Source organism: Microbulbifer donghaiensis (genome assembly GCF_900129095.1).
GTDB classification, from domain to species: domain Bacteria; phylum Pseudomonadota; class Gammaproteobacteria; order Pseudomonadales; family Cellvibrionaceae; genus Microbulbifer; species Microbulbifer donghaiensis.
Window position 1 is genome coordinate 1 of sequence record NZ_FQVA01000009.1, and the last position, 57671, is coordinate 57671.

49 protein-coding genes and 1 tRNA gene are annotated in these 57671 nt (G+C 60.6%); 35 read left to right on the forward strand and 15 right to left on the reverse strand.

Annotation, left to right across the window (positions count from 1 at the left end; genetic code table 11):
* From BUC36_RS17640 to BUC36_RS17655, 3 genes are all read right to left on the reverse strand, one after another.
* The coding region (locus BUC36_RS17640; protein WP_143187040.1) for a transposase at window positions 1–297 on the reverse strand (297 nt) is incomplete at its 3' end.
* 207 nt (window positions 298–504) lie between these two features.
* Complete coding sequence (locus BUC36_RS17645) at window positions 505–852, reverse strand: hypothetical protein (RefSeq protein ID WP_073277675.1); 348 nt, start codon at window positions 850–852, stop codon at window positions 505–507.
* A gap of 1326 nt (window positions 853–2178) precedes the next feature.
* Window positions 2179–2265, reverse strand: a tRNA-Leu gene (locus BUC36_RS17655).
* A gap of 154 nt (window positions 2266–2419) precedes the next feature.
* On the opposite strand from BUC36_RS17655, the gene queA reads away from it, so the two are divergent.
* The 4 genes from queA (at window position 2420) to secF (ending at window position 7688) form a co-directional block, all read left to right on the forward strand.
* Window positions 2420–3460, forward strand: a complete 1041-nt coding sequence (gene queA / locus BUC36_RS17660; RefSeq protein WP_073277679.1) for a tRNA preQ1(34) S-adenosylmethionine ribosyltransferase-isomerase QueA — start codon at window positions 2420–2422, stop codon at window positions 3458–3460.
* Window positions 3461–3524: 64 nt separating this feature from the next.
* Complete coding sequence (gene tgt / locus BUC36_RS17665; protein WP_200797319.1) at window positions 3525–4643, forward strand: tRNA guanosine(34) transglycosylase Tgt; 1119 nt, start codon at window positions 3525–3527, stop codon at window positions 4641–4643.
* A gap of 163 nt (window positions 4644–4806) precedes the next feature.
* Window positions 4807–6675 (forward strand): protein translocase subunit SecD, encoded by a 1869-nt coding sequence (secD, locus tag BUC36_RS17670; protein WP_073277683.1) that lies wholly within the window; start codon window positions 4807–4809, stop codon window positions 6673–6675.
* An 11-nt stretch (window positions 6676–6686) separates the two neighbouring features.
* Entirely contained in the window at window positions 6687–7688 is a 1002-nt protein-coding gene (gene secF, locus BUC36_RS17675; RefSeq protein ID WP_084536247.1) for a protein translocase subunit SecF, read from the forward strand.
* A gap of 129 nt (window positions 7689–7817) precedes the next feature.
* Here the strand turns inward: secF and BUC36_RS17680 are convergent, their stop codons facing one another.
* From BUC36_RS17680 to BUC36_RS18905, 5 genes are all read right to left on the reverse strand, one after another.
* Entirely contained in the window at window positions 7818–8012 is a 195-nt protein-coding gene (locus tag BUC36_RS17680) for a hypothetical protein (RefSeq protein WP_084536264.1), read from the reverse strand.
* A 177-nt stretch (window positions 8013–8189) separates the two neighbouring features.
* Window positions 8190–8393, reverse strand: a complete 204-nt coding sequence (locus tag BUC36_RS17685) for a hypothetical protein (RefSeq protein WP_073277689.1) — start codon at window positions 8391–8393, stop codon at window positions 8190–8192.
* 91 nt (window positions 8394–8484) lie between these two features.
* The gene (locus BUC36_RS19115; RefSeq protein ID WP_200797314.1) at window positions 8485–9258 is read right to left on the reverse strand and encodes a hypothetical protein; all 774 of its coding nucleotides are present in this window, start codon (window positions 9256–9258) and stop codon (window positions 8485–8487) included.
* A 29-nt stretch (window positions 9259–9287) separates the two neighbouring features.
* On the reverse strand, window positions 9288–10403 hold the full coding sequence (locus tag BUC36_RS19120) for an extracellular catalytic domain type 1 short-chain-length polyhydroxyalkanoate depolymerase (protein ID WP_234995055.1): 1116 nt from the start codon (window positions 10401–10403) through the stop codon (window positions 9288–9290).
* Between the two features lie 108 nt (window positions 10404–10511).
* Entirely contained in the window at window positions 10512–10721 is a 210-nt protein-coding gene (locus tag BUC36_RS18905; RefSeq protein ID WP_073277691.1) for a hypothetical protein, read from the reverse strand.
* Between the two features lie 1121 nt (window positions 10722–11842).
* Between BUC36_RS18905 and BUC36_RS17700 the strand changes: the two genes are divergently transcribed.
* The 14 genes from BUC36_RS17700 (at window position 11843) to BUC36_RS17765 (ending at window position 27818) form a co-directional block, all read left to right on the forward strand.
* Window positions 11843–13024, forward strand: coding sequence for a Gfo/Idh/MocA family protein (locus tag BUC36_RS17700; RefSeq protein ID WP_073277693.1), 1182 nt, complete (start codon window positions 11843–11845; stop codon window positions 13022–13024).
* Window positions 13025–13178: 154 nt separating this feature from the next.
* Complete coding sequence (locus BUC36_RS17705) at window positions 13179–14240, forward strand: sugar phosphate isomerase/epimerase family protein (RefSeq protein WP_084536249.1); 1062 nt, start codon at window positions 13179–13181, stop codon at window positions 14238–14240.
* Window positions 14241–14294: 54 nt separating this feature from the next.
* On the forward strand, window positions 14295–15617 hold the full coding sequence (locus BUC36_RS17710) for an MFS transporter (RefSeq protein ID WP_073277695.1): 1323 nt from the start codon (window positions 14295–14297) through the stop codon (window positions 15615–15617).
* A 45-nt stretch (window positions 15618–15662) separates the two neighbouring features.
* Window positions 15663–16670, forward strand: coding sequence for a LacI family DNA-binding transcriptional regulator (locus BUC36_RS17715; RefSeq protein ID WP_073277697.1), 1008 nt, complete (start codon window positions 15663–15665; stop codon window positions 16668–16670).
* A gap of 43 nt (window positions 16671–16713) precedes the next feature.
* Window positions 16714–17418: a 3-keto-disaccharide hydrolase gene (locus BUC36_RS17720; RefSeq protein ID WP_073277699.1), complete on the forward strand. Its 705-nt coding sequence runs from the start codon at window positions 16714–16716 to the stop codon at window positions 17416–17418.
* On the forward strand, window positions 17418–17630 hold the full coding sequence (locus tag BUC36_RS17725; protein ID WP_073277701.1) for a twin-arginine translocase TatA/TatE family subunit: 213 nt from the start codon (window positions 17418–17420) through the stop codon (window positions 17628–17630). Before BUC36_RS17720 ends, BUC36_RS17725 begins: the two co-directional genes overlap by 1 nt.
* Window positions 17627–18526 carry a sugar phosphate isomerase/epimerase family protein gene (locus BUC36_RS17730; RefSeq protein ID WP_073277703.1) on the forward strand — a complete coding sequence of 300 codons (900 nt, stop codon included), beginning with the start codon at window positions 17627–17629 and terminating at the stop codon, window positions 18524–18526. Before BUC36_RS17725 ends, BUC36_RS17730 begins: the two co-directional genes overlap by 4 nt.
* A 138-nt stretch (window positions 18527–18664) precedes the next feature.
* Window positions 18665–20464, forward strand: a complete 1800-nt coding sequence (locus BUC36_RS17735) for a GMC oxidoreductase (RefSeq protein WP_073277705.1) — start codon at window positions 18665–18667, stop codon at window positions 20462–20464.
* A 1-nt stretch (window position 20465) separates the two neighbouring features.
* Window positions 20466–21161: a gluconate 2-dehydrogenase subunit 3 family protein gene (locus tag BUC36_RS17740; RefSeq protein ID WP_073277707.1), complete on the forward strand. Its 696-nt coding sequence runs from the start codon at window positions 20466–20468 to the stop codon at window positions 21159–21161.
* Window positions 21162–21337: 176 nt separating this feature from the next.
* Window positions 21338–24100, forward strand: coding sequence for a TonB-dependent receptor (locus BUC36_RS17745; protein ID WP_073277709.1), 2763 nt, complete (start codon window positions 21338–21340; stop codon window positions 24098–24100).
* A 98-nt stretch (window positions 24101–24198) separates the two neighbouring features.
* On the forward strand, window positions 24199–25110 hold the full coding sequence (locus tag BUC36_RS17750; RefSeq protein ID WP_234995056.1) for a glucosamine kinase nucleotide-binding domain-containing protein: 912 nt from the start codon (window positions 24199–24201) through the stop codon (window positions 25108–25110).
* The gene (locus BUC36_RS17755) at window positions 25107–26075 is read left to right on the forward strand and encodes a glycosylasparaginase (protein WP_073277713.1); all 969 of its coding nucleotides are present in this window, start codon (window positions 25107–25109) and stop codon (window positions 26073–26075) included. Before BUC36_RS17750 ends, BUC36_RS17755 begins: the two co-directional genes overlap by 4 nt.
* A complete protein-coding gene (locus tag BUC36_RS17760; protein ID WP_084536251.1) occupies window positions 26072–26815 on the forward strand; it encodes a copper homeostasis protein CutC in 744 nt (247 codons plus the stop codon). Before BUC36_RS17755 ends, BUC36_RS17760 begins: the two co-directional genes overlap by 4 nt.
* A 13-nt stretch (window positions 26816–26828) precedes the next feature.
* Window positions 26829–27818 carry a hypothetical protein gene (locus BUC36_RS17765; protein ID WP_143187041.1) on the forward strand — a complete coding sequence of 330 codons (990 nt, stop codon included), beginning with the start codon at window positions 26829–26831 and terminating at the stop codon, window positions 27816–27818.
* A gap of 225 nt (window positions 27819–28043) precedes the next feature.
* Here the strand turns inward: BUC36_RS17765 and BUC36_RS17770 are convergent, their stop codons facing one another.
* The 5 genes from BUC36_RS17770 to pyrC form a co-directional block, all read right to left on the reverse strand.
* Window positions 28044–29489 carry a Gfo/Idh/MocA family protein gene (locus tag BUC36_RS17770; RefSeq protein WP_073277775.1) on the reverse strand — a complete coding sequence of 482 codons (1446 nt, stop codon included), beginning with the start codon at window positions 29487–29489 and terminating at the stop codon, window positions 28044–28046.
* 5 nt (window positions 29490–29494) lie between these two features.
* Window positions 29495–30250: a 3-keto-disaccharide hydrolase gene (locus tag BUC36_RS17775; protein ID WP_073277717.1), complete on the reverse strand. Its 756-nt coding sequence runs from the start codon at window positions 30248–30250 to the stop codon at window positions 29495–29497.
* A 777-nt stretch (window positions 30251–31027) separates the two neighbouring features.
* The gene (gene rnt, locus BUC36_RS17780) at window positions 31028–31675 is read right to left on the reverse strand and encodes a ribonuclease T (protein WP_073277719.1); all 648 of its coding nucleotides are present in this window, start codon (window positions 31673–31675) and stop codon (window positions 31028–31030) included.
* The gene (locus tag BUC36_RS17785; RefSeq protein ID WP_073277721.1) at window positions 31672–31875 is read right to left on the reverse strand and encodes a hypothetical protein; all 204 of its coding nucleotides are present in this window, start codon (window positions 31873–31875) and stop codon (window positions 31672–31674) included. The genes rnt and BUC36_RS17785 overlap by 4 nt, the downstream gene beginning before the upstream one ends.
* 113 nt (window positions 31876–31988) lie before the next feature.
* Window positions 31989–33020: a dihydroorotase gene (gene pyrC / locus BUC36_RS17790; RefSeq protein WP_073277723.1), complete on the reverse strand. Its 1032-nt coding sequence runs from the start codon at window positions 33018–33020 to the stop codon at window positions 31989–31991.
* 295 nt (window positions 33021–33315) lie between these two features.
* On the opposite strand from pyrC, the gene BUC36_RS17795 reads away from it, so the two are divergent.
* The 12 genes from BUC36_RS17795 to BUC36_RS17850 all read left to right on the forward strand — a co-directional run bounded on the left by BUC36_RS17795 (window position 33316) and on the right by BUC36_RS17850 (window position 47208).
* Window positions 33316–34536 carry an argininosuccinate synthase gene (locus BUC36_RS17795; RefSeq protein ID WP_073277725.1) on the forward strand — a complete coding sequence of 407 codons (1221 nt, stop codon included), beginning with the start codon at window positions 33316–33318 and terminating at the stop codon, window positions 34534–34536.
* Between the two features lie 144 nt (window positions 34537–34680).
* Window positions 34681–36138 (forward strand): cytochrome-c oxidase, cbb3-type subunit I, encoded by a 1458-nt coding sequence (gene ccoN, locus BUC36_RS17800; RefSeq protein ID WP_073277727.1) that lies wholly within the window; start codon window positions 34681–34683, stop codon window positions 36136–36138.
* A gap of 11 nt (window positions 36139–36149) precedes the next feature.
* Window positions 36150–36767: a cytochrome-c oxidase, cbb3-type subunit II gene (gene ccoO, locus BUC36_RS17805; RefSeq protein WP_073277729.1), complete on the forward strand. Its 618-nt coding sequence runs from the start codon at window positions 36150–36152 to the stop codon at window positions 36765–36767.
* 15 nt (window positions 36768–36782) lie between these two features.
* Window positions 36783–37019: a CcoQ/FixQ family Cbb3-type cytochrome c oxidase assembly chaperone gene (locus BUC36_RS17810; RefSeq protein WP_073277731.1), complete on the forward strand. Its 237-nt coding sequence runs from the start codon at window positions 36783–36785 to the stop codon at window positions 37017–37019.
* A complete protein-coding gene (ccoP, locus tag BUC36_RS17815; RefSeq protein ID WP_200797315.1) occupies window positions 37016–37924 on the forward strand; it encodes a cytochrome-c oxidase, cbb3-type subunit III in 909 nt (302 codons plus the stop codon). The genes BUC36_RS17810 and ccoP overlap by 4 nt, the downstream gene beginning before the upstream one ends.
* A gap of 132 nt (window positions 37925–38056) precedes the next feature.
* Window positions 38057–39475 carry a cytochrome c oxidase accessory protein CcoG gene (gene ccoG / locus BUC36_RS17820; protein ID WP_073277733.1) on the forward strand — a complete coding sequence of 473 codons (1419 nt, stop codon included), beginning with the start codon at window positions 38057–38059 and terminating at the stop codon, window positions 39473–39475.
* A 90-nt stretch (window positions 39476–39565) separates the two neighbouring features.
* A complete protein-coding gene (locus tag BUC36_RS17825; protein WP_073277735.1) occupies window positions 39566–40090 on the forward strand; it encodes a FixH family protein in 525 nt (174 codons plus the stop codon).
* A gap of 173 nt (window positions 40091–40263) precedes the next feature.
* Complete coding sequence (locus tag BUC36_RS17830) at window positions 40264–42726, forward strand: heavy metal translocating P-type ATPase (RefSeq protein WP_073277737.1); 2463 nt, start codon at window positions 40264–40266, stop codon at window positions 42724–42726.
* 2 nt (window positions 42727–42728) lie between these two features.
* Window positions 42729–42914 (forward strand): cbb3-type cytochrome oxidase assembly protein CcoS, encoded by a 186-nt coding sequence (gene ccoS / locus BUC36_RS17835; RefSeq protein WP_073277739.1) that lies wholly within the window; start codon window positions 42729–42731, stop codon window positions 42912–42914.
* Window positions 42915–43634 (forward strand): sulfite exporter TauE/SafE family protein, encoded by a 720-nt coding sequence (locus tag BUC36_RS17840; RefSeq protein WP_073277741.1) that lies wholly within the window; start codon window positions 42915–42917, stop codon window positions 43632–43634.
* Between the two features lie 375 nt (window positions 43635–44009).
* Complete coding sequence (locus BUC36_RS17845) at window positions 44010–45740, forward strand: glycosyl hydrolase family 18 protein (RefSeq protein WP_200797316.1); 1731 nt, start codon at window positions 44010–44012, stop codon at window positions 45738–45740.
* 82 nt (window positions 45741–45822) lie between these two features.
* On the forward strand, window positions 45823–47208 hold the full coding sequence (locus BUC36_RS17850; RefSeq protein WP_234995057.1) for a methyltransferase family protein: 1386 nt from the start codon (window positions 45823–45825) through the stop codon (window positions 47206–47208).
* Window positions 47209–47257: 49 nt separating this feature from the next.
* Here the strand turns inward: BUC36_RS17850 and BUC36_RS17855 are convergent, their stop codons facing one another.
* The gene (locus BUC36_RS17855; RefSeq protein WP_200797317.1) at window positions 47258–47491 is read right to left on the reverse strand and encodes a hypothetical protein; all 234 of its coding nucleotides are present in this window, start codon (window positions 47489–47491) and stop codon (window positions 47258–47260) included.
* 282 nt (window positions 47492–47773) lie between these two features.
* A complete protein-coding gene (gene nadC, locus BUC36_RS17860; protein ID WP_073277743.1) occupies window positions 47774–48628 on the reverse strand; it encodes a carboxylating nicotinate-nucleotide diphosphorylase in 855 nt (284 codons plus the stop codon).
* A gap of 318 nt (window positions 48629–48946) precedes the next feature.
* On the opposite strand from nadC, the gene BUC36_RS17865 reads away from it, so the two are divergent.
* The 5 genes from BUC36_RS17865 to BUC36_RS17890 all read left to right on the forward strand — a co-directional run bounded on the left by BUC36_RS17865 (window position 48947) and on the right by BUC36_RS17890 (window position 57643).
* Window positions 48947–51235, forward strand: a complete 2289-nt coding sequence (locus tag BUC36_RS17865) for a DUF1631 domain-containing protein (RefSeq protein WP_073277745.1) — start codon at window positions 48947–48949, stop codon at window positions 51233–51235.
* 464 nt (window positions 51236–51699) lie between these two features.
* Window positions 51700–54231 carry a DUF1631 domain-containing protein gene (locus tag BUC36_RS17875; RefSeq protein WP_073277749.1) on the forward strand — a complete coding sequence of 844 codons (2532 nt, stop codon included), beginning with the start codon at window positions 51700–51702 and terminating at the stop codon, window positions 54229–54231.
* Between the two features lie 228 nt (window positions 54232–54459).
* Window positions 54460–55023, forward strand: a complete 564-nt coding sequence (ampD, locus tag BUC36_RS17880) for a 1,6-anhydro-N-acetylmuramyl-L-alanine amidase AmpD (RefSeq protein ID WP_073277751.1) — start codon at window positions 54460–54462, stop codon at window positions 55021–55023.
* A 122-nt stretch (window positions 55024–55145) separates the two neighbouring features.
* Window positions 55146–56024 (forward strand): regulatory signaling modulator protein AmpE, encoded by an 879-nt coding sequence (ampE, locus tag BUC36_RS17885; RefSeq protein WP_073277753.1) that lies wholly within the window; start codon window positions 55146–55148, stop codon window positions 56022–56024.
* 221 nt (window positions 56025–56245) lie between these two features.
* A complete protein-coding gene (locus BUC36_RS17890; RefSeq protein WP_073277755.1) occupies window positions 56246–57643 on the forward strand; it encodes an aldehyde dehydrogenase family protein in 1398 nt (465 codons plus the stop codon).
* Window positions 57644–57671: the final 28 nt, after the last annotated feature.

Below are 57671 nucleotides of genomic sequence, written 5' to 3' on the forward strand. Positions count from 1 at the left end.
ACTGTCACAGGACAGCGCCTTGAAAATAATGTTGTGCTCGCACTGCCATCGAATCTCTCTACTGGAAGTTATGCCTTTTGAATAAGCGAACAAAATGATCTTCAGCAGAATGGCCGGGTCGTAGGCTGAGCGGCCGCCGGCATCATTTTGGTACTTATCGTAGAAAACGGAGAGGTCGATATGATCGTCGATCAGGTGATGGAGGGTGAATTCGAAGGTGCCAGGCTGTAGCTGATCCTCGAAATTGATCACAACCATGGCATCCTGGTTGTAGTTATACCGCTTGAAGTTGGGCATGGCGGATATCCCTTTTTATGATCCACCAATTCTATCAAAAACTACTGGTTTTTAAGAGTTTTTCTACAGCCAGAACGCCCGCAACAGGGGCGACCAATGCTATGCACATTTTGTGCGAAAGTGGGAGCGAAGCGACCTGCGCAAAATGTGCACGAGGTAAGCTGTCCCGCGGAGGGCCGTAGGCCCGGAGCAAACTGCCTGGCTTGGTTATGTGGATTTCAGGTACTTCTTACCTACAAAGTAACAAACTACTATTGATACCGGTATGGATACAGCACACCACGAAAAAACCCTACTGTAGTACTCAACGCCACTAAAGAGCAAAAATCCATTAGGCACGAGTGCTATGAACATGCCAACCGGCATTGGAGCGAGTAAGACAGCCGAAAGTGGGGCAAAAAGCAAAAGCTTGATTGCCAGATTCCACGGCATGCTCCTAATTTTCTTTGCATAGAAGTAGAGAGCAATTATCAGCGGTGTGGACAACAACAACCAAAACGGAATGCGTACAAGCAATTGCCAAACTTGATCAATCATTTGTATCACGATTTCCATGGGCTCTATTTCTTACTCACATAACGAAATAGCCAACGATCGCGGCGCTCGCGCCGCGTATCGTTCGGCGTCTTGTTAGATTTAAGCCAGGTAGAACAGCACAGTATCACAGCCTACTCCGGGCAATGTTGCCACTGCTTAAGCAAAGCTTATCAAACTGTATGGAGGTGAAGTTACTACTGGAAGGGATAGTAGATGCGACAAAATGCCTTGCCGTGAAGTGCAGCTTACGTCCGCAACCACGTGTGCTTGCGTGCGGAAGCTGCGCTTCACGGTAACATAAAAAATTTTTGATCGTCATCTTCCTTTTAGAAGTAATTCCACGGTCCGTGTTCATTTCTTATTTCTATACTGTATTTATATACAGCATTAAAGATCCTGTATCATTTAAAAGCCGAGCACTCCGATGCCGACAAAATCTAACAGTTTATTCAAATGCCTAAGGCTTTATATCACCTTGGCTTCATATCTCGGTAAACAGAATTTCAGGTTCTTCGAAAATGCACGAGATATCAATAGGTTACTGATCCTTGATAAAGCGCACGCCAGAATTAACGAGCCTCGGGAGAAGTTTCGCGACAAGCCAGTTGGCTCTTGAACAGAAATGGTTTTGCAAAGAAATCAACAAGTTATGGCCCGGTGCCCGGTGTTAAAGAGCCTGGTGCTGCTGAACAGGGTGGTTTTGATCGCTGTCGGATCGGGGCTTGCCGGTGTTGAGGGCGTGGCTACGATCCTTAATAGGTCAAATAATGCTCAGCGGAGGATGAAAGGCGAGGCGGAACTCTCCATGACATCGCTCATTACAGTGCAGGGAAGCTGAGGTTGGAACGAACCGGAGCGGGTACAAATTTCGCGGTACATCGGAACGATACTTCTGTGGGTGAAATCGCTTCGGTCGCCAGAAGTGTGTGGCACTGGGGGCGCGGAAATAAGGCAGTCGTGGCGCAGTGGAATGCAGAGAAAGAGGGGGGGCGAACACGGGATAGTGGTCGGTAATTGTTTATGGCGGAGGGTGCTGCCACCAATGAGGGGGAATTCGGCCGTGCTGATTATTCTGGCTGCAACCGCCCCCCTGCGGGCGCAATCGGTCGAACCGGGGTGCTGGTCGCGCCGGCTTATCGATAGCAAAAAATAGGTGCGTGTTTGGCGGCTAGACCGGAGTCCTTAATACGGCCGGACTGATCGAACTGGCTACGCCAGTTCGCCCCTGCGGGCGCCTGCGGCGTCCTAACCGCTTGCGCGGTTGGTCGAACCGAGAGCCTGTTCTCGCCGGCACTCCGATGCCAAATACAAAAAAGGCCCGCTGTTGCGGGCCTTTTTTGTATTTGGTACCAGAGGCCGGACTCGAACCGGCACGCTTTTAAGGGCGGGGGATTTTGAATCCCCTGTGTCTACCAATTTCACCACTCTGGCAGTAGCTCGAGGCGATGTCGTTTGGGTGCCTCGGCGAGGGGGACGATTATAGCGATGGGCGGTCGGTGGTCAACCGGATTTGGCGGCGGGGCGGCTTTCCGTTACTCTTCGCGCCCCCAGACTTCCCAAACAGCAGACCACCTAAACTGATTCCATGCGCCGCCAGGATTTCCGCTTCGACCTGCCCGATGAATTGATCGCCCGCACTCCGGCCAAGGAGCGCCGGGGCAGCCGCTTGTTGTGCCTGGATGGACCCAGCGGCCGGCTGGAGCACCGCCAGTTCGCCGAGCTGGCGGATCTGGTTGAGGCCGGTGATCTGCTGGTGTTCAACGACACCCGCGTGATCCCCGCGCGCCTGTTCGGGCGCAAGGCCAGCGGCGGCAAACTGGAGATTCTGATCGAGCGCGTGCTGGATGAACGGCGGGCGTTGGCCCATATCCGCTCGAGCAAGTCGCCGAAGCCCGGCAGTGAAGTGGTGCTCGAGGACGATACGCCACTGCAAATGGTGGCGCGTCACGAAGCGCTGTTCGAGCTGGAATTCCCGCAAGAAGGTGTGTTGCCGGTGCTGGAGCGCCTCGGCCATATGCCGCTGCCGCCCTATATAGACCGGCCCGATGAAGATGCGGATCGGGAGCGCTACCAGACGGTTTACAGCCGCCATGCGGGCGCCGTGGCAGCGCCGACGGCCGGGCTGCACTTTGACGACGCTATGCTGGCCGCCCTGCGTGACAAGGGCGTGGAGACTGCCTTTGTGACTCTGCACGTGGGGGCCGGGACCTTCCAGCCCGTGCGGGTAGATGACATTTTCGAACACCAGATGCACAGCGAAGTGCTGCACGTACCGGAGTCCGTGTGCCGGGCGGTAGCAGACTGCCGCGCCCGTGGCGGACGGGTAATCGCAGTCGGGACCACGAGCGTGCGCGCGCTGGAAAGCGCTGCGGCCGGAGGCGAGTTGGTGCCGACGGTGGGCGAGACCGATATCTTCATCTACCCCGGTTACCGGTTCCGGGTGGTGGATCGCCTGATTACCAACTTCCACCTGCCGGAATCGACGCTGATGATGCTGGTGAGTGCCTTCGCTGGCTATGAACAGACGATGAATGCCTACCGCGAAGCCGTGCGGGAGAAGTATCGCTTCTTCAGCTACGGCGATGCCATGCTGATCAACCGGAATCCGCACGTGAGCGGTTGGTGACCGCGCAATCCCTTTTCCGCAATCGGACAATTTTCAGGAGCTTCCCTTGAGCCGCCAGTGCTTTATGCAGTTTGAGTTGGATACCACCGATGGCAAGGCCCGCCGCGGGCGCCTGCGCTTCCCGCGCGGTGTGGTGGAGACACCGGCTTTTATGCCGGTGGGCACCTACGGCACTGTCAAGGGCATGCTGCCGCGGGACGTTGAGGCGATCGGTGCGCACATCATCCTCGGCAATACCTTCCACCTGATGTTGCGCCCGGGCACCCAGGTGATCGAGGAGCACGGCGACCTGCACGATTTCATGCAGTGGTCCGGGCCGATTCTGACCGACTCCGGCGGTTTCCAGGTATTCAGCCTCGGCGATCTGCGCAAGATCACGGAAGAGGGCGTGTCCTTCCGCTCGCCGATCGATGGCAGCCCGGTGTTTATGGGCCCGGAAGAGTCCATGCAGGTACAGAAGTCGCTGGGTTCCGATATCGTGATGATCTTCGACGAGTGCACCCCTTATCCGGCCACCACCGACGAGGCGCGCAAGTCCATGGAGCTGTCCCTGCGCTGGGCGGAGCGCTCCAAGAAAGCCCACGGCGACAGCCCGTCGGCGCTGTTTGGCATAGTGCAGGGCGGCATGTACCCGGAACTGCGCGATGTCTCCCTGCGCGGCCTCACCGAGATCGGTTTCGATGGCTACGCCATTGGCGGCCTGTCAGTGGGTGAACCGAAGGACGAGATGATCAAGGTGCTGGACCACCTGGCGTACAAGATGCCCGCGGACAAGCCGCGCTACCTGATGGGCGTGGGGAAGCCGGAGGATATTGTCGAGGGGGTGCGCCGCGGCGTGGATATGTTCGACTGCGTGATGCCCACCCGCAATGCGCGCAACGGCCACCTGTTCACCGCGGAGGGCGTGGTCAAGATCCGCAACGCCCGCCACCGCCACGATACCGGGCCGCTGGAGGAGGGCTGCGACTGCTACACCTGCGAGAACTTCTCCCGCGCCTACCTGCACCACCTGGACCGCTGCGGCGAGATCCTCGGTGCGCAGCTCAACACCATCCACAACCTGCGCCACTACCAGCGGCTGATGCAGGGGCTGCGCGACGCCATCGCCGCCGGCGAGCTGGACGCCTTCGTGGCCGAGTTCTACCGCCGTCTCGGGCGTGAGGTGCCGCCGCTGGCCGCATAGCGGCGCCTCGGGCCACCTGATTTGTACCCGCATACGATCCCCGTATAATCGGCCCCCACTTGGGGGCTTCTGCGCCTTGCAATCCGCCATCGGCGCCCGCATATCCTCCGACATTGCCAAGATTTACCGGCCCACAAGGCCGCACTAGAACAATGAGAGCAGCATGAATCGCTACCCCATCTGGAAGTACCTCCTGATTCTCGTGGTTGTGGCCCTCGGCTTGACTTACGCCGCGCCCAACCTCTACAAGCCGGATCCCGCCGTGCAGATCTCCGGCCAGTCCAGTGCCATGACCGTGGGGCAGAACGTCCTCGATCGGGCCGAGAAGGCTCTGGACGAGGTGGGCATCGGATATGTTGGTGGCGAAGTGGGTGACAAGGCCATACTGCTGCGTCTCAACTCGATGGACGACCAGCTGCCGGCGAAGCGGGCGATTCAGGAGGCGCTGGGGCACAGCGACTATGTGGTGGCACTGAACCTGGCTTCCACGACGCCGGACTGGCTGAGTAATCTCGGCGCCAGCCCGATGAAACTGGGCCTGGACCTGGCCGGCGGCGTGCACTTCCTGATGGAAGTGGACACCAACACCATCGTCAAAACGAATATGGAAGGCTATGTACAGGATGTAAAAGCCAAATTGCGCGCAGCCAAGGCCCGCTACCGCAGTGTGGATCTGGTGGACGACCGTGAAATCGTCGCCCGCTTTCGCGGCGACGACTTGCGCGACCTCGCCGTCTCCACCATGCGCAAGGAATTCCCGCAGCTGCAACTGACGGAAGGTGGCAGCGGCGACAATCTCGAAGTCCGTGCGAGCCTGTCTGAGCAGGAGATCAAGCAGCTCGAGGACTACGCGGTAACCCAGAACCTCACCACCCTGCGCAACCGCGTCAACGAACTCGGCGTGGCCGAGCCGATCGTGCAGCGCCAGGGGCGCAACCGCATCGTGGTGGAACTGCCGGGCGTGCAGGATACCGCCGAAGCCAAGCGCATCATCGGTAAGACCGCAAACCTCGAGTACCGTATGGAGGCGCGCCCGGACACCCTGGTGACGAACAAGGAATACTTCGAGTACCGCAACGAGCAGCAGCGCCAGATGTACGGCGGCGCCTGGCTGGAGCGCAAGGTCATCATCAAGGGCGATCGCGTGACCGACGCCCGCGTCGGCTACGACGAGAGCGGTTTCCCGCAGGTCAACATCACCCTGGATTCCCGCGGCGGTGAGCTGATGCACCGCGCTACCTGGAAGAATGTCGGTCGCCGCATGGGCACGCTGTTTATCGAGAGCCGCTTCGTGCCGGAGACCAAAGTGGACGCCGAGGGCAATGAGATCGTGGTGCAGAAGCGCACCGACGACAGGAAGATCATCAGTCTGGCCACCGTGCAGAGCGCGCTGGGCCGCCAGTTCCGCATCACCGGCCTCGATAGCGCCGCCGAAGCTCAGGAACTGGCCCTGCTGCTGCGCGCCGGTGCCCTGGCGGCGCCCATGTATTTCGTCGAAGAGCGGGTGATTGGGCCGTCTCTGGGGGCCGACAACATTGAGGTGGGCGTCAAGTCGGTACAGATCGGCCTGTTGGCGGTACTCGTCTGTATGCTGCTGTTCTACCGCGTGTTCGGCATTGCGGCGAATATCGCCCTGGCGGTCAACATGGTGCTACTGGTAGCGGTGATGTCGATTCTCGGCGCCACGCTGACCCTACCCGGTATCGCCGGTATCGTACTGACAGTCGGTATGGCGGTGGACGCCAACGTGCTGATCTTCTCCCGAATACGGGAGGAACTGCGCAACGGTATGCCGCCGCAGTCGGCCATCACCGCCGGCTTCGACAACGCCTATAGCACCATCGTGGATGCCAACATCACCACCTTGATCGTGGCGGTGATCCTGTATGCGATCGGTTCCGGCCCGGTACAGGGCTTCGCCGTCACCCTGTCCATCGGCATTCTGACCTCCATGTTCAGCGCCATCATGGGCACCCGGGCAATCATCAACTTGTTCTACGGCGGTCGCCGTGTACAAAAACTCTGGATTTAAGGGAGTTGGCAATGAGCGAGACCAAAGTAGAAAACGAAAAAATCACCGAGTACATGGGCAAGCGCGTGTACGATTTCATGCGCTGGCGCAAACTGGCCGCGGCTGTTTCCATTGTGATGGTGGTTGCGTCGCTGACCGCGCTGGTCATGAACGGCCTGAAGTTCGGCCTGGATTTTACCGGCGGTACCCAGATCGAAGTGGGCTACGAGATTGCACCGCGTATCGAAGATGTGCGTAACCAGCTGGATGCCGCTGGCTACTCAGGCGCGACCGTAGTGAATTTCGGCTCGGACAACGAGCTGCTGATCAAACTGCCGCCGGCAGTCACCGAAGAGCAAACCCAGGTGAGCGCGCGGGACGAGAAAGCGTCCCAGTCGATTGGTGACAAGGTGGTGGCGGTACTGGCCCCGGCCAGCGAAGGGGATGTGGACCTGCGCCGCGTGGAAGTGGTCGGTCCGCAGATCGGTGAAGAGCTGCGCGATGACGGCGGCCTCGGCATGCTGTTTGCGTTGGCGGTGGTGATGGCGTACGTGGCACTGCGCTTCCAGTACAAGTTCTCCGTGGGTGCAGTCGTTGCCCTGGCGCACGACGTGATCATCGTGCTGGGATTCTTTGCCCTGCTGCAGCTGGATTTCGACCTGACCGTACTGGCGGCGGTACTGGCGGTGATCGGTTACTCGCTGAACGACACCATCGTGGTGGCGGACCGCATCCGCGAGAATTTCCGCAAGGTGCGCAAGGCGACTTCCGAGGAGATTATCAATATTTCCATCAGCCAGACGCTGGGCCGCACCTTTATGACCTCATTCACCACCCTGCTGGTGCTGTGGGCGCTGCAGTTCTTCGGCGGTGAGCTGATTCACAACTTCTCCCTGGCGCTGATTGTCGGCGTGGTCGTGGGTACTTATTCGTCTGTATACGTTGCCGCTAACGTGCTGATGGCGATGGGTATCACCAAGGAAGACCTGATGCCGCCGGTGAAGGAAGGCGCAGAACTGGAAGAGATGCCCTGATAAATCGCCAAAGGGCGAATTGCATGCGGAAGCGGCCGCTGGCCGCGATCGATCCTCGATAATACTGGGTTCTGATCGCGGCGAGTGGCCGCTTCTTTATTGGAAGACCTCGTTGCGGGTCTGGGAAAACTAGCTGCGGGGCTTTTTGCCCAAGGTGATGTGTTTCGGCCCCGAAGTGTTGGTCTGTCCGCTCACTCCCTTGGGCACCTGCTGTATTTCGCCCCCGTTCGCAAGAAAAGCCTGCACCTGTTCCTCGATGCTCTCGCGGGTTTCTACGGCGGTCGGCTGCTTCTTTTTCGAAGCAGTGGAGGTCTTTTTGGCCACAATCAATTTCCAGTTTTCTACGTGAACCGCGCATTTTACAACATTTTGAACAAAAAATCACCTGCTTTAGGTTAACCCCCCACCTTCCGCGTTTTCGAGCATATTTTCTGCTCCAGATCGGTACTTTGCTAACACAAAAAAGCCCGGCTCGGGCCGGGCTGTTTGGCAATTCGCGGTTCACTGCGTGGTCTTGTTGGACAGGCGCCAAAGCCATGCACTGAGCAGTAGCAGCACGATGAAGGCGAGGGCGCTCGGCCAGGTTGGGAAGGCGGCGCCGCCTACGAGTACCTCCGGTTGCGCGATCAGTCGCCACAACTGCCCGAGGGACATCAGGCCGAACAGTACGCTGGCAAGGCGCAGCCCGCACTTGGGAGAGTTCATCGTTCACCTCCTCGGGAAAATAATTTCTCCAAGTCGCGGGAATGATAGTGTCGTGCTACCGCAAATCCCCACTGGGGCAAGACATGAGTTCTCAGGGGCAGGGGCCCAGATACCAGCTGCTGTCTTCGCTATGCAGGGTGTTCAGGCCCCAGGTGGAGCCGGGCATGGACTCGCCGCTGCCATTGGCGAAATAGTCCGGAGCCAGCGGGTTGCCGGTACTGTACGCGCGCCCGGCGGTCTTGTGGTAGTAGTTGTAGGTGGACGCCTCGGTGCAGTTGCTGCTGCCGTTGTCACCACCACTGTCACCGCTGTCCCCACCGTTGCCTTCGCCGCTGGAGCAGGCTAGCTGCGGACCCACGCAGGAAGCGTCGTCGTCGCGCCACTGACACTGGCCGGCCGCAGCCGAATACTCATCCAGGCGGAACGGGCTGGTGCTGTATTCCAGATAGCAGTTGGCATAGTTGGTGTAGTCCAGCCGGCCGGCAGCGATATGCGCATCGAGCGTGGCGGTTGCACCGGCGTCGACGGTAAACGATACGCTTGCGCTAGCGCTAAGGCCGGTCAAATCGCTGGCGGTAACCTGCGCACTGCCGGTGCCGCCGGGGAGATTGCACTGTTCCGCGGTAAAGTCAGTGCCGGTGACCGCGGCAGTCACCGTCCCGTTGCTGTAAGACACTTCCACTGTATCCAGATCCAGGTTTTTGTCGACGACGTTACCGCTGACAGTTACACACTGGCCAATGCTGGAAGCGGCGATGTTGCTGAGTTCCGGGGCCGTCTGCGGCGGCTCGGGTCCGACGCGCACCGTTTCCGCGTAGGCCTCTCCCGCAGCGCCGGCATCGTCGGTCGCGACGACGGTAACCACATAGAGGTCATCCGCCAGTGCGGCGCTGGTCAGGGAAAAAAACCGTTGCTGTCGACACCTCCGCTTACGCTGCTGTCGCCGTTGCCGGTAAAGGTGGCCGTGACATCGACCACGCTGCCCTCGGTATCGGTGGCGGTGCCGCTGACCAGGATGCGGTCGCCGCTGGTGCTGATCTCGACATTGCTGACCACTGGGCCGCGATTGCGATCGACCCGCTTGTTGTGGTCGCGGAAGTGCTGGCCGAGGTAGCGGGCGTAATTGATCCCCGCGCTGCTGATGTAGCCACCGCTGGCACCTTCGCCGCCGGACCAGGAGTGGTCCACACCGTTCAACCACAGCATCGAGACGCGGCCGTCAGCCCACAGGGTTTCCTCGGCGGTGCGACTGCCATCGCTGATTGTGTTCGTGCCCGCCAGCTGGCCGACACCGTAGACGCCGGCCATGCCGTTGGCATTCTGCTCGTTGTAACACTGGTTCACCGTGGTGTCGGCGTCACCGTGGGCAATGGACGCAATCTGCGTGGCGAAGTGGCTGCCGTAACTGCCGGCGTAGGCGTTACAGCGGCTGGCGACGTCGGCTGTCTCGCAGGGACCGAGTGCGCCATTGGAGCTGGTACCGATACTGGGGCCGGCACTGATGCCCATGCCGGCGAAGACGTCAGGTGCAAGGCAGGCGGTGGTGTTGGCAAAGCTGGCGCCGGATGACAGGCCGGCAATATAGACCTGGTCGCTGTCGATACCGCGGCTGGTGTCAGCGGACATGGTATTGGCCAGGTTGATCAGGTTTTTGTAGTCCCCGGCTGTGCGCGACCTGGTGCCCTCCCAGTAGGACCAGCAGCTGTAGCCCGCCTTGTTCATGGCCTCGGGCACGGCCACCACCATGCCGAACTCCTCAGCCGCGTCTTCGAGATTGGCGGTGAGATAGTTGTCGATGGGCTGCACGCAGCCGTGCAGCACGATCAGCAGCGCCTTGCCGTCACCGATCGCGGAGCTGCTGTCAGGGGTATAGATATGGACGTTGTTGAAGCCGCCGAGGGCGACATTTTTTTGCCAGCTGCCGGCATGTCCGGTTGCGGCCACGCAGAGCGCCACGGCGCCAAGCAGCAGGCAGCGCAGCGGTCCGCGCCTGGGTCTCAGGGTCATCATCGCATTCACCATTATTGTTATTGGATAGCGTTGCCCAGCCTAGAAGGGTGAGGCAGGGCTGGGAATGCGACTTTGGTTGTAGGACAGTTCGGTCGGGGAGTTCGGCGATTAATTGGTCTTCAGGGTTTCGAACTGGTGCAGCATAGAGGGCTGCTGTGATTGCTCGTTAGTGAAGTTCGTACGGTCTGTATCGGAGGCTCCTTCCTTGCACTCGCCGCAAATCGTCATGTGGCCCCGGTCTATTACCCGTTCCAGCTCGGGGTAGCCGTCGCGGCAGTATTTCATGTCGGCCAGCTTGGCCTGCAGTCTGTCGAGCACTCTCTTTTCCATACGTGCGCGCATTTTGGCCTGCGGGCCTCAATGTCGCCACCAGTCGCCCGCGGGTTGAGGCGATTCTGACAGTGGCGTCAGAATTGAAGGGTAGGCAGTCCGCATCTATGCCGTCGGACAATATGACGCCGTTTTCAGGTATATGTGATTCCAGCCTGAGGCAGGTATTAGGGGTGACTTCTCCAAAGGCCAGCCGTACGCCAGTAAACTGGCTAGGGAGGGACTCGCGGACGGAATACGGCAGGCGCTGCTTGTCCCAGGCGAAGCCTCCCTGCACTGGATGCACCTTCTGTATTGACATTGCCATGGCGTTGGCGAGGGCTGACTGAAGCCAGTCGGTTGAGGCCAGCCCGTGGACATAATGATCCCCGAAGAGGACTACTCCTCACTGGCGCTATACCAGTTGAGCCGGTATTTGGCGGAGATATGACTCTTGAGGTCGATAAACAGGTCGTTAACTTCGACAATGAATCTCTCGACACCCCGGAAGCCAACGGCATATCGGGGCCTCAGATGACTCGGACACTGAATGCCATAGCTGCGTTCCGCGGCTAATCGAATTCGATCAGGGCAGAGCAGGGGCCAGTGTCAGTGTTCACCGGTAAGGCGCACGATCAGCGGGCTTATGAGAATGGCGTTTTGCTATAGCTGATTCAGCCGGTCAAGCCAAGCGGAGAATGGATGCCTCCAGAGCTTTAGTTGGGGATTCAGTGGGGGGGTTGAACGAGCACAGGTATAGAGGCTTTGCACATGCTTGAGAGCTGATCGGCATTTGGCGGCAGGACTAAAACGAGCAGCGGCCAGATTCTTCGCTGGATTACCAGATCCCGGCGGAGTTTGTCGAGCAATCCAGAACGCACAAAAGAGAATCGACCACCACCACCGACATTACTAAGTTGCGGTTGAATTAAAAGTTTGGGGGGGGGGAGGTCAATTTAACTGGGAAATGCGGTAACTGTTGTGATGTCGGAGTGATTTCACGCCAAGACCTCATACATGACCCCAAAGAGGTTGTCGAAGTTGAATGTAACCGGTTACACTGGCTGCATCAACTGTTGATTCAAGAGTGGTTGAAACAACAATCCCAGTAGGACCGAGGTGGGCGGGGCATGAGCAAAAGAGTGCGAATGGGCATGGTCGGCGGCGGAGAGGGAGCCTTTATCGGCGCCATCCACCGTATGGCCGCGGCCCTGGACGGCGAAATAGAGTTGGTCGCCGGCTGCTTTAGCAGCGATCCAGCGCGCGGCCGGGCGACCGCGGCGCGCCTGGGGCTGCCGGCGGATCGCGCCTATGCCAGCTACCGCGACCTGGTACTCGGCGAGGCCGCGCGACCCGCGGGGGAGCGCATGGAATTCGTCTCTGTGGTCACTCCCAACGATCTGCACCTGCCGGCAGCCACCGAGGCCCTGCGCGGCGGTTTCCACGTGCTTTCCGACAAGCCGGCGGCGCGCTCCCTCGAGGAGACCATTTCTCTCAGGGCGGTCGTTCATGAGACGGGCCTGGTATACGGCCTCACCCACACCTACGCCGCCTACCCGATGGTGCGGCAGGCGCGGGAAATGGTCTGCGGCGGCGAGCTGGGCGCGGTGCGCCGGGTGACTGTCGCCTATCCCCAGGGCTGGCTGGCGTCCGCCGATGATGCCGGCGGTAAGCAGGCGTCCTGGCGTACAGATCCCGCGCGATCCGGCGAGAGCGGCTGCTTCGCCGACATAGGCACCCACGCGCACAACCTGGTGGAGTTTGTGACAGGCTCGAGGATAACCGAGGTCTGCGCTGACCTGCGCTCGGTGGTGGACGGCCGGCTGCTGGACGACGACGGCGCGGCCCTGTTCAGGCTGGAGAACTCCGCCCGCGGCACCCTGACCGCGAGCCAGGTCTGCGCCGGCGAGGGCAACAATCTGAGTATCAGCGTCTATGGCGAAAAGGGGGCGCTTTCCTGGCAACAGGAGGACCCCAACCGGCTGCAGCTGCGGCGCAGGGGCGGGCCGCTGGAGACCTATGTGGCCGGCGCCGACTGCGCATACCTGGCCCCGGAAGCGCGGGCCCTCTGCCGCACGCCGCAGGGCCATCCGGAAGGCTATATAGAGGCCTTTGCCAATATTTACCGCGACTTTGCCGACAGGGTGCGGCGGGCTCGCACAGGCGAGCCGGCCGATGCCAGCGGTGCATCCGGCGGCATAGAGGCCGGAGTGCGGGGTATGGCATTTGTGCGCGGCGCCCTGGAGAGCAGCCGCAACCATTCCTCCTGGGTTTCCCTGCGTCCCCTGTGGGAAGAGCCGGCGACCGATTAAATAGATAGTTAAAAAGATTTAGGCAAACCCTGAATATCGTCATTCCGGCGCAAGCCGGAATCTAGAACCCTCCGGGCTACTGGGCTCCGGCTTTCGCCGGAGCGACGAAATAGACTTGTTCAGCGTTTCATTCGCAGCTTTAAGGCCAATAATAATGATGTCATCGAAAATCCAGGGCCCCGCAATCTTCCTTGCCCAATTTCTGCCACCGGCCGGCGAGCAGGTCTCCCTGCAGTCGATGGTCGAGTGGGCCGCGGGGCTGGGCTACCGCGGGGTGCAGATTCCCACCTGGGACAAGCGTATTTTCGACCTGGAATTGGCCAGCAGCAGCCGGGCCTATTGCGATGACATACTGGGCATCTGCGATGCGGCCGGCGTGGCGATCACTGAGCTGTCCACGCATCTGCAGGGCCAGCTGGTAGCGGCGCACCCGGCCTACGCGGACATGCTCGACATCTTTGCACCCGATGCGGTGCGCGGGGACCTGGGAACGAGGTCCCAGTGGGCGCGCGATCAGCTGCTGAAGGCGGCCGAGGCCAGCGCCAACTTGAAACTGAAATCCCACGCCACCTTCTCCGGTGCCCTGCTGTGGCATACCTTCTACCCCTGGCCGCAGCGGCCGGCGATGCTGGTGGAGGACGGCTTCCGCGAACTGGCCAGCCTGTGGCTGCCGATCCTGGATGCCTTCGACGGCGCCGGCGTCGATCTCTGTTACGAGCTGCACCCGGGCGAGGACCTGCACGACGGCCTGACCTTCGAAAGGTTTCTCGATGCGGTCGGCGGCCACCCCCGCGCCAATATCCTCTACGACCCCAGCCATTTCCTGCTGCAGCAGCTGGATTACCTGCAGTTTATCGATATCTACCACGAGCGGATCCGGGCTTTCCACGTCAAGGATGCGGAGTTCCGCCCCAGCGGCCGCGCCGGTGTCTACGGCGGCTATGCGCCCTGGATAGAGCGCCCGGGCCGCTTCCGCTCACTCGGTGACGGCCAGGTGGATTTTCGCGCTATCTTCAGCAAACTGACCCAGTACGGTTTCGACGGCTGGGCGGTGCTGGAGTGGGAGTGCTGCATCAAGGACCAGCAGCAGGGCGCGCGGGAGGGGGTCGCCTTTATCAATGACCACCTGATCACCGCGGCAGAGAAGGCCTTTGACGATTTTGCCGGGGCCGAGCCGGACAGGGCCAGGAACCGCAGGATACTGGGCCTGGACTGAAGGCGCGGGATCACCAGCAGAAAATAAATAATAACGATAACGGAGAGAGAGCAGATGAAAGCACCCGCAGATGCGTCCCGCTACAGCAGGGTATTCCTGGTGGGCAACCTGTCGATATTTATGATCGGCCTGGGCTTTGCGGTCCGCGCCTCTATCGCTGGCGACCTGCAGGCGGATATCTACGACCAGATAGACCTGGCCAACTCCACCGCCATGCTCGGAGAGGCGCTGGGCTTCACCTTTACCGGCTTCGCCTTCACGCTGCTGTTCGGCAGCGCGCTGGTTGACCTGGTCGGTATCAAGCGCATGCTGCTGCTCTCCGCCTGCGGCTACCTGCTCGGCAGCCTGATGATCATCGCCGCCTCGATGGTGCCGGCGGGCCCCGGTGTCGAAACCCTAGTGCTGGTGGGCCTGTTGCTGACCGGACTCGGCTGGGGCGCGGTTGAGGCGGCCAGCAACCCGATGGTCGCCGCGGTGGACCCGGAGAACAAGACCCAGCGATTGAATGTACTGCACGCCTGGTGGCCGGGCGGCATAGTGGTGGGCGGCCTGCTGGGGCTGGCAATCTCCGCCGCCGGCGCCCCCTGGCAGCTGAACCTGCTGGTGCTGGCCCTGCCGGCCGTGGCGATGGCCTGGCTGGTGGCGACGGCGGAATTTCCGGTGACCGAAAGGGTGGCCTCCGGCATCGGCTATGGCGATATGTTCCGCGAACTGCTGAAACAGCCGCTGTTCGTCCTGCTGTGGATCTGCATGTGGATGACCGCCGCCGCCGAACTGGCGCCGGGGCAGTGGGTCGACCTGACCCTGTCGCGGGTGGTGGGTATGAAGGGAATAGTGATTCTTATCTATGTCAGTATGCTGATGTTCGTCATGCGCCACTTCGCCGGCGCCCTGGCGAAGAAACTGTCGCCCATCGGCCTGCTGTGGCTTTCCAGCCTGCTGGCCGCGGTTGGCCTCTACGCCCTGAGCCTGGCACGCTCGCCGGTGACGGCGCTGCTGGCCGCCACCGTCTGGGGTATAGGTGTCTGCTACATGTGGCCGACGATGCTGGCCACGGTCTCCGAGCGCTTCGTGCGCGGCGGGGCCCTGTTCCTGGGGCTGCTGGGATTCGGCGGCGGCATGGCCATCCAGTTCGTACTGCCGAAGCTGGGTGCCATCTTCGATGAGGCGAAACTGGAGGCCGCCGGCGGGCTGGAGGCCTTCGAGCGGCTCTCCGGTGCCGAGCTGGACGCGGTGCTGATGGCGGCATCGGTGGAATCCTTCCAGTCCCTGGCCCTGGTGCCACTGGCACTGTTGCCGGTGTTCGGTGGCATCTGGCTGCTGGACCGGCGTCGCCGTTCAGCTGCAACGCCTGAAGCCGGCCTGGCCCGGGGATAATCGGGGCGACCAAAAAATGTCGCCGACAACAGAGTAAAGGTGCAAATGTCCAACATTCGCGAAGTCGCCCGCCTATCGGGTGTATCCGTCGCCACAGTGTCCCGGACCCTGAAGGATCCGCGGCTGGTGTCGCCGCAGACCAGGGAGCGGGTACTCAAGGCGGTGGAGGAGACCGGTTACCGGCCCAACCTGCTGGCGAGAAATTTCAGCTCGGGAAAATCCTATGCGGTCGTGGTGCTGGTACCCAATGTCGCCAACCCTTTTTTTTCCAAGGTGATCAGGGGAATAGAGCAGGCCGCGCAGGACCAGGGCTACTCGGTGCTGTTGGGGGACACCCAGGGCAAGCCGGAGCGGGAGCACTTCTACGCCGGCATGGCGCTGACCAGCCAGGCGGACGGCCTGATCCAGCTGGACTGCCGCTATCCTTTCGCGGGGAAGGACGCCGCCCTGGCCGCGTCGGTACCCATGGTCAATGCATGTGAACGCATCGCCGACGACGCCAGCTACCCGGTGGTGGAACTGGACAACCGCAGTGCCGCCAGGGCCGTCGCCCGGCACCTGGTGGCCCTGGGGCACCGCCGCATGGGCGTTATTACCGGGCCGGCGGCCAGCCCGATTGTGCGCGATCGCCTGGCGGGCTTCTGCGAGGTGTTGCGGGAGTCGAACCTGGAGCTCGATGAGGCGCTGCTGGTGAATGGTGAATTCACCTTGTCCTCCGGCGCCCGCGGCGCAGAGACGTTGCTGTCGGCGAAGAGGCCCCCCAGCGCCATCTTCTGTATGAACGACGAGATGGCCATTGGTGCCATTCACCAGATCAAGAAAAAAGGCCTGAGTGTGCCGGAGGATATTTCCGTGGTGGGCTTCGACAATATCGAGTTTGCCTCCTTTACGGATCCGCCGCTGACCACCATCGACCAGCCGGCGGAAGAGCTGGGACGCCGCGCCATGGAGACGCTGCTGCAGATTATTGCCGGCAGTCAGCCGCAGGAGAAACGCACCAAGCTCTCGTACGAGCTGGTGGTTCGCGAGAGCAGCGGCCAGTGCCGCGACTGAATACATTTACTGAGTAAAGCGTCGGGAAAGCGGGAGAAGAATAATGCAGGCAACTAAAAGAAAAGCGAAGTTCGGAAAGCTGGCGGCAGTCGGCCTGGCGCTGCTCAGTGGCGTCTCCGCCTGTGAGCGGGCTGCGCAGGCAGACGCTGCGGAGCAGTGGCGCCCGCTGTTTGACGGCGAGACACTCAACGGCTGGACCGGCGTCAACGGCTCGCGGATCGGCGACGCCTGGCAGGTGGTCGACGGCAATCTGGTACTCACCGCCGGCGGCGCCGGCGACCTGGTGAGCGCGGAAAAATTTGCGGATTTCGAGTTGCAGCTGGAATGGAAAATCTCTGAGCGGGGCAACAGCGGCATCATCTATCGCGTGGCCGACGAAGACGCCCCGGTGTGGATGAGCGGTATGGAATACCAGGTGCTCGACAACGCCGCCTACCCGGAACTGGAAAAACCCAGCCACAGCGCCGGAGCCCTGTTCGACCTCTATGCGCCAAGCGAAGAAGCTGTGCGGCCCACGGGAGAGTTCAACAGCACCAAGATCCGGGTCGAGGACGGCCGCGTGGAGCACTGGTTGAACGGTCGCATGATCGTCAGCTACCAACTCTGGTCCGAAGACTGGCGGGCGCGCCTCGCCGACAGCAAGTTTTCCGATTACCAGCAGTTCGCGCGCACCGAGCGCGGCCATATAGCCCTGCAGGATCACGGCGATAAAGTCTGGTACCGCAATATCAAAATCCGGGAGCTGTGATGGGCATTTCCGGAATCAGTTTCTGGCAGCTGCTGATAGTGCTGCTGATCGCACTGACGCTGTTCGGGAGCGGCAGGATACGCAGCCTCGGAGAGGATATCGGTGGAGCCATCGGCGGTTTCCGCAAATCGCTGGCCGGTGGCGAGGGTGCGCCGAGCGGCGAAGATCGCTCGCTTGAAAAAGGGGAATTCGGAAGAGGGGAGAGCGTATGAACAGGCGCCAATTTCTGATCAAAAGCGGGGGCCTCGTATCCATGGCCCTGGCCTCCTCCCTGCTGCCGGGCTGCCTGTCCCAGCCGGGTGGAAGCGACAAAAAACTGTTCGAACTGTCCCTGGCCCAGTGGTCCCTGCACCGCCAGCTGAGAAGCGGCGAACTCAAGGTGCTGGATTTTCCGGTCAAGACGCGCGAGGCGTTCGATATAGGGGCGGTGGAGTACGTCAACCAGTTCTTTATGGACAGGGCAGAGGACCGCCACTTCCTGGGCGAAATGAAAACCAGGGCCTCCGACAATGGTGTGCAGAGCCTGCTGATTATGGTGGATGCCGAGGGGGACCTGGGAGATCCGGACAGCGCGCTCAGGCAGCGGGCGGTGGAAAATCACTACAAATGGGTGACGGCGGCCGAGTACCTGGGCTGCCACTCGATCCGCGTAAACGCCTCCGGGCGCGGCAGCCGCGAAGACGTGCAGGCGGCCTCGGTGGACGGCCTGCGCCAGCTGTCTCAGTTCGCCCGCGACTACGACATCAATGTGATCGTCGAAAACCACGGCGGCTACTCCTCCGACGGCCTGTGGCTGGCGCAGGTGTTGGCGAGCGTGGACCTGCCCAATTGCGGCAGCCTGCCGGACTTCGGCAACTTCGGCGACTACGATCGCTACCTAGGCGTGCGTCAGTTGATGCCCTACGCGCGCGGCATCAGTGCCAAGAGTTTTGAATTCGATGCGGACGGCAACGAGATCAATACGGATTTCGTGCGCATGTTGCAGATAATTCGCGATGCCGGTTATCAAGGGCATATTGGTATCGAATTCGAAGGCGAGGGCGACGAGGACCTGGGTGTCCTGGCGACGAAAAAACTGCTGCAGAAAGCGGAGCGACTGCTGGTATGAGCGGACTTTTCCAATCCTTTATCGGTGTACTGCAGACGCTATAAAAATTTTCCGAAAGATGTAACCGGTTACAGCGACCCGGTCATGCGCGGGCGGGGTCGCAAAAAAATAATGAAGCGGCGCAACGGGAGAAATGTGATGTCGAGTGAACAGTTCAACAACAAAAAAGAGTACGACGCGCTGATCGTCGGCTCCGGTGCCGGCGGCGGTATGGCCGCTTATGTGCTCGCTACCGCCGGCCTCAAGGTGCTGATGCTGGAGGCGGGGCGCTCCTATGACCCGGTCAAGGAGACGCCGATGTTCAATTTGCCCAAGGACGCGCCGCTGCGCGGCGGCAGCACGCCGGACAAGCCCTTCGGTTTTTACGATGCCACCGTGGATGGCGGCTGGCAGGTGCCCGGCGAACCCTACACCCAGGGCTCGGAGGAACACGGACGGAAATTCGATTGGTGGCGCGCGCGTATGCTCGGCGGGCGCACCAACCACTGGGGGCGCATTTCCCTGCGCATGGGCGAATATGATTTCAAACCCTATTCCCGCGATGGACTGGGTTTCGATTGGCCGATCGGCTACGAAGACCTGGCCCCTTACTACGACAAGACAGAAATGCTGATCGGTGTCTACGGCACCAACGAGGGCCTCGAAAATACTCCCGACTCGTCCGACGGTGTACTGCTGCCGCCGCCCAAACCGCGTGCCTACGAGCTGCTGGCAAAAAAAGCCTGCGAAAAACTCGAAATCCCGGTAATTCCCTCGCACCTGGCGATCCTCAGCGAGCGCCTGGATCACGAAAATATTCCGCAGAAATTGTTTCCGGATAACAAGCTTGCACAGGAGGTCACCCGCCAGTCGATGCAGTCCCGCGCTGCCTGCTTCTGGGCCACCCACTGCGGGCGCGGCTGCTCCATCAAGGCCAATTTCCAGTCGACTACCGTGCTGCTGCCGCCGGCCCTGGCCACCGGCAACCTGGACATCATTACCGATGCGATGGTGCGCGAGGTCACTGTCGACAAGAAGGGCCGCGCGAGCGGAGTCCTCTACATCGACAAGAACACCCGTCGCGAGGAGTACGCCACTGCGCGCGTCGTTGTGGTCGCGGCCAGCGCCGCCGAGACCTCGCGCATCCTGCTGAATTCCAAGAGCCCGCTCTTTCCCGACGGGCTGGCCAACGGCAGCGGTGTAGTGGGCAAGTACCTGATGGATACCGTGGGCGCCGGCGTCAGCGGGCAGATACCGGCGCTGGAAAACCTGCCGCCGCACAACGAAGACGGCGCTTCGGCCATGCATATGTATATGCCCTGGTGGAAGTACAAGGAGCAGTTGCGCGGCGAGCTGAATTTCGCGCGCGGCTACCACATCGAATTCGGCGGCGGCCGCAGCATGCCCGGCGCCGGCGCCTTCGGCGGCATGGGCGACTTTACCGGCGGCGCCTACGGCAAGGACTTCAAGGAGGCCTGCCGCCGCTATTACGGCTCCTTTGTGTGGTTCGACGGCCGCGGGGAAATGATCCCGAATGAAGACTCCTATTGCGAAATCGACAAGGACAAAGTCGACCAGTGGGGCATACCGGTGTTGAAGTTCCACTGGAAGTGGAGCGAGCAGGAGTTGAATCAGGCCGCGCACATGCACAAGACCTTTGCCGAGATTATCGAGGCCATGGGCGGCAAGACGACTTCGCCGGTGCACAGCGACGGTGCCAAGGCAATCATCAACGGCGGGGCGATTATTCACGAGGTGGGCACTGCGCGCATGGGGTCCAGCCCCAGGGATTCGGTGCTCAATCCCTACTGCCAAGCCTGGGAAGTGCCCAATTTGTTTGTCACCGATGGTGCGCCCTTTGTCTCCAACGCAGACAAAAACCCGACCCTGACCATCATGGCACTCGCCTGGCGCACCTGCGACTACATCGTGGACCAGCTGAAGCAGAGGAGTATCTGACGTGAGCGACGAAAAACTGAACCTGAGCCGCCGTAACGCCCTGCGCATCATCGCCACCACCGCCGCCTCAGTGCCGGTGATCGGCTGCGCGGAAAAAGTGGCCGAGAAGACGGTGGAGAAGGCGGCGAAACCCGCTCCGGTGGAGGCGCCGCGCAATCCGGAACCGGCGGTGAAGAAGACCCCACTGCGCTCGCCCACGGACCCGGACCTGTTGAACCCGACAATTCACTGGGATTTCGTACTGGAAGAAGGGGAACTGGTGACCCTGGCGGCCCTGTGCGACGTGATCATTCCCGCAGACGAAATTTCGCCGAGCGCCTCCGCGGTGGGTGCCCATCACTATATCAACGAATATGTGAGTGCACCCTACGACAACAACAAGGCGGACCTGATCACCGTGCGCGGCGGCGTTGTCTGGCTCGACAGCGAATCCAACCGGCGCTTCCAGCGGCCCTTTACCGAGCTGGACGGCTCGCAGAAAACCGCCATCTGCGACGACATCAAGTGGGAGAAAACCGCCAAGGCGGAATTCAAGGCCGGGGCCCGCTTTTTTGCCAAGGTGCGCAACCTGACCGCCACCGCCTTCTACACCACCGAGCAGGGTATGGCGGATATCGGCTATGTGGGCAACAAGCCCACGGCGGTTTTCGCCGGCCCACCACCGGAAGTGCTGGCGCGCCTCGGCCTGGAGGGGTGAGCCAAACAAGTATTTAAGGTGCCGGCAAGGAGGTGGGCCATGTGATAGAGCAAGGTAGTTGAGCGAGGTAGTAGAGAAGTATCCGACAGAAATAAATAACGAGGCATTTCCGGTTAGGGTCAGTATTTAGGGAGTACGGAAAGCCGAGACCATAAAGAAATGTGGAGAAAAGGATAATGAAAAAGAGAAGATTTCCCGGAAGTAACTATTATTCGGAAGTCCTGCGGACCTCTGCCAGTGCGCTGGTCCTGTTCGGTGCAATAGGCGCGGCGCAAGCGCAAACCGATGTGGGAGAGAGCGATGCAGACAGCGAGGCCGTGGAGGAGATAGAGGTTATTGGTATCCGCCGGAGTATGGAGCAGAACCTCGATGTCAAGCGGCTTTCCAACGCGGTAATGGATTCGATCACTGCGGAGGATATCGGCAAATTCCCCGATAAAAACGTCGCGGATTCCCTGCAGCGAGTACCGGGCGTGTCGATTGTGCGCAGCGGCGGCGAGGGTGCCCGCGTCAGTATCCGCGGTACCTCCTCGGAACTAACATTTACCCAGCTGAATGGCAACTATATTGCGTCCTCCGCCGGCGAGCCGGCGCGCTCCTTCGCCTACACGCTGCTGCCTTCGGCGATGATCGCCCGCGCCGATGTCTACAAGAGCCCGGAAGCCAAGATTGACGAGGGCGGCATCGGCGGCACCGTTATCCTGCATACCCGCAAGCCCCTGGATATGGACGCGGGCGAGGGTATTATTTCTCTTGAGTCCACCTACGCAGATGTTACTGAGAAGCACGAGCCACAGTTCACCGGCGTCTACTCTTGGAAGAACGCCGCGGAAGACTTCGGCGTACTGATCGGCTATTCCAAACAGGACCGGCAGAATCGCACTATCAGCACCTCGGTCGAGAACTGGGGCTGGCAGGGTGACCAGTCCCCGGTGGAAGGTGTAGAAGCCCGTGGGCCCATGGTGGACACCGATGGCAACGAGTACCGCGATTTCTACGCACCGCGCGCGGTGGTGGGCAGTGTGTTTGAACAGGAGCGGACCCGCGACGGCCTGCAGCTGACCACCCAGTGGAAGCCCACGGAGCAGCTCGAGTTGGGCCTCAACTATTTCCGCTTTGAACTGGGCGGCGACTCTGAAAATTACCGCCTGGTATTCCCTGAGTGGAACTATGGCAACGCCATAGCGCCGGGCAGCCTGAAGTTCGACGGGGACGGGGACACATTGCTGGGTATCGGCATGGTCGACAACGGCCAGGCGGAACTGAATTCGCCCCAGGTGGCCGGCAACTACACCCGCGCAGAGTACTCGTCCGACACCCTGGACTTCAGCGCAATCTACCGCGGAGAAAGCTACACAGCCAAGTTCGTGATGGGAAATACCCAGGCGGAAGGCGGCCCTTCGGAGAGCTATTTTGCTTCGGTCAACGCCCGCTTCGGCACGGTAAAGGACTGGAGCTGGGATCTGAGCAGCGGCACCGCGGAAATTAATTCCAGCGCCGATCTCGGTGATCCCGCTACCTACCCGCTGTACGACTGGTTCTCTTCCAGCTGGGCCAGCAGCGAGGACGAGGAGGCCTATTACCAGTTCGATCTCAATAAGGATGTGGACCTGGCCTGGTTCCACAGCGTCGATGTCGGGGTCAAGTACCGCGACCACGAAATCAACCGGCGCATCACCAATATGTACTGGGACGACGACAACCCGCCGTGCCCGACGATCAACTGGGGCGGTGAACCCGGCGCCTGCTATCCCTGGTGGCCGAGCAACTCCTTCCACACGGACCCGAACAGCGTACCGGATACCGCGGATATTCTTTCAGGGAAACCCCTCGACAATATTATCGGTGGCGTAAAGGTGCCGCAGTTCTCCCACCTGGAGTTCGGTCGCCTGAGATCTTATCTCAATGAGACCTTCGGCGATCCAACGGTGACGGTCGAGCAGAATCAGGTCTACCGCATTGGCGAGGAGATCACCGCAGGGTACCTGCAGGGCAATTTCTCCCACGAGAACCTGCGCGGGAACATCGGTGTGCGCGTCGTGGAGACCGCCCAGTATGCGCGCACCTTCGACTACATAGACACCGGCTTCCAGGCCGAGGCCAATGTGCGCGACACCAGCTACACGGATGTGCTGCCCAGCTTCAACCTCACCTGGGAGATCACCGACGACCTGCTGCTGCGCACCGCGGCGGCCAAGGTGGTATCCCGCGTGCAGTACAACGACCTGGGGGGGTCCGAAATCATCTTCGCGCCTCTGCCCGGATCCACCGTCAGCCAGGGTTTTGGCGGCAACTCCGAGCTTGAGCCCTTCGAAGCCGACCAGTTTGATATCGGGCTCGAGTGGTACTACGGTGACGCCTCCGCCGCTGGCTTCACGCTGTTCAACAAGGATGTTGCGTCCTTCGTGATCAATGGCCGCTCCCTGGTGACGCGCACTATCGGCGGTGTAGAGCGGCAGGTGGATATGGTCATGCCGGTCAACGGCACCGATGCTACGGCCCAGGGCGTCGAGCTGTTTGTTCAGCACGCGTTCGACAACGGCTTCGGTGTTCTCGCCAACTACACCTATACCGATACCGAGCTGGCGGAAATCGATATGGACGGCGTCAAGACCAAGACCGAAATCGCCGGCACCTCGAAGGACCAGTACAACCTGTCGGTCTACTACGAGAACGATGTTTTCAGCGTGCGCGCCTCGTACAACTACCGCGGCGAGTACGCCGATGGTTTCAACAACGGCATGAACACCTTTACCGACGCCTATGACCAGGTGGACGTGAATGCCTCCTACCAGGTGATGGACAATCTGGTATTGAACGCATCGGTGGTCAACCTGACCGAGGAGAAGGTCGATCAGTACTGGGGTGAGAAGAACCGCGTCTGGGGTTCCTACTACTCCGGGCGCCGTGCCTACCTGGGCCTTACCTACAGCTTCTGATCTCAGAGGCAACGGCCAGTGGTGGGGCGGGAGCGAATCCCGCACCCACCATGGAATTCTCCGGCAGCTTGGCTGCACATCTTTCAGAGGCGAATCCGTTGAAAGAGGATATCTATTTTCTGGGGATCGACGGCGGCGGCAGCCATTGCCGCGCGCGGCTCGAAAGTGCCGACGGTCGCCTGCTCGGTCGCGGCTTCGGCGGTCCGGCCAACCCCTGTTACGGGCTGGACCTGGCCATGCGTTCTATCGAAAAGGCCGCCGCCGCGGCGCTGGCCGACGCGGGCCTGCCCCCCGGGCTGATGGACCGGCTGCGCGTGGGCGCCGGCGTCGCCGGCCTGCACCTGCCCCGCTATAGGGACGCCATGTGCAATGCGTCGCACCCCTTCGAGCAGCTGGTATTGACGGACGATCTCCATATCGCCTGTCTCGGCGCCCACGGCGGTGGGGACGGCGCCGTGATCATCGTCGGCACCGGCTTCAGTGCACTTTCTGTGGTTGATGGTGTTGCTCACACCATCGGCGCCCACGGCTTCATGATGGGGGAGGCCTGCAGCGGCGCGCATATCGGCTTCGCCGCCGTGAACGCCGCGCTGCTGGCCTACGACAGGCTGGGTCAGGAGACCCTGCTCGCGGAACTGCTGGGGCGGGAGCTGGGCGGCGAGGGCCTGATGCTCGCCAACGCCCTGGCCGGTGCCACCGCCGACCGCTATGCGGCCCTGGCCCCTGTGGTGTTCGAGGCGGCAGAGCGGGGCGATGCGGTGGCCGGACGGATACTGCGAGAGGCCGCCGCCTTTATCGACCGAGTGGCGCAACGCCTGTTGGAGCGGGATCCGCCGCGGCTGTCGCTGGTGGGCGGCATCGCCGAGCGGATAGTGCCCTGGCTGGCGCCGGATATCGCCGCGCGGTTGCTGCCGGCCGAGGCACCGGCGGAAGTTGGCGCTATCCACCTGGCCCGGGAGGGCATAGCCCCCGCGCCGACATCCATTCCGGAAACAGGTATTTCATCGTGAACAGCAAGAGACAATTCCTAAAATATTCCCTGTTGGGTGGCCTGCTCGCGCAGGCCGCTGTGCCGCTGCAGGCCATGAGTCGGCGCCGGGCGCAAGCCAACCGGCCCATCGTCATCTCCACCTGGAACCACGGCGGCCCCGCCAACGAGGCCGCCTGGGAGCTGCTGTCTCGCGGCGGCCGCGCACTGGATGCGGTAGAGGCCGGGGCGCGGGTGCCTGAAGCGGATCCTGCGGTTACTACCGTCGGATACGGCGGTTTCCCGGATAGGGAGGGCAAGGTGACCCTGGATGCCTGCATTATGGATGAGAAGCAGAACTGCGGTTCCGTGGCCTTCCTGCAGGATATCCGCCATCCGATATCCGTCGCGCGCAAGGTCATGGAGGAGACGCCCCATGTGATGCTGGTGGGCGAAGGCGCGCGGCGCTTCGCCCTCGAGCAGGGCTTCCAGCCGGAAAACCTGCTGACGCCCAGGGCCGAAGCCGCCTGGCGGGACTGGCTGCGGGAGGGGCGCTACCAGCCGGTGATCAATATCGAGAATCACGACACCATCGGCATACTGGCCCTGGACAGCGCCGGCGACCTGTCCGGCGCCTGCACCACCAGCGGCGCGGCCTTCAAGATGCATGGACGGGTAGGGGATTCGCCGATCATCGGTGCCGGCCTCTACGTCGACAACGAGGTGGGCGCGGCCACGGCCACCGGCATGGGCGAGCTGATGATCAAGACCGTCGGTTGCCACCAGGTGGTTGAACTGATGCGCCACGGTTACACGCCGGAAGAGGCCTGCCGCGAAGCGGTGGAGCGCATAGCGCGCAAGCTGCCCGACTACCGCCAGTTCCAGGTGGGCTTCCTGGCCCTGGACAAGGCCGGCAACTACGGCTCCCACTGCATTCAGCCGGGCTTTAACTTCGCGGTCCGCGACCAGCGCGGTGCTCGGATGATCGATGCCGGGAGCAAGCTGTGACCCTTCTGCTGGAAATCTGTATCGACTGCGACCACATGCCAAGCCTGCGTCGCTCGGTGACCAATGCGCTGGCCGGCGGCGCCGAGCGCATAGAGCTGTGCAGCGCGATCGCGCTCGATGGCCTGACGCCGACGGCGGAACAGATTCGCGCGGCGCGCGATATTTTCGGCCGCCGCGCCGGGGTGCTGGCGATGATACGCCCGCGCGCCGGCGACTTCTGCTACCGGCTGAGTGAAATCGAGCGGATGGCCGAACAGATTGCGATGGCGGCCGATGCCGGTGCCGGCGGTGTGGTCCTGGGCGCGCTGCGGGGCAGGGCGCTGGACCTGGAGGCGCTGGACGAGCTGCTGCCGGTCATCCGCGGGCACCAACTCAGTGTGACCTTTCACCGGGCATTTGATGAGTTGGCGGATAAAGAATTGGCGATCGAACAGCTGGTCGAACGGGGTGTCGAGCGGGTGCTGACCGCCGGCGCGCCGCTGGCCGAGCGCGGTGCCGCAGCGGATGCGGTGGAGAGGATTAACCGCACCCTAGCCGCCGCACGGGGACGCATTGAGGTGGTCGTGGGCGGCGGTATCAGCTGCGCGAATATTCTGCCGCTAATGGAAAAGTTGGTCCCCGCGGATACCCCCCTGTCGCTACATAGCCATTCCGGCCTCCACACCGGGGGCCTTGCCGATATAGGCCTGATCAGAGAGATGCTCAGGAGCATACGCAGCTTCCGGATGCGCGCAGTGTAAAAACGAGTCGGGGATGTGCAAACGCATCACGATGGCGGGTTGTTTGAAAGATGTTCCAGGAGGAAAAATGAAAAAATCAAAAGGCCTTGCCCTGATCGGCCTGTGGCTACTGCTGGTATCGCCCTTGGCGTCCCACGCTATTTCCGGCGTGTATGCGGGCGGGCCCGTCTATCAGAAACGGGATTACGCCATCGATGAGCTGAAATCGTCCGGGTTCACCCATGTCATCGTCTGGACCATTCATATCGAGGCGGACGGAAGTCTGGGATTCAATGCCGAGTTTCCGCTGGTGAAGGATGGCACCTATATCGGCGACCAGTCTTACCCACATTTCAGAAAGGATATCGCCTCGCTGAAAACCGGTGATACATCCATTGTCCGGGTCGAGTTTGGACTCAGCGGCTGGGGCTCAGGCACTTATGACAATGTGAGGGATTTGCTGGCGTGCGAAGAGAAGCACTGCGGCACAGGAAAGGAAAGCATCCTGTACCGGAATTTTCGCGCGTTGAGAGAGGCATTTCCCGCGGTGGATGCGCTGAACAATGATGACGAGGGTACTTACGATGTCGGCTCCGCGGTGCCATTCCATGTGATGTTGTCCGATGTCGGTTTCAAGACGGCGATAGTTCCCTATAAGAACAAAGATTTCTGGCAGTCCTTCGTCGAGGGAGTGAACTCGGCGCGCGGCGGCGCGGTGGATCTGAGCTACCTGCAGGTTTACGACGGCGGTTCCGCCAATAACCCCTGCAACTGGGACCTGGGTCTGCCGCTTGTTGCCGGGCTCTGGTCGCGGGAGGTTTCGCCGGCGCAATTGCAAAGCCGCCTGCAGAATTGGACGGAGTCGTGCGCCATAGAGGGCGGGTTTATGTGGCTCTACGATGAATTCAATAATTCGCCCGGGGTCGTATCTTACGCCGATGCCATCAATGCGGTGTTCGGCGGTGCGAATCCGCTCGGGAAATCATCTCGCGGCTCAGCCGGGGGGAGCTTCAAATCACCTTGACTGCGCGATGTTGCGCTGGGCGCCTTCGGGCGCCTTTTTTTTATTGAGTGGAAATTGTATGGCTGACATATGGCCTGACGGTCGGCAACCAGGGGAGCTGCGTAACAGCGCCAGTATCGTGGCAGTAAAGCTGTTGCCCGCGCCCGCGCCGCCGACCGGTTGCAATTCCGACCGGCGAACATGATGTTTACCGGCGGCAGTGGACCCTATGCCAGCCTTTGGCGATCACAAGGTCCAGCCCTTCCGATACTCCCGCGCCACAAATTGATTGGCCGGTTCGAAATTGCTGACGCGCATGGCCGCGTCGTCCCACAGCAGCTTCTGGCGTCCCGGGTTGCGGTAATGCTCGCCGTCGGTAACCCGTAGCTCGTAGCTGCGCACGCCCAGATTGCCCAGGAGGACCGTTTCGGTCAGCCGCCCGGCGTAATCGAAGGAGGCGCTGAGGTTGCGGTGGGCGCTGCTGCCGAAGCCTGCCTTGCAGGCTTGCGTCCAGGCCCTTTGGTGGCCGTTTTCCGGTAGCTCCGACTGCAGTTTGCTGTTGTCGGCGATGATCACCTCTCCGCTGTTGAGATAAAGCTTGGGGTGCATGCCGTAAAGGCCGCAGGTCATAACGCCCTTCTCCCCCCAGAGCATGGCGCCGTTGCGGCTGTCGTTGTCGCCCAACGGATGGTCGGCCGGAATCAGCGCCGGACGGAAGGGACGCATGCCGCCGTCGGTCCAGATAAGTTCCACCGGCTGAGGGTTTTTCTCGGTGGCGGCAAAGGTGTACTGGGTAGTGGAGGCCGCCGGGCAGGATTTGGGGTAGTAGTCGGGCTCCCAGTCACGGCTGTAGAGGCTGACGACACTGGACTCCACCGCCAGGACGCGATCCAGGCCCAGTACGCGAAAGGGGGGATCGATCAGGTGACAGCCCATATCGCCGAGGGCGCCGGTGCCGTAGTCCCACCAGCCGCGCCATTTGAACGGGTGGTAGCTGGGGTGGTAGTCGACGGCGGGAGCCGGCCCTATCCAGTGGTCCCAGGCCAAGCCGTCAATAGGCGCGACCCGCTCGGTGGGCGTGGCGATGCCCTGGGGCCAGACGGGGCGGTCTGTCCACACTTCCACCTTGTGCACGCGGCCGATGCGCCCGGCGTCAAACCACCACTGCATCAGTTTGACCCCCAGGCCCGATGCACCCTGGTTGCCCATCTGGGTGACCACCCGGTTGCGGCGGGCGGCCTCGGTTAGTGCGCGGACCTCGGCGATATTGTGCGCCATGGGCTTCTGAACATAGACGTGTTTACCGCGCTTTATGGCTGCCATGGCCAGCACGGCGTGGGTGTGATCGGGGGTGGAGATGGTGACCGCGTCGATATCCCTGACGGTATCGAACATGACGCGGTGGTCCTTGAAGCGCTGTGCCTTGGGGAATTGCTCAAACAGGGCGCGGGCGCTGTGCCAGTCCACATCGCAGATTGCGGCGATGCGGTTAGCGCCGCCGTTGTAGGCGTTTATGGCGTCGGAGTATCCCTTGCCGCCAGCGCCGATGACGGCGATATTGAGCTGATCGCTGGGGGCGGTAAAGCCTTTGCCGAGTACGTGGCGGGGTACGATTGTGAATGCGGCGGTACCGACCAGGCCTTTGAGGAATTGGCGGCGCGTGCGGGTATCGCTGTTTTTATTCTTGCCCATATTGGTCACCTGTCGGTTTCATCGAGTTCGCGCAACCACATGTTGCGAAAACTGACGGGATTGGAGTGGTCTTGCAATTTGATCGGTGCCTTGCCGTGGGGGCGGTAGTCGGGTTTGCCGACGTAAAGTGTCTCACCCTGTATTTCGACGTGGTCTTGAATCAGTACGCCGTTATGCAGCACGGTGATGTGCGCCGGGCTCAGGAGTTTGCCCGCGGCGTCGAAAGCCGGCGCCCGATAAACGGCATCGTAGGTCTGCCACTGGCCCGTTGGACGCATGGCATTGACCAGGGGCAAGTGCTGCTTGTAAATGCTGCCGGCCTGGCCATTGGCGTAGGTGCGGTTTTGGTAGGAGTCGAGTATCTGTAATTCGTAGCGGGATTGGAAAAACAGACCGCTGTTGCCCTTGTCCTGGCCGCTCTGCTCGGGTTCGGGTGGTGAGCGCCACTCGAGGTGAAGCTGCACGCTGCCATAGTCCCCGCGGGTAAGAATATCGCCGCTGCCGGGGACTACGGTAAGTACGCCATCGGCATAGTGCCAGCGGGCCGGGCCGCCTCCGGCGCTTTGCCAGCGCTCCAGGGATGCATCCTGGCCGATCAGGACTATCGCATCGGAAGGCGGTTCGACGGCCTCCCCCGGGGTCACGATGGAAGGTTCCGGATGCCAGACTTCGGTGTCCTCGGGCCTGGATGAGGAGGCGTAAGCGGTCAGCGCCAGCAGGGCAGACAAAATGGGTGCTCGTGCCAGATGAGGTACTGTCATATACCGTCCTTGGTGTTTAGCCGTGGAGAAGGCGTTTATTGAGTCATCGGATGAATCGCTCAATGTAACCGGTTACATTTGATCCTGCTATTGTTGTCACCTATGGTAGGGGAAGTCAAGAGGCGGCCACGCGCAGCCCTGATTTCGCATTCAGTACAGTAGGTCGTCAGATTCTGAAGAGGCTGAGCAGGGGTAAGAAAGATGGGAGTCAGCCTGCACTCGAATGAAAAACATCAGGCAGGAGTGCGTCGACCAGTGCTTTGATTTGATGAAACGAAAGAGAGCCTAACAAGTAACAGTCTTGAATCGTTCTACATAACGATTAACCAACCCTGTAGAAGGCTGATCATGTCAACAGTACAAGATGATCTTGATGCTTCTAAAGCAGAATTTTTATCAAGGTTAACTGAAAATAGATCTGGCATTTCGGTAAAGTTTGATGCTGTCTAATCCAGACAGGGCTATAAACTTTTCAAAAATCTGAAGTTCCTTTCTTTAATTTGTCTGCTTCAAATCGTATTTTTTTCTTTGGTGGTTAACGTCCAGCACAGCGACTAGCAAAGCTGCCATGTAATTGCGCAGCAATTTGAGTGACAGGTTTGGCAGTCCGTTGGTGCTGCAGGCAGCAACAGCCAGTACTGCGACAGCGGCGACCTGTGGGGGAAGGCTTCGCAAGGTTACTCTCGTTAAGGATTGCGGTTGCTGAGGTTTGGACAGCGTAACCGTTGAAGAGAGTGAATAGGGTTTAGGAGTGATAGCGGCGGCCTTGAGTAGCCTTTACTCGGGCAGTGGCCAGCCGCCCAGTTCCTGCCATTTGTTGACGATGCCACAGAACAGTTCGGCGGTTTTCTCGGCATCGTACTCGGCAGAGTGGGCGCTGCTGTTGTCGAATTCGATTCCGGCCACCTGGCAGGCCTTGGCCAGTACCGTCTGACCATAGGCGAGGCCGGCGAGGCTGGCGGTGTCGAAGCAGGAGAAGGGGTGGAAGGGGTTGCGCTTGATGCCACAGCGATCCACCGCGGCGTTGATAAAGCCGAGATCAAAGTGGGCGTTGTGGGCGACCACGATGGCGCGGGTGCAGCTGTGCTTTTTCACCGCGCTGCGGATCTTGCGGAGGAGCTCCGGCAGCGCGATTTCCTCCGGCCAGGCGTCGCGGTCCGGTGACTCGAGGTCGATACCGATAAAGTCCAGTGCCGACTGTTCCACATTGGCGCCCTCGAAGGGCTCCAGGTGGAAACTGTGGGTGGCCTCGGGAAACAGGACGCCGTTTTCATCCATATCCAGAATCACTGCGGAGATTTCCAGCAGGGCGTCGGTGCGCGCATTGAAGCCGCCGCTCTCCAGATCCACCACCACGGGCAGGAAGCCGCGAAATCGCTGGGCGAGGAGGCTTTTTGGTCCTGTAGGTTCTTCCGCGGGGGTCACTTGGGGTCCTTATTTGGCATGGTGTTCTGTTTGAGGTTTGGGGCGGCCCTGCTGCCGGTGGCCGTTTGCTCAACAGCCTCATCGGCAATTGTTTCACAAACGGCCCCCGGCATCAGGGCCTGCGCATTGAGCTTCCGTAATTCTTTCGAGACTCGATCAAACCAGTGACGGCGCTGATGGGCACGCTTCGCTTTGCCCATCCTAGGGATTTTTCCCTGTAGGAGCCTGCTTGCAGGCGAAAAAGAGCGGTGCTCCGCAGCCTTTCGCCTGCAAGCAGGCTCCTACAGCAAAATCCCAGTCGTTCGGGGTCCGCTCAAGCCAGTCGCCAGTTCAGTGTCTCGCCGGCGGCCAGTGGAATCAGCGGTTCGCCGCCCATATCCAGGCTCTGCGGCAGGGCCCAGGGCTGTTTCACCAGCGTAATGGTGTCCTCGTTGCGCGGCAGGCCGTAGAAGTCCGGGCCAAACTCGCTGGCGAAGCCCTCCAGTTTATCCAGTCTGCCCGCCCGCTCGAAGGCCTCCGCGTAGAGTTCGATGGCGGCGAAGGCGGTGTAGCAGCCGGCGCAGCCACAGGCGGTTTCTTTCTTGCCCTGGGCGTGGGGGGCAGAATCGGTGCCGAGGAAGAATTTGGGATTGCCGCTGGTGGCCGCCTCGATCAGTGCGGACTGGTGATAGCCGCGCTTCAGGATCGGCAGGCAGTAGTAGTGCGGGCGGATGCCGCCAACCAGCATGTGATTGCGGTTGTAGAGCAGGTGGTGTGCGGTGATGGTAGCGCCGACACCGTCGCGGGCATTTTGCACGAACTCGGCCGCATGTGCAGTGGTGATGTGTTCCAGCACGATCTTCAGGGTCGGGAAGTCTTCCACCAGACGCGACAGGGTCTTCTCGATAAACACCTGTTCGCGGTCGAAGATATCGATGTCGCTGGTGGTCACCTCGCCGTGCAGTAGCAGCTTCATGCCGCATTCCTGCATGGCTTCCAGCGCCGGATAGATATTGGTGATATCGGTGACGCCGGAATCGGAGTTGGTCGTGGCACCCGCGGGGTAGAGTTTGGCGGCGATGACGCCGGCCTCGTGGGCGAGCTTGACCACTTCGGCGTCGGTCCTGTCGGTGAGATAGATCACCATCAGCGGCTCGAAGGGGTTGCCCTCGGGAATCTGCTCGCGAATGCGCAGCTGGTAGAACAGTGCGTCTTCCGCGTCCACCACCGGCGGTACCAGGTTGGGCATGACAATGGCGCGGCGAAACTGGCGAGCCGCATCGCCGACGGTGCGCTCGAGGGCGGCGCCATCGCGCAGGTGAATATGCCAGTCGTCAGGGGCGCGAAGGGTGATTTGCTCCGTCATAGTACTTCACTAGTGGTCGCTGGTGGGTGGGGTTGCGGCGCGAATGCTACCCGATGCGCAGCCAAATTGCGACGCGCCTATTGTTTATAAAGTAGCCATATTCATCGGCAGACTCGTTGGCGCTAGTCGTTGGCGAGCTGAGGCGCTACAATCGCGCCCCGAAAAAGTACCGAGCGTACTAGTCCTGGGCACACTTCCAAGAATAACTCCCCCAGACCGACACCTAATTTCCGCGCCGCGACAACTGGCTTCGCAGCGTTTTGTAGTGGCGGCATACTCCCAGCAGAGGACAGCAATGAGCAAAATCGACAAGGTGGTACTGGCATATTCCGGCGGTCTGGATACCTCGGTGATTGTGCGATGGCTGCAGGAGACCTATGACTGTGAGGTGGTCACCTTCACTGCCGATATCGGTCAGGGTGAGGAAGTGGAGCCGGCCCGCGCCAAGGCCGAGGCCCTGGGTGTCAAGGAAATCTATATCGACGATCTGCGCGAAGAGTATGTGCGCGATTTTGTCTTCCCGATGTTTCGCGCCAACACCATCTATGAAGGTGAGTACCTGCTGGGCACGTCCATCGCCCGCCCGCTGATCGCCAAGCGCCTGATCGAGATTGCCAACGAGACCGGCGCTGACGCCATTTCCCATGGCGCCACCGGCAAGGGCAACGACCAGGTGCGTTTCGAACTGGGTGCCTATGCGCTGAAGCCGGGTATTCAGGTTATCGCCCCCTGGCGTGAGTGGGACCTGACTTCCCGCGAGAAGCTGATGCAGTACTGCGAGCAGCACAAGATACCGGTGGATTTTTCCTCCGGTAAGAAGAAGTCCCCTTATTCGATGGATGCCAACCTGCTGCATATCTCCTATGAGGGCGGCCTTCTCGAGGATCCCTGGGCCGAGGCCGAGGAAGACATGTGGCGCTGGAGTGTCAGCCCAGAGGCGGCACCGGACCAGGCGACCTATATCACCCTGACTTTTGAACAGGGCGATCCCGTGGCGATCGACGGCGAGCGCATGAGCCCCGCCACCCTGCTCGAAAAGTTGAACAAGCTTGGCGGTGCCAACGGCATCGGCCGCCTGGATATCGTCGAGAACCGCTATGTGGGCATGAAATCCCGCGGATGCTATGAGACACCCGGCGGCACCATCCTGCTGAAGGCGCGCCGCGCCATTGAGTCCATCACGCTGGATCGCGAAGTGGCGCATATGAAAGACGAGCTGATGCCGCGCTACGCCAAGCTGATCTACAACGGCTACTGGTGGTCGCCGGAGCGCCGCATGCTGCAGGCGGCTATCGACGAATCCCAGCAGGTGGTCAACGGTGAAGTGCGCCTGAAACTCTATAAAGGCAGTGTGAGTGCTGTGGGGCGCCGTTCTGCTGACAGTTTGTTCGATGAGCGCATCGCCACCTTCGAAGAAGATGCGGGCGCATACGACCAAAAAGACGCGGAGGGCTTCATCAAGCTGAATGCCTTGCGCCTGCGTATCGCCGCCGGCAAAGGCCGAAACTTGATTTAGATCAGTTGCCCCAGGCGAATGATGCGCTTAAATCGTCGCCCATTGGCTGGCGGGGGCTATCGTGAAGGCATATAGCCCAAATTTTATTGGCGGGCCCTGCTCGTTTTCTGGAATCGAATTTTAAAAAGCAACGGAAGTAACAAAATGACGACAACGGTGGCAAAGACCGGCCCTGTGCCGGACTATGACTACAACATCGTGCGCCAGTTCACCATTATGTCCGTGGTCTGGGGTATTGTTGGCATGGCCGTGGGCGTGCTTATCGCGGCGCAGCTGGCCTGGCCGGTGCTCAACGACATCTGGCAGCCTTTCACTCACTTTGGTCGCCTGCGCCCGCTGCACACTAATGCGGTGATTTTCGCTTTTGGTGGCAGCGTACTGTTCGCCACTTCTTACTACGTCGTGCAGCGCACGTGCCAGGCACCGCTGTGGGGCGGCTGGCTGATCCCCTTCACCTTCTGGGGTTGGCAGATTGTGATCGTCGGCGCCGCCATTACCCTGCCGCTGGGCTACACCTCCGCAAAAGAGTACGCGGAGCTGGAGTGGCCGCTCGATATCCTGATCGCACTGGTCTGGGTCGCCTACGCGCTGGTGTTCTTCGGCACTATTGCCAAGCGCAGAACTTCGCACATCTATGTGGCCAACTGGTTCTTTGGTGCCTATATCATCACCATCGCCGTACTGCATATCGTCAATAACCTGGAAGTTCCGGTCACCGCCTGGAAGTCTTACTCTATTTATTCCGGTACCAAGGACGCAATGATCCAGTGGTGGTACGGCCACAACGCCGTGGGCTTCTTCCTGACTGCGGCCTTCCTCGGCATCATGTATTACTTCGTGCCCAAGCAGGCCGGCCGTCCGGTTTACTCCTACCAGCTGTCCATCGTGCACTTCTGGGCGTTGATTTCCATTTACGTTTGGGCCGGTGGTCACCACCTGCACTACTCCGCGCTGCCGGACTGGACCCAGAGCCTGGCCATGGTGATGTCCGTCATTCTGCTGGCGCCGTCCTGGGGTGGCATGATCAACGGCATCATGACCCTGTCGGGTGCCTGGCATAAACTGCGCACCGACCCGACACTGCGCTTCCTGGTGGTATCCCTGTCCTTCTACGGCATGTCCACCTTCGAAGGCCCGATGATGTCCATCAAGACGGTCAATGCGCTGTCGCACAACACCGACTGGACTGTGGGCCACGTGCACTCCGGTGCGCTGGGCTGGGTAGCCATGATTTCCATCGGCGCTCTCTACCACCTGGTTCCGGTGCTGTGGAAGCGCAAGGAAATGTACAGCGTGAAACTGATCAACGCGCATTTCTGGCTGGCTACTGTAGGTACGGTACTGTACATCGCCGCCATGTGGGTGAACGGCATTACCCAGGGCCTGATGTGGCGCGCCTTCAATGCCGATGGCACCCTGACCTACAGTTTCGTCGAGAGTGTGATCGCCAGCCAACCGGGTTACGTGGTGCGCTGGATCGGCGGCGCTCTGTTCCTGCTGGGTATGCTGCTGATGGCTTATAACGTGTTCCGCACCATCACTGACGATACCGAGGAAACCGCCGAGCGCGGCGAAGACAAAGCTGCGGCGCAAGCTGTTTAGGAGGTCAGATCGTGAAAAACCATGACATCGTAGAAAAAAATATCGGTCTGATGATTTTCTTCATCATCATCGCAATCAGCTTTGGTGCCCTGGTGGAGATCGTCCCGCAGTTCTTTACCAAGGAAAACAATGAGCCCATCGCCGGCCTGAAACCGTTGGCCGCGGTGGAGCTCGAGGGGCGCGATATCTATATTCGCGAGGGCTGCCACGTCTGTCACACCCAGATGATTCGTCCGCTGCGCGCCGAGGTGGAGCGTTACGGCCACTACTCCATGTCGCAGGAGTTTGTGTATGAGCACCCGTTCCTGTGGGGCTCCAAGCGCACCGGCCCGGACCTGGCCCGTGTCGGTGGCCGCTACTCCGACGAGTGGCAGCGCGCGCATTTGTACAACCCGCGCAGCGTAGTGCCGGAATCCATCATGCCGGCCTACCCGTGGCTGTTTGACAATGTGGTGACCGGTGAGCATACCGCCAGAAAAATGCAGGCTCTGCGCGCAGTCGGCGTACCTTATACCGACGAAGATATCGCCAATGCCTCCAAGCCGTTCGTCGGCGGCAAGGTGAAAGAGATTGATGCGCTGGTGGCCTACCTGCAACAGCTGGGCACCCTGGTGCAGCAGAAGCGCTAGCGGAGAAGGGCACTCGTGGATATCAATATTTTACGGCAGATAGGTGTAGTCCTTGGGGCCGTGGCTTTCCTGGCTATCTGCTGGTGGGCCTTCTCCCCCAAGCGCAAGAAGCGCTTTGAAGAAGACGCCCGACTGCCGTTTGCCGATGAGGAGCCACCGGCCGAGGACAGCACGTCGGCTGCTCGCGAGGACGAATCCAAATCCGGGAAAGAATCCGGAACGAAACAAAAACAGGGGCAGGACAAGCAATGAGTACATTCTGGAGTTTGTGGGTAATTGTGCTCACCCTCGCCAATCTGGCGCTGATTACCTGGGTACTGTTCGCCAACCGCAAAGTGGCTTTGGACGACCAGGCTGAACCGGAAAACAATACGACCGGTCACGTTTACGACGGTATCGAGGAATACGACAACCCGCTGCCAAAGTGGTGGTTTTATCTGTTCGTTGCCACGCTGCTGTTCACCGCCGTTTATCTGGCGGTTTACCCGGGACTGGGCAACTTCAAGGGCTTCGGTGGCTGGACCCAAGTTAACCAGCTGGAGGCCCAGCAGGCCAAGGCGGAGGCGAAGTTCGACGAGACTTTCGGTCAGTATGTGGATATGCCGATTGAACAGATCGCGCAGAACCGCGAAGCACTGAAAATGGGCGCGCGCATTTTTGCCAACAACTGCGCTGTCTGTCACGGCGCGGATGGCGGCGGCAACTTCGGTTTCCCGAACCTGACCGACAATGACTGGCTGTACGGCGGCACGCCGGAGAAAATCCTTGAGACTCTTCACAATGGTCGCCAAGGTATGATGCCCCCGCAGGGACCGGTGATCGGTGAAGAGGGCGTGAAGAACGCTGCTGAATATGTGCTCGCACTGAACGGCCTCGAGCACAACGCAGAGATGGCGGCTGAAGGGCAGAAGGTTTTCGGTACCGTGTGCATGGCCTGTCACGGCATGGACGGCAAGGGTAACCAGGCCCTTGGCGCCCCCAACCTGACCAACAATATCTGGCTCTATGGCGGCAACCGCGAGCAGATCCAACACACTATCCGCGGCGGCCGCCAAAACGTGATGCCGGCGCAGAAGGATATGTTGCGCGAAGACAAGATCCGCCTCGTTGCGGCCTATGTCTACAGCCTCTCCCGTCAGGAAGACGAACAACAGTAATCATACCTAGGGCCCGGCATCGCCGGGCCTGTCAGGAATCGGGCGCTGCAGGGACGAAGAAAAAAAGCCTCATAGTTTGGCCAAACAACGGTACCCGGGCACAGCGAGCGCCCGCGTATAAGTGAGGTTTTTGTGAGTGATTTGATTCCGACCCGCGAAGAGCAGGAAGGCGATGGCGAAGTGCGCTATCGCATGCTCTACGAATCTGACGATAAGATCTATATTCGCCACATTCAGGGCGTCTATACCCGTATCCGGAAATATACCGGGCTGCCGCTGCTACTGGCCTTTTTCTTTATCCCCTGGCTGAACATCGAGGGACGCCAGGCGGTTCTGTTTGATTTGCCCGCGCGTAAATTCCATATCCTCTGGACTACTTTCGCTCCCCAGGACGGTTTCCTGCTCGCCTGGCTGCTGATCATTGCAGCCTTCGCGCTGTTCGCGGTAACGACCTGGCTCGGCCGGGTTTGGTGCGGCTTTACCTGCCCGCAGACGGTATGGACGATGATGTTTATCTGGGCGGAGCGCGTCTGTGAGGGCGATCGCAACAAGCGCATGAAACTGGATGCGGCCCCCTGGAGTGTGGAGAAAGTGCTCCGCAAGGGCGGTACGCATGCGATCTGGCTGTTTATTTCCCTCGCCACGGCCCTGGCGTTCGTCGGATATTTTTACGGAATCCGCGACCTGGTGGTGGATCTTGCCAGCTTCAATGCGCATCCGCAGGGCGCCTTCTGGGTCGCGTTCTTCACTTTTGCCACCTACATGAACGCCGGTTTCCTGCGCGAGCAGGTGTGCAAATACATGTGTCCCTATGCACGCTTCCAGTCGGTGATGTACGACCAGGACACCCTTGCTGTCCACTACGATGCCAAGCGCGGCGAAACCCGCGGGCCGCGCAAGAAAGGTATCGATTACCGCGCCGAGGGCATGGGCGACTGTATCGATTGTTACTGGTGTGTGCAGGTTTGCCCGGTGGACATCGATATCCGCGATGGTATGCAATACGAGTGCATCAACTGCGGCTTGTGTGTCGATGCCTGCAACAGCGTCATGGACAAGATGAGCTACCCCCGCGGCCTTATCCGCTTCACCTCTGAGGATGAGCTCGAGACGGGCAAGACCAATTATCTGCGTCCGCGCCTGTTCGGTTATGCGTTTGTGTTGCTGGCAATGACGGGACTGTTTGCGCAGCAGGTCATTACCCGCAGCCCGATCGAGGCCGAAGTACTGCGCGATCGCGGTGCGCGCATGTACCGGGAATCCCAGGGACTGATTCAGAATGTGTACACGATAAAGATCAACAATATGGATCAGGCGGCGCATGAATTTTCGATCAGCGTAGAAGGCGAGCCCGGCCATGAATACTCGCTGCGCAAGCCCAAAGAGATTTATCTGCAGGCCGGCGAGATCTACGCGGTGCCGATTCGCGTCAGCGTGCCCAAGGAACAGCTGACATCGACCAAGCACGATATCTATATCGTCGTGCAGGCTGAGGACAAGCCGGAACTGATGGATAGGCACAAAACGGTGTTTATCGGTCCAAAGCAATAGCAGGGCTTTTTTACATAAAATGACGCGACGGCTCTGTATATCAGGGCCGTTGCCGCGCTCATAGAAACGCGCATAGATTTTGGTATTGCAATGAACGAACAAACCTCAAAGCCCTGGTATCGGGAAGCCTGGGCCTGGATGGTGCTGGCGCCCCTGGTCCTGGTAGTGCTGGTTTCGGCGGTTATGGTATCCATGGCCGTGCGTCACGCGGATGACACCGTCAGTGACACCTATTACAAAGACAGCCGCATGTACCATTTCACGGCCGACCAGGATCACCGCGCGCAGGCACTGGGGCTGGCGGCCATGGTGCAATTTCAGCGCACTGATAATTCAGTAAACCTGGAGCTGAATGGGGAGCTGGCTTATCCTCGACAGTTGCTGCTGACCATGAGTCACCCGGTGGAGGCCGATTTGGATCGCCATATCGTGCTGTCACAGGTGTCGGCCGGACGCTATAGCGGCTCCGTGCCCGGTAATCTGGAGCACCGCTGGTATCTGCGTTTGATGCCAGAGTTGGACCCGCAGCAGCATCAGAAAGCGGAGTGGCGTCTCAAAGGAGAGATCAATTTCGATCTGGGCGAAGCCGCGCCGCTGAATCCCGCCAGCCAATGAAGAGCCCCCTTTTCTCACAGTCCTCCTACTGCGGCGGCCCCAGGGCACGCCCCGGCAGGCTTTCGCTCGGTCGGAGTGCTCAATGTAATGGCGAATACACCTGCGCGCTCCTCGATCGCGAAAGCCAGCCATGCCACGCCCTGGAACCACCTCGCTACGGAGATCTGTGAAAAATGGGGGCTGATTCCTGTTTTCACTGCGGCCTGCCGGTACCCGCGGGCAGCAACCATTCGGTGCGGATTGACGGTGCGGAGCGAGCCATGTGCTGTCCGGGCTGTGAGGCTGTGGCCGGGGCCATCGTCGCCGGCGGCCTGGATAACTTTTACCGCTATCGGGACAGCAGCAGCGAGCGGCCCGATGAAACATCTCACCAGCCCGACCGCTGGAGTGCCTACGACCTGCCCGAGGTGCAGCAGCAGTATGTGCGCGACTGGAATGCCGAGCGAAAGCTCGCCAGCCTGCTGATCGGCGGCATCAGCTGTGCTGCCTGTGTCTGGCTGATCGAAAAACACCTGGGCCAATTGACCGGCGTAGAGAAGGTATCGGTCAATGCCAGCACCCAGCGGGCGCAAATCTGTTTCGATCCGGCGGAAATACAGCCGAGCCGCCTGTTCGCGGAACTCGAGCGCATCGGTTATCGACCGGCGCCGGCTACCGCATCCAACAGCGAAGGGATGATTCAGCGGGAACATCGCGCCGCGCTGCGTCGCCTGGGTGTTGCAGGGCTTGGCACCATGCAGGTAATGATGTTCGCCATCGCCCTCTATTTCGGTGGCAGCAGTGGTATCGACGGAGAATTTGAACGCTATCTGCGCTGGGTGTCCCTGATCGTTGCGACGCCGGTGGTCTTCTACGCTGCGCGCCCATTCTTTTCCGCGGCGCTGCGCAGTCTGCGCGCGCGCCACCTGAGTATGGATGTGCCCGTGTCGCTGGCGATCGGGCTCGCCTACACCGCCAGTTTCTACGCCACGGTGTTTGACACCGGCGAGGTGTATTTCGAATCCATTTCCATGTTCACTTTTTTCCTGTTGCTCGGTCGCACTGTCGAGATGCGCGCGCGCCACCGCGCCGGTCTCGCCAGTGGCGGCCTGGCGCAGCTGCTGCCATTGACCGCGACGAGGATCGACGGCGCCGACATCAGTAATGTGCCGGTCGCGGCGCTGGCCGTCGGTGATCGAATTCTGCTGCGACCCGGTGACACGGTTCCGGCCGACGGAGAAGTCATCGAGGGGGAGAGCGGTGTGGATGAGTCGCTGCTCAGCGGCGAAGCGGCGCTGCAGCAGAAAGTTGTCGGCAGTACGGTGTACGCCGGCAGTGTCAACGGCGATTCGACTTTGAAAGTTCGTATCACCGCCGCCGGGCAATCGACTCGGCTGTCGGCGATTGAGCGCCTGGTGGAAAGGGCGCAGCTGGAAAAGCCGCAGCAAGTAGCGCTGGCAGATCGCGTAGCCGGTACCTTTGTCGGCCTGGTGCTGCTGGCAGCACTCGCCGCCTTTGCGGTCTGGTGGCAGATCGATTCGGCGCGCGCCTTCTGGGTGGCGCTGTCGGTGCTGGTGGTGACCTGTCCCTGTGCCTTGTCGCTGGCGACTCCGGCGGCACTGGCGTCGGCGACGCTGCGCCTGCAGCAGATGGGACTCCTGGTGGCCAGTGGCAATCTGCTCGAGACCCTGCCGCGCATCAATCGCATCGTGTTCGACAAGACCGGTACGCTGACCCGCGGCGAGCCGCGCATCCTGCAGATTGAATTGCTGCGCGACGGCTGGAATACGCAGCGGGTAAAGGATGTGGCGGCAGCGCTGGAGTCGCAGACGAATCATCCACTGGCGCGGGCATTCCGGGCCTGGCGCGGCAATCTGCTCGCGCGCGAGCTGAAAGTGCACACTGGCCGCGGCCTGGAAGGTGTTATTGACGGCGTTTGCTATCGCTTCGGTCGCGCCGATTTTGCGATCGAGACAGAGGCGCGAATTCCACTGGGTGAGGGGCAGTGGCTGCTGTTGGCGGACAGCGATGGCCCCGTTGCCTGGATTGCCCTGGGAGATGAACTGCGACCTTCCGCCGGCGCTGCGGTGGCCCAGCTGGAAGGCAGTGCACTGCAAGTGGAACTGCTGAGCGGTGATCAGTCCGCCGAAGTGGCGCGTCTCGCCGGCGCTGCCGGAATAGCGCAGTTCCGTGCTGGCACCTCGCCTGAAGATAAGCTCGCCCACCTGCAACAGCTGCAGGGCGGTGGTCAGAAAGTGCTGATGGTTGGCGACGGCCTCAACGATGTGCCGGTTCTGTCTGGCGCCGATGCATCGGTGGCGATGATGTCCGCTGCCGACCTGGCCCAGTCCCGGGCGGATGCCATATTGCTGAACGGCGATCTCACCGTATTGCCCCGGGCTATTGCCCTTGCATATAAGGCGCGCCAAATTGTCCGGCAAAACCTCGCCTGGGCACTGGGGTACAATGCGCTGGCACTCCCGCTGGCAGTCTGCGGGCTTGTGCCCCCCTGGGCCGCGGCGATCGGCATGTCGATCAGCTCGCTGATCGTGGTCCTGAACGCGATGCGTCTCTCCAGAGGAGAGGCTGGTACGACTGCCGCTGGCGAACCGATGCCGGCGGCGGGCGCCCCCGCGGAGCAGAATAGCTGGAGTTAATCGTGGACAGCCTGTATTTCCTGATTCCCATCGCCATCATCTTTATCGCCGGCGCGCTAAAGCTGTTTTTCTGGGCCGTAAACAACGGACAGTACGATGACCTCGAAACCGAGGGGCGGCGCATCCTGTTTGACGATGATGAGGTACCGGACGGGCGCCGGTCAGAGAAGGACGGGCAGGGGGACTAGATGGGCGATTGGGGTTTTGTCGCCGCCGCACTCGCGATCGGTTTTCTCGGCAGCAGTCACTGTATCGGGATGTGCGGCGGTATCGCCGGCGCGCTCGGTATGGCGGTGCCGGGACAGCAGACCGCCTGGGTGCAACTCACTTCTTACTCTGCCGGCCGTATCGGCAGCTATACGTTGATGGGGGCTCTGGCTGGTGCGCTCGGTGCCGCAGTCCTGCCAGCGCTGACGCCGCTGCGGCTGCTGGCCGGGTTCATGCTGATCGCGATGGCGCTTTATGTCGGCGGTGTCTGGCGCGGCCTGGTGTGGCTGGAAAAGGGCGGCGCCTATCTGTGGCGCTACCTGCAACCGCTTTCCGCCCGCTTACTGCCTGTTCGCTCCGCGGGACAGGCGCTGGCGCTGGGCTCCCTGTGGGGCTGGCTGCCCTGCGGCCTCGTTTACAGCGCGCTGACATTTGCCCTGGCGCAGGGCAGCAGCGAGCGCGCGGCGCTGGCGATGCTGGCCTTCGGGCTCGGCACCGTGCCGGCGATGTTTGCCACCGGTGCGGCCGCGGTGACAGTGCGCAAATTCGTGCAGCGTCCGTCCGTGCGCATGTTATTCGCCGGGGCAATTCTGGTGTTCGGCTGCTGGACCATCTGGGGCGCCCTGGGGCATGGCGGCCACGCGGGTCACACCAGTGTGCCGGCCACAGAAGAATCACAGCCGCACCACCACCACCACTGATCCCCCCCTCAGCGTCCTTGGGCGCTATTTCTCTCCTTTTAATTTATTTTGCGCCAAATTTCCTCCGTGGAGAAAATCGGCGCAATATTTTCTCTTTTTCTGTGTCGCCCTTGGCATTTGCTGGCGCAAGCGCGCTGGCGCCAAAGGGTAAATCGCTATATCTTCGTTTACGTGCAGATGACAGCGCTATCATCTTTAAATGACAGCGCTGTCGATAGCGAAATGGCGATCTGCACGTTTGTTCGGATACGGCTCGTGCTGGGGGTATCGAGGAAGTCGGGGAGTCGTCGGTCGCGGCGTCGGTTTCGCGGGGGTATTGCGTCTTGTCTCGCCGTTGGCCTTTTCAGATTCAATGAAAAATAACGGTGATAAGACATGAAAATAATGAAGCCTTTACGTCTGGCAGTCCTGCTGCTGGCGGGACTGTTTGCCGGGCAGCTATACGCATACGACTGCGGCGGCGTGCCGGTCTACGTCGATGGTTCGCCATACAGTTCCGGCGACACTGTCCAGAACAACACTGTCGCTTACCGCTGCGATGTCGGCGGCTGGTGCTCGGTCGGCGGCCCCTATGAGCCAGGTGTCGGGTGGGCCTGGACCGAGGCCTGGAGCGATCTCGGCGCCTGTGATGGCGGCACTGGGTCATCCTCCGGCGGTTCCTCGTCGAGCAGCTCCTCCTCCAGTAGCTCCTCCTCGAGCAGTAGTTCCTCCTCCGGCGGCTCCTCTTCGGGCGGTGGTGACTGTGGCGATCTGCCGGTCTGGTCCGCTGCCGAGGTCTATGTGGGTGGCGACCATGTGCAGCACCAGAGTGTCGAGTATTCGGCTAAATGGTGGACCCAGGGAGAGGATCCCAGCCAGTCCGGCGACTACGGTGTCTGGCAAAACGAGGGTGCCTGCAGCGGCAGTTCCTCCGGCTCCTCATCTTCCGGCAGTTCTTCCGGCGGTTCGTCGGGCACCTCTTCAAGCAGCAGTAGCGGCGGTGGTTCCTCCAGTGGCGGCGAGCGCCTCGGTGGCTATTTCGTGCAGTGGGGTGTCTACCAGCGCAATTATCACGTGAAAAACATCGCCACCAGCGGCTCGGCCGAGAAGCTGACCCATATCTACTATGCCTTCGGCAATGTGCAGAATGGTCAGTGCACCATCGGCGATTCCTACGCGGACTACGACCGTTTCTATAGCGCCGCCGAGAGTGTGGATGGCGTGGCGGACACCTGGGATGCCGGCGCGCTGCGCGGCAGCTTCAACCAGTTGCGCAAGCTGAAGCAGATGTACCCGCACATCAAGGTGCTGTGGTCGTTCGGCGGCTGGACCTGGTCCGGGGGCTTCGGCCAGGCGGTACAGAATCCCGAGGCATTCGCCGAATCCTGTTACAACCTGGTCCACGACCCGCGCTGGGACGGCGTGTTCGACGGTATTGACCTGGACTGGGAATACCCGAACACCTGCGGCCTGAACTGTGACAGCAGTGGCTATTCCGCTTTCTCCAACATGATGGCGGCGATGCGCGCGCGCTTCGGCAGTGAGCTGGTTACCGCGGCGATCACTGCCGATGGCAATGTCGGTGGCAAGATGGATCAGGCGGACTACGCCGGCGCCGCGCAGTATGTCGATTTCTACAATGTCATGACTTACGACTTCTTCGGTGCCTTCGATGCGGACGGACCCACGGCGCCGCATTCGGCGCTGCACGACTACGCGGGTATTCCGCTGGCCGGTTTCTATTCGGATAACGCCATCCAGGCGCTGAAGAACAAGGGCGTACCATCGGACAAGGTCAATCTGGGTATCGGCTTCTACGGCCGCGGATGGACCGGGGTGACCCAGTCAGCGCCCGGTGGCTCCGCGACAGGTGCTGCCCCGGGTACCTATGAAGCCGGCATAGAGGATTACAAGGTACTGAAGAGCACCTGCCCGGCGAATGGCACCGTTGCCGGCACAGCCTATGCGCACTGTGGCAATAACTGGTGGAGTTACGACACGCCGTCCACCATCGCGGGCAAGATGCAGTACATCGCCAACCAGAACCTCGGCGGTTCCTTCTTCTGGGAGCTGAGTGGGGATACTGCCAGTGGCGAGCTGATTGAAGCCATGCACAGTAATCAGTAACTTTGCAGCAGACGGAACCCGATTCCGCCGGCGGGCCGCGAGGCCCGCCACCTGCAACCATTGCTGATTAACTGGCCGTACTATGAAAAAAATAAAAACGCCCGCCGCAGCCGCTGTCGTCGACTGCCCCCGAGCCCCAACGAGTATCGCGATCAACCTGATCGCGCTGGCGATTTCGCTGCTGGCGGTGCTGTGGTTGCGTGAATACGGCCAGCAACTGCCGTCGCGCACGGTCGGTCTCGCGGTGGTCTGCGTGGCTCTGGCGGTGCCAATTATTTTGCTGGAGTGGCTGTTCCTCAAACCCTATCGCAATGCATCGGCAGGACTGGACTTCTCCCAACCGCGCAAACAGGGGGGGGGACACCGCACGGCGGTGAAACTGCTGGGTTTTTATGCCTGTGTGGGACTGGTCGCTGCGGTTTACTGGCTGTTCCCCGAGTATCACGGTTCCTTCTACAGCAATTATTACGCGGTGGTAACTGCGGTCCTGCCCTGGTGGCTGTTGCTGGCGGTGCCTTACTTCTACTGGATCGACGGCCATATGGTGAAGCCGCGGGACAGCTACTGGCAATTGGGCAGCTGGCTGCTCGGGCGCCGCGACGACGATAATGGCTGCGGTGTTGATGGCCGCGCTATCGGCCAGCTGCTACTCGGCTGGCTGGTGAAGCTGTTTTTCCTGCCGCTGATGTTTGTCTATCTGGGAAACAACCTGACCACACTGCTGAATTTTGATTTCTCGCGCCTGTCGGGAAGTTTTCAGGCGGTGTTCGATTTCACCTTCAATTTTCTCTACTACATCGATTTACTGTTCGTAACGGTCGGTTATGTGTGCACTCTGCGCCTGTTTGACTCCCATATCCGTACCGCCGAACCGAGTTTTCTCGGCTGGGGGGTGGCGCTGATCAGTTACCAGCCGTTCTGGAGTGCTTTTTCCGGCAGTTACCTGCGCTACGACCAGGGGCCGGCCTGGGGATATTGGTTCTGGGATACCCCCCTGGCTTACGGCCTGTGGGGCGGGGCCATACTATTGCTGATCGCGATCTATGTTTGGGCGAGCGTGCCGTTCGGCATCCGCTTTTCCAACCTGACCCACCGCGGCATCCTGACGAACGGGCCCTATCGCTACACCAAGCACCCGGCCTATATCAGCAAGAACCTGTCGTGGTGGATGATCTCCATGCCGTTTATGGTCAGTTCCACTGCCGATGAGGCGGTGCGTCACTCGCTGCTACTGCTGATGGTGAATTTCATCTATTTCATGCGCGCACGCACGGAGGAGCGACACCTGTCCTGGGATCCGGACTACGTCGCTTATGCAGGCTACATCGAGCAGCGCGGCCTGTTTGCGTTCGTGGGCCGCTGGTTTCCGCTGCTGCGTTTCAAAACCGGCTGTCTGTTTAACTATGGCGGCCGGTCCGAAGACCGGGCGCAGACACGTCCAGCAGTGCCCGGACTGGCGGCAGAGTAATAGGCACAGCGGCCCGTTGAACGATGCACGCGGGCCCCTCTGTTGTGCCTCAGGCGCGGTCTACGATTTCGTCGTGGCCAGCCCGTGTCGCGCAGTGCGCACAGCAGTAATAGTGGCCACCCGCTTCTGTTCCATGCCCCAGTATGCGGCAGTTGCACTGGGCGCACTTGGGCGCTAGTGCCTGAATCGCGCACTCGAAGCTGTCGAAGGTATGGGACTCGCTGCCGATGGTGATTTTCATTGTCTTGTCGTATTCGTTGCCGCAGGTTTCGCACTGATTCACGGTTTGTCCCCATGGTGTTGATGTTGGTCGGCGGGGGAGGGTACGTCCTGTGCGCTCGCCCCTGGTTGAAGCCTAGTCGAGCACTCCACTGGCGGGGATAGGGGGAAATCGGATAGGGATTTTTAGCCGCCGTTACCTGAGTTCCTGCTGAGGCAGGTGATTGCGGAGGCCGGTGTGGAAAACTGCCGGTAGTGAACTGCAGAAGCCCCTCGATCGGGCTCGCGACCGTGTTCGCTAAGCCCGCAGCCGGCATCGATTGCCGGCCACGTTATGGGGGCGCGGTTACAGGTCGATCCGCAGTGATAGATCGATGGCGCGCAGGTGCTTGGTCAGGCTGCCGGACGAAATATAGTCGACATCCAGGCTGGCCAATTGCTGCAGGCGCTCGCCGTCGACACTGCCGGAAATCTCGATCTTGGCCCGGCCCTTGGCCAGGGACAGGGCTGTCTGGGTGTCTTTATCGGTGAATTCATCGAGCATGATCACGTCGGCACCGCTGGCCAGGGCCTGTTTCAACTCGTCGATAGTTTCCACTTCCACTTCCACCAGGGCATCGGGCTTGATGGATCGCGCCTGGGCAATGGCCCTGTCGATGCCGCCGGCCGCGGCGATATGGTTCTCCTTGATCAGGAAGGCGTCGTAGAGGCCGATGCGGTGATTGTGGCAGCCCCCGCAGAGTACCGCGTATTTCTGTGCGCTGCGCAGACCGGGAATGGTCTTGCGGGTATCGAGTATCTTGATACTGGTGCCGGCCGCGCGTGCGGCAAACTCCGCGGCGGTGGTGGCGGTGCCGGACAGCGTCTGCAGGAAGTTGAGGGCGGTGCGTTCGCCGGTCAGAATTGCGCGGGCATTGCCTTGTAACTCGAATAATACGGAGTCGGCCGCCACCCGATCGCCGTCCTCGCAGTGCCAGGTGAGCTGCAGCTCCGGATCCAGCTGGCGAAAGACTTCATCCACCCAGGCGCGGCCACAGACGACACAGTCCTCACGGGTTATCACTCTGGCGCTGGCATCGCGATCCACCGGAATCAGCTGCGCGGTGATATCGCCGCTGCCGACATCCTCAGCCAGTGCGGCGCGCACGGCGCTTTCCATATCGGGGATCAGATTGGGGATTGCGGTGTCTTGTGGCTGCATTGGGGGAACCTCGAATCAAAAGCGAGCGAAGTGTATCAAATGCGATTCGACTTGCATCGTATTTGCTAGCGCTGTCAATTAAATGGCGTTCGGCTGTGACCAGTGTCTCAATTAAAGGGGCGCCACTTGTCCAGTACCCCCGCGTCGCCTGTAGAATGGCGCCATTCGGCTAATGGGCCGGCACAATCGAACAGAAATGGCCGGTACAAGAAGTGAACGGTTGCAGGCTGCCAGGCAGACGGGTTCCGGCTGGCGCGCTTCCATCGGACAGAAGCATCAGTGCAGGGTGCCGGGCGGCACCGAGAGGACTTTCCGGTTATGAACGAGTCCAATAAGGTAGTTTCCCTGGCGGAAAGAAGCTCCGCGCAACTGGATTTTTCGCCGCGCAAAAGGAAGCCGCTTCCATCGGCGGTGGCGGTGCTGCGGGACAAGGCACGCAACCTGCTGCTGGAGCAAACCAAGCGGTTGTTTGCGAAAGTGGATGACTCCCTGTTTTCGATGGCCGAACGAGCCCACGGACAGGAAGAGCAGGACGGTCTCTTTCAGGCGCTGCGCCTGCTGCGTGTCGAGCGTCGCAATATTGCCGAGCGCTTTGCCGAAAAACTGGATGAGGCCTTTCAGGTAAAATCTCCTGATCAGGAGAGGGACCACAACGTAGCTTCCGGCGATTTGTCCCTGGTCCACAATGATGATCTGGAACAGCTGGTCGCGGCCGATACCATGGTTGCCAATGCCAAGCGCACCTACGCCGAACCTCTGACGGAGCTATCCCTGCGCCTGGATACTCTCTACTCCGTCAAGATCTACGAGAAAAATAACCCGCTCGGACCGGATGCCATCTGCGACGCATTCGTCGAGGCGGTGCGCCCGCTGGATATCCATATCCGCGCGCGCCTGACGCTGCTCAAGAAGTTTGAGCAGGTTGTCATGCTACAGCTGCAAGAGTTCTACGAATTCTGTAACCAGCTTTTGGTAGAGCATGGGATTCTGCCGTCGCTGCGCGAACAGCGGCGTGTTGCCAGGCAGCAGTCCGGTCGCAGCACGGGGCCTTCCCCGACCACTGGCGCAACGCCGGGCGCGGGGCAGAATCAGGCCGCAGGCCAGGGCCAGACCGGCGCTGCGGGCGCGGTTGCCGGTGGCAGCTTTGCCCCGGGTCTCTTGCCAGCGACCGCAGGTCTGGCGCCCATGCCGTCCGGGGATCTGCTGACCCATCTGGGCGCGCTGCAGAGCGGCTCCCAGTACCAGAGTGCTGCCGGAATTCAGCTGCTCAACGTCAGCGAGTTGCTGCAGCAGCGGCTGGTACAGGCCAATCAGGCAGCTTCTCTGGCAAAGGTCGACAGCGACATCATCAAACTGGTTGAAATGCTGTTTTCTTTTATTCTCGAAGACCGCAGTCTCGCCGCGCCGCTCAAATCACAGCTGGGCCGCCTGCAGCTGCCGCTTCTAAAAGTGGCCATTGCGGACAAGTCGTTCTTCAGTAAAGGCGGCCATCCCGCGCGCAAGTTACTTAACGAACTGGCGCAAACCGCCACCGGCTGGCAGGCGGGCGATAACTACGAGTCCGATCCCCTGTATCGGGAGATCAGCCGGGTCGTTGATCGCGTGCTGAGCGAGTTCGACCGGGATGTGAATATCTTTTCGCAACTGCTGGAGTCTTTCCGCGAATTTACCCTGCGGGAGCGCAAACGGGCGGAAATGCTCGAGCGCCGCGTGGTGGACGAGGCCGATGGTCGCGCCAAGACCCACGCGGCCCGCGCGCGCGTGGCCGCGGTAATGGACGCCCTTATCGCCGAGCGGGATTTGCCCCAGGTAGTGCACGACTGGCTGCACAAGGTCTGGAACAACGTACTGTTCCTCACCTGTGTCAAAGACGGCACAGAGAGCGAACCATGGCGCCGAGATGTGCGCACCGCTCGGGATCTGGTGTGGAGCGTGCAGGCACCAATGCCGGATAGCCGTCAACAATTGCTCGGGCTGCTGCCGGCGTTGCAGGAACGACTGCGTGAGGGCGTCGAAGCCGTATCCCTCAACCCCTTTGAGGCGCGCAGTCTGTTTGCCGAGTTGAAAGAAGTGTACCGGGAGCGCTTTGCGCTGGCGCAGCAATTGATTGCAGAGCGGGAGCGCCTGGCCAAAGAGCAAGTAGAGCGGGACATGCGCGAGGCGGCAGCGGCCGGGCCAGCGGAAGAAATGGATTCTTTGCCACAAGAGGCGGCGGATGATGTGGCCGTCCCGCAAATGGAGGAGCTGGAGCAGGTGGTCGCTCAGGCCGAGGTGGTGACCGAGCCCGAGCAGGAGGGACTCGCTCCATTGCCCGAAAATGATCCCCACTGGCAAATGACCTTCCGCCTGGCGCAGGGCAGCTGGTTCGAATTGAAACGCGCGGAAGGCGAACAGTTCCGGTGCCGCCTGGCGGCGGTCATCCGGGACATAGAGCGGTTTATCTTCGTCAACCGCAATGGCGCGAAGGTAGAGGAATTTGCCCGGCTTGAACTCGCCCACGCGCTGCGTTCCGGGCGCCTGATGCCACTGAATGACGGCATGTTGTTTGAGCGCGCGTTGCAATCTGTCATCGGCAACGTCCGCCAGACGCGTAACGAGCAGAGATAAGGCGCCGCGGCGCGCTCGATTTTTATCTTTTGGTGCCGGGTATGCTTTGGGCGGCTGGCATCAATTTCTACCTCTGGCGCATTTTTCAATGCGCTTTGGAAGTTGGCGTCATTTTCAAAAAAATTTGGCTATTGGCGCCATTTTCAATCGATTTAGATTGCCATTCCTGACTTCCAGACAACTCCTGAAAATATTCTGCAAAATTCGGCGTCTAACTGTCCGTTAAAGACTTGCACGTCCAGTCTATTTGCCCGATATTCCTTTTGGCGCAGAAATACCAGAAAAATTGTGATGTGTGTCGTGTTTTTCATCTGGGACAGGTCTCTTTCACCGTTCGGGGCGGGCACCTGATTTTTCTTGAATTCCTCTAATTTCTGATTGATGTAATTTGGATCCGATGTGGTCAGGGTTGACCGCCGGAGAAATAGAATTTCTCGGCGCCAGGGTGGCGCATAGAGGCTCAAATGGATACGAATGAATTTTCCCGCGTTGTTGCCTTTACCAACAATAAATCCGACGCGGCCAAGCGATCTAGTAACCGCTCACTTCCCGCTGCCGTAGTCAGTGTGCGCGATACAGCCAGTAGCTGGCTGTTTGCGCGCGTGAAAGAAGTATTTACGGCCGTGGATGACACGCTGTTCTCGGCGGCGGAAAAGGTACTCAACCAGGAAGAGCAGGACGGTCTGTTTCAGGCGCTGCGGGTCTTGCGCCTTGAGCGCAACAGGGTAACTGACCGCTTTATCACTGCGGTTCAGCAGGGTTTTGTCGATATCGACAGTCGCGGCGGGGCGGCCCTGGATGCGGGCGTTCCGAGCGAAGAGGGCTTGTCGCTGGTACAGAATGACGATCTGGAGCAGTTGGTCGCCCTGAAATCCATTATTGCCGACGTAAAGCGCGACTGTGCCAGCCCCATTGCCGAACTGGCGCTGCGTCTCGATACGCTGATGCCGGTAAAGGTCTACGACGAGAATATGCCGTTGTCACCGGCGGTGCTGTGCCGGGCCTTCGCCGAAGCGCTCAAGCCGCTCGATATTCACCTGCGTGCACGCCTGACGGTACTGAAAAAATTCGAGCAGCAGCTGGCCGCGAAACTGGCCAGCCTGTATCAGAACTGTAATCAGCTGTTGATAGATAAGGGCGTATTGCCCGGCCTGAAAGACCCCCTGTTACAGCGCCGGCAGGGCACCCGCCCGGGTGCGCCGGCAATGCCAGCGGGTGCCGGTGTTGGCGCAAGTGCCCCCCAAACTGGAACTCCCATTCCCCCTGCGCCCCAGGGCTTCGCAAACGCTGCTAGCGGTTTTGCCGGCGGCGTAATGCCATCGGGGGCGGGCGCTCCCATTGTGCCGTCTATGCCCGGTGGCTACGCCGGCACTGCCGGTGGACAGGTGCCGACCGATGGCGGAGCTGTCAGTGGCGGTGTTTCCGGCGGCTACGGGCTGGTTCCGGCGGCACCGGGTATCGTTCCTCTGGCTACCCCGGACCTGCTGCAGCACTTGGGCGCCTTGCAGTCTGTTCCGCTGCAGGCCACCACTTTTGGCCAGGTGCTCGATGTCAGCAGCCTGTTGCAAGATCGCCTGGTGGAGGCGAAGAAAAGCGCCTCATTGCACGAGCTGGATACAGAAGTCATCCGCATGGTGGACCTGCTGTTTTCCTTCATGCTGGAAGACCGCAACCTCGCAGAACCCATCAAGGTACAGCTGATCCGGTTGCAGTTGCCGCTGCTGAAACTGGCGGTTGCTGACAAGGCCTTCTTCAGCAAAGGCGGGCATCCCGCCCGTAAACTGTTCAACGCATTGGCGGATGCGGCGATCGGCTGGCAGCCGCGCGACGATTATGAAAAAGAGCCGTTCTACCGCCAGATTTGTTCTGTGGTCGAACAGGTACTGAAAGACTTCGACAGCGATGAGGGCATCTTTTCCCGGCTGCTGCACTCCTTCGAAGAATTTGTTGTACGCGAGCGTCGCCGCGCCGAGGTGATGGAGCGGCGCACGGTGGACGAGGCCCAGGGCAGTGCCCGGGTCGACGCCGCTAAGGCGCGCGTGGCTGCGGTGTTTGACGCTTTGACCGCCGAGCGTAAGCTGCCGAGAATTGCGCACGAGTGGCTCAATCGCGTCTGGAACAGTGTACTGTTCCGGACCTGCCTCAAAGAGGGGACCGACAGCACCAGCTGGCGCCGCAACGTGCTGACTGCGAGGGACCTGGTGTGGAGCGTCGTAGCGCCGATGCCCGAGAGCCGCTTCAAGATGCAGCAGTTGTTGCCCGGTCTGCGCAAGCGCCTGGACGAGGGGGCCAAGTCCCTGTCGTTGAGCGTCGGTGATCGCCAGCGCCTGATACAGGCACTGAACACTTTGTACCGGGAGCGCCAGGCACTGGGCGAGCGTGTCGAGTCGGAGCGTGAGCGCCGCACCCGCGAGAGGCTGGTGCAGGAGCTGCTGCGCGAAGCGGACAGTGTGCTGGAAATCCCCGAGGTGCCGGGTGTGGCTGAGCCGGCAGCGGAAACTTACACTGCGCCCGCGGCGGAAGTTCCGGTGATTGAGGCGGTTGCGGAACTCTCGAACGCGGACGAACCGCAAACGTCGGAGTTGCTCGATCAGGAGACCGACCTGCCCGCAGTGGAAGAACTGCAGCAGGTTGCCGAAATGGCACCGGTGGCCAAGACAGAAAATCTGCAGCCACTGGCGGACAGCGATGAATGCTGGCAGCAGACCTATCACCTGAAGTACAGCTGGTTTATGTTGCATGCGCCGGACAAGCCGTCGGTGCGCTGTCGCCTGGCTGCCATCATCAGGGAGCTGGACCAGTTCATGTTCGTCAACCGCTCGGGTGCCAAGGTGGCGGTTTACTCGCGTCTGGAGCTTGCCCATGCGCTTCGTGACGACGTCATTACCCCGCTGGATAACGGCCCGCTGTTCGAACGTGCGTTGAAACATGTCGTGGGTGCCATCGGCGAAGTCAAGGTCGCCGTCAGCGTGGCCGAGAAGGAGCCGGTCGCCTGATTTGAATACGGGGTCGGCGCTCCGCATCGGGGCGCCGAAACTCTCATCCGCTCTCCGCATTTTGTGGCTCACCGGCTCTGTTCTCGTTTAGTTCCCTGTGCATGCCGCCTGCCGGAAACTGGCCAGTCGCCCGATTGGCATATCGATCATCGCTTCCATAAAATGGTATCTCGCCGGGGCTTCGGGGCGTTATCCGGAGCAGCAGTCTGTCGGAGTGGAGATCGCCGAGTGAAATACCAATTGGATTCCGGCTGGTTGTCCGGAGCGCGTCAGGTACCCAGTCCCCATTGCAACAGCCGGCCGGACAACTGCCCGGTTGATCTGCTGGTGATCCACAGTATCAGCCTGCCTCCGGGCCAGTATGGCGGCCCCTACATAGATGCTTTCTTTCTCGGCCAGCTGGATATCGACGCCCATCCGTATTTTGCCGAGATTGCTGCGCTGCAAGTCTCGGCGCATATCCTGATCGACCGCGAGGGCAGGGTAACCCAGTATGTTCCCCTCGACCGGCGGGCCTGGCACGCGGGTCAGTCGGAATTCTGTGGGCGCTGCAACTGCAATGACTTTTCCATCGGCATCGAGCTGGAAGGGCTGGACACGGACACCTATACCGACGCCCAGTACCGCTCGCTGGCTGAGGTGACGGCCGCCATCATGGCTGCCTATCCGGCCATCGACAGGGACAGAATTACCGGTCACTCCGATATAGCGCCCGGCCGCAAGCTGGATCCAGGCCCTGGGTTCGACTGGCAGCGCTATATGCGCGAACTGGATGCAGTGATCGCCGCCTAGTCGCTAGCCCGTGTTCATCGCTGTCGCGGGGGCCGCGGCAACAGGGCTGTCAGGCCTGTGGCTTTCCCGCCGGCCGCGCTGGCGTTATTCTTCTCCAATAAATCCCGACGTCGAGAATGACTATGGCATTGCTAATCGTGTTGCTGGCACTGGCGCTGGTGCAGTTGTGGGGATCCGGTGCCCCCATGCACCGGGATGACTGGTTTCAGTGGTGGCGCAACCGCTTGGCCGGCATTGAACGCCTGCGCAAGGACCCCGGCCTGTTGCTCGGGGCGAGTATCCTGCCGCCGGCCCTGTTCGCTGCCGTACTGATGGTGCTGGCGGAAGCCCTGCTGGGTGGGCTTGGCACCTTACTGCTCGGCGTGCCTCTGCTCCTCTACTGCCTGGGGCGCGGCAACTTCAATGAGATAGTGTCGGACTACCTGCGCAACTGGTACCGGGGTGACCTGCCCGCCGCGCGGCAGGCGGCGGCGCCGCTGTTGCGAGAAATACACGAAGAGCCGGGTAGTGGCCAGGCACTGCACGAGCAGGTATTTCGCGGTGCGGCGTACTGTGCGTTCGAGCGGCTGTTTGCGGTGTTGTTCTGGTTTGTGCTGCTGGGCATTCCCGGTGCGCTGCTGTTTCGCCTGAGTGCGCTCTATGCGGAACAGGTTCGCGGTGAGGAGCAGAGCGCCACCGCCCAGCGTTGGCTGTGGCTGCTGGAGTGGTTGCCGGTGCGTGTGATGGGCTTCAGCTTTGCGATTGTCGGTAACTTCGCGGGTTGCTATCGTGCCTGGCGCCAGTGCCTGACCTGTCGCGAACGGGATACCGCGGAGGTGCTCGAGGCCTATCTCGAGGGTGCGCTGGGTGGAATCGACGCTAGCGAGTGCAGCGCGGGCTTTGAAGTGGCCGAGGGGCAGAGAGCCTGCGGTGCGCAGCTCGAGGGTCTGCAGTCGCTGCTGTCTCGGGCGCTGCTGCTGTGGATTACCGCCATGGCGCTGGCCGTACTGTTCGATTTTTAGGTAAACAACACGGCGCTAGCACAGCGATAGTGAACTGGCGCCAAATTTGGAACATTGTTCCAGTTACTTGGTTGACTTAACCGCCCCATCCCAAGATATTGCGGCCGACTGGGCCGATTTGGATTGTGTTTCCGCTTCTGCTGCCCGATAACGATAAAAAATAAACTGGCGAAAACTCTCAGGGGGTAAGTGAGTTGGAAGTGTCTTCGTTGGAGCCTCATATGGCGTCAAATCCCGGCGGTGTCGATGAGCTGAATGCCGCTGCGCTGGTGGCGGGTCTGCGCACCTACTTTCGCAGTGGCACCACCGCCGAACTCAGTTGGCGGCGTCAGCAGTTGCGGCAGTTGCGGCGAATGCTTGCGGAAAACGAGCCCCGTTTCCTGCAGGTATTGCGGCAGGATCTGCACAAGGCGCCCCAGGAAGGTTTTATGACCGAGGTCTCCGCCCTCTACGGAGACATCGACCACGCGCTCAAGCACCTGAAGAAGTGGGCCCGGTTGCGGCGCGCAAGTACCCCGATAGTCGCCCAGCCGGCGAAGAGCTACGTGCAGCCTGAGCCTCTCGGTGTGGTGTTGATCATCGGTGCCTGGAATTACCCGCTGCAGCTGTTGTTGTCCCCGCTGGTACCGGCCATCGCCGCCGGCAACTGCGCGGTACTGAAACCCTCGGAACTGGCGCCGGCAACTTCCGCACTGGTGGCGGAGCTGCTGCCGCGTTACCTGGATCGCGATGCATTTACCTGTGTCGAAGGTGCTGTGCCGGAAACGACTGCGTTACTGGAACAGCGCTGGGACCATATCCTGTATACCGGTGGCGGCAGGGTCGGCAAGATCGTCATGGCCGCAGCCGCCAGGCACCTGACGCCGGTCACCCTGGAATTGGGCGGCAAAAGCCCGTGTATTGTCGCCGATGATGCAAATATGGAAATTGCCGCGCGGCGCATTGCCTGGGGTAAGTTCACCAACGCCGGTCAGACCTGTATCGCGCCGGACTACCTGTTGTGTACAGAGCGAACCGCGGAGCGCCTGCTGCCGGCGATAGAGCAGGCGACCCGCGAGATGTTCGGGGATGACCCGCAGCGGTCGGCGGATTACGGCCGTATCGTCAACCGCGCCCATGCCGAGCGACTGGCAGGTTTCCTCGCCGACGGGGATGTGATCTTCGGCGGCCAGGTCGATGTGGAAGAGCGCTATGTAGCGCCAACCCTGATGCGCAATGTCAGCGTCGAAGCGGCGGTCATGCAGGAGGAGATTTTCGGGCCGATTCTGCCGGTGGTTGTGCTCGACGATTTCAGTAAGGTGGAGGAGTTTGTCAACGGTCGGGAAAAGCCACTGGCGCTCTACGTCTTTACGGAAGACGATAGCACCGCCGATCGCGTACTCTCCCGTTGCAGTTCCGGCAACGCCTGTATCAACGATTGCATGATGTTTATGACTGCGCACGACCTGCCTTTTGGCGGTGTCGGCTCGAGTGGCATGGGTGCCTATCATGGCGAACACGGCTTCCGCACTTTCAGCCATTTCAAGGCGGTAATGAAGCGCAGGAGTATCCTGGATCTGGATTTGCGCTACGCACCGTTTAACGCCAGGAAATTTAAACTGCTGCGATTATTGCGCTGAATTCTCCGCGGCCGACGGAGTCTTGCCC

What these genes read in the sequence shown, in the direction of transcription:
- BUC36_RS17645 (WP_073277675.1), bottom strand. Translation starts at nt 852, where the DNA reads ATGGAAATCGTGATACAAATGATTGATCAAGTTTGGCAATTGCTTGTA.
- queA (WP_073277679.1), top strand. Translation starts at nt 2,420, where the DNA reads ATGCGCCGCCAGGATTTCCGCTTCGACCTGCCCGATGAATTGATCGCC.
- tgt (WP_200797319.1), top strand. Translation starts at nt 3,525, where the DNA reads ATGCAGTTTGAGTTGGATACCACCGATGGCAAGGCCCGCCGCGGGCGC.
- secD (WP_073277683.1), top strand. Translation starts at nt 4,807, where the DNA reads ATGAATCGCTACCCCATCTGGAAGTACCTCCTGATTCTCGTGGTTGTG.
- secF (WP_084536247.1), top strand. Translation starts at nt 6,687, where the DNA reads ATGAGCGAGACCAAAGTAGAAAACGAAAAAATCACCGAGTACATGGGC.
- BUC36_RS17685 (WP_073277689.1), bottom strand. Translation starts at nt 8,393, where the DNA reads ATGAACTCTCCCAAGTGCGGGCTGCGCCTTGCCAGCGTACTGTTCGGC.
- BUC36_RS19120 (WP_234995055.1), bottom strand. Translation starts at nt 10,403, where the DNA reads ATGATGACCCTGAGACCCAGGCGCGGACCGCTGCGCTGCCTGCTGCTT.
- BUC36_RS17700 (WP_073277693.1), top strand. Translation starts at nt 11,843, where the DNA reads ATGAGCAAAAGAGTGCGAATGGGCATGGTCGGCGGCGGAGAGGGAGCC.
- BUC36_RS17705 (WP_084536249.1), top strand. Translation starts at nt 13,179, where the DNA reads ATGATGTCATCGAAAATCCAGGGCCCCGCAATCTTCCTTGCCCAATTT.
- BUC36_RS17710 (WP_073277695.1), top strand. Translation starts at nt 14,295, where the DNA reads ATGAAAGCACCCGCAGATGCGTCCCGCTACAGCAGGGTATTCCTGGTG.
- BUC36_RS17715 (WP_073277697.1), top strand. Translation starts at nt 15,663, where the DNA reads ATGTCCAACATTCGCGAAGTCGCCCGCCTATCGGGTGTATCCGTCGCC.
- BUC36_RS17720 (WP_073277699.1), top strand. Translation starts at nt 16,714, where the DNA reads ATGCAGGCAACTAAAAGAAAAGCGAAGTTCGGAAAGCTGGCGGCAGTC.
- BUC36_RS17725 (WP_073277701.1), top strand. Translation starts at nt 17,418, where the DNA reads ATGGGCATTTCCGGAATCAGTTTCTGGCAGCTGCTGATAGTGCTGCTG.
- BUC36_RS17730 (WP_073277703.1), top strand. Translation starts at nt 17,627, where the DNA reads ATGAACAGGCGCCAATTTCTGATCAAAAGCGGGGGCCTCGTATCCATG.
- BUC36_RS17735 (WP_073277705.1), top strand. Translation starts at nt 18,665, where the DNA reads ATGTCGAGTGAACAGTTCAACAACAAAAAAGAGTACGACGCGCTGATC.
- BUC36_RS17745 (WP_073277709.1), top strand. Translation starts at nt 21,338, where the DNA reads ATGAAAAAGAGAAGATTTCCCGGAAGTAACTATTATTCGGAAGTCCTG.
- BUC36_RS17765 (WP_143187041.1), top strand. Translation starts at nt 26,829, where the DNA reads ATGTGCAAACGCATCACGATGGCGGGTTGTTTGAAAGATGTTCCAGGA.
- BUC36_RS17770 (WP_073277775.1), bottom strand. Translation starts at nt 29,489, where the DNA reads ATGGGCAAGAATAAAAACAGCGATACCCGCACGCGCCGCCAATTCCTC.
- BUC36_RS17775 (WP_073277717.1), bottom strand. Translation starts at nt 30,250, where the DNA reads ATGACAGTACCTCATCTGGCACGAGCACCCATTTTGTCTGCCCTGCTG.
- BUC36_RS17785 (WP_073277721.1), bottom strand. Translation starts at nt 31,875, where the DNA reads ATGGGCAAAGCGAAGCGTGCCCATCAGCGCCGTCACTGGTTTGATCGA.
- pyrC (WP_073277723.1), bottom strand. Translation starts at nt 33,020, where the DNA reads ATGACGGAGCAAATCACCCTTCGCGCCCCTGACGACTGGCATATTCAC.
- BUC36_RS17795 (WP_073277725.1), top strand. Translation starts at nt 33,316, where the DNA reads ATGAGCAAAATCGACAAGGTGGTACTGGCATATTCCGGCGGTCTGGAT.
- ccoN (WP_073277727.1), top strand. Translation starts at nt 34,681, where the DNA reads ATGACGACAACGGTGGCAAAGACCGGCCCTGTGCCGGACTATGACTAC.
- ccoP (WP_200797315.1), top strand. Translation starts at nt 37,016, where the DNA reads ATGAGTACATTCTGGAGTTTGTGGGTAATTGTGCTCACCCTCGCCAAT.
- BUC36_RS17825 (WP_073277735.1), top strand. Translation starts at nt 39,566, where the DNA reads ATGAACGAACAAACCTCAAAGCCCTGGTATCGGGAAGCCTGGGCCTGG.
- BUC36_RS17830 (WP_073277737.1), top strand. Translation starts at nt 40,264, where the DNA reads ATGGGGGCTGATTCCTGTTTTCACTGCGGCCTGCCGGTACCCGCGGGC.
- BUC36_RS17840 (WP_073277741.1), top strand. Translation starts at nt 42,915, where the DNA reads ATGGGCGATTGGGGTTTTGTCGCCGCCGCACTCGCGATCGGTTTTCTC.
- BUC36_RS17845 (WP_200797316.1), top strand. Translation starts at nt 44,010, where the DNA reads ATGAAAATAATGAAGCCTTTACGTCTGGCAGTCCTGCTGCTGGCGGGA.
- BUC36_RS17850 (WP_234995057.1), top strand. Translation starts at nt 45,823, where the DNA reads ATGAAAAAAATAAAAACGCCCGCCGCAGCCGCTGTCGTCGACTGCCCC.
- nadC (WP_073277743.1), bottom strand. Translation starts at nt 48,628, where the DNA reads ATGCAGCCACAAGACACCGCAATCCCCAATCTGATCCCCGATATGGAA.
- BUC36_RS17865 (WP_073277745.1), top strand. Translation starts at nt 48,947, where the DNA reads ATGAACGAGTCCAATAAGGTAGTTTCCCTGGCGGAAAGAAGCTCCGCG.
- BUC36_RS17875 (WP_073277749.1), top strand. Translation starts at nt 51,700, where the DNA reads ATGGATACGAATGAATTTTCCCGCGTTGTTGCCTTTACCAACAATAAA.
- ampE (WP_073277753.1), top strand. Translation starts at nt 55,146, where the DNA reads ATGGCATTGCTAATCGTGTTGCTGGCACTGGCGCTGGTGCAGTTGTGG.
- BUC36_RS17890 (WP_073277755.1), top strand. Translation starts at nt 56,246, where the DNA reads ATGGCGTCAAATCCCGGCGGTGTCGATGAGCTGAATGCCGCTGCGCTG.